We start from the raw sequence: 55,344 nt of genomic DNA, 5'->3' as shown, positions 1-55,344 counted from the left end.
AGCCGGGTTGCCGAGCCCTCGCCCGCAACCGGTGCGGCAAGCACCGGGCCGATCCGTCCGGCGGGCCAGATCGACATCTCTACGCTGGCCTCCGGCGCCATCGCCCGCGCCCCCGAGACGGCGGCCACGCCCGCGCCCTCCCCCCAAGGCGGCTCAGGGGTCGAGCCGATCCGGCACCAGGTCCGCCGCGGCGAGACCGCCTTCACCATCGCGCGGCTCTACAATGTCTCGCCGAGCGCGCTCGCGCAGTGGAACGGTCTCGATGCGAATTTCACCGTGCGCGAAGGCCAGTTCCTGCTGATCCCGGTGACCGTGCAAAGCGCCGCCGCACCGGTCGTCAGCGAGACCCGCGTGCCGACACCGGGAACCGGGTCTCCGACGCCGCTGCCACCCTCGGCCACGACACCGCTCCCGGCCGCCGTGCCGCCGCCGGTCCGCACCGCGGAGGCACCGACGCCCGCACCGGCGGCCAGCACCACGACGACAGCCGCTGCTCCCACGCCCGCCGCGGCACCCGCGCCAAAGCCCGAGATCGGGCCGGTCACGAAACCCGCGACGACCAGCTCCGCGGCGATGACCATGCCGGTCCAGGGCAGCATCATCCGCGAATACGCACGCGGCCGGAACGACGGCATCGACATCGCCGCACCTGCGGGCACCGCGGTCAAGGCCGCCGCGTCCGGCTCAGTCGCGGCGATCACCACGAACACCGACGGAATTCCGATCGTGGTGATCAAGCATCCCGACAACCTTCTGACCGTCTACACCCATCTCGACGGGCTCTCGGTCAAGAAGGGCGACGCGGTCAGCCGTGGCCAGACCATCGGCAAGGTCAGGGCGGGCGATCCGGCACGGGTGCATTTCGAAGTGCGCGACGGGTTTGATTCCGTTGATCCGATGGCCTACCTGCGCTGACGGTTTCCGAACCGGAAACCGCGCGAATTCCGGTTCGGAATTCGCCAGCCCACGGTCGGACCGGAAGACTTAAAGCGAGACCCCGCGCCGCCCGGCCAGATCGGTGAAATACTGCCAGGCCACGCGGCCCGACCGCGCGCCGCGCGTTGCCTGCCACTCGATCGCCTCGGCGCGGAGCGTCGCGTCGTCGATCTCGACCCCGTGGGCATCGCAATAGCCGCGGATCATCTCCAGATAGTCGTCCTGCGAACACGGATGGAAGCCCAGCCACAGGCCGAACCGGTCCGACAGCGAGACTTTCTCCTCCACCGCCTCGGACGGGTTGATCCCCGAGCTCCGCTCGTTTTCGATCATGTCCCGCGGCATCAGGTGGCGCCGGTTCGAGGTCGCGTAGAAGAGCACGTTCTCGGGCCGACCCTCGATCCCGCCATCGAGCACCGCTTTCAGCGATTTGTAATGCTGATCGTCATGGCTGAAGGACAGGTCGTCGCAAAAGAGCAGGAACCGGTGCTCCGCCCCGCGCAGCACGTTCAGGAGCCGCGCCACCGAAGGCAGATCCTCGCGCTGCAGCTCGACGATCTTCAGCGCCTCGCCCTCGGCCACGAGCTTGGCATGCACGGCCTTGACGATGCTCGACTTGCCCATGCCTCGCGCGCCCCAAAGAAGCGCGTTGTTTGCCGGGAGCCCCCGCGCGAACTGTCGCGTGTTGGCGAGAAGCGTGTCGCGCGTCCGGTCGAGCCCCACCAGCAGCGACAGGTCGACGCGGCTGACCTCGGGCACCGGATCCAGACGGTCGGGATCGGCATGCCAGAGAAACGCGTCGGCCCGGTCGAAGTCGGGCACTGGTGCGGGCGCCGGGGCGAGCCGCTCGAGCGCCGCCGCGATCCGTTCCAGCGGATCGCTCACGATTTCGCTCCGTCCTCGGGCTCGCCGTCATCCTCGTCGAACTCGCGCATCAGCGGGTCGTCCTCGGGATCGCTGTCCTCGTCGAACCAGAGCCCCTGCGCGCGCAGCTCCGCCTCGCGCTTCCGCTCGACCCGGCGCACCAGGAAGATGGAGATCTCGTAAAGCCCGTAGACCACGACGAAGAGGATGATCTGGGTGATCACGTCGGGCGGCGTCACCACCGCGGCGAGGACCAGGATGCCCACCACCGCGTATTTGCGCACGTCGCCGAGGCCCCGCGACGACACCAGCCCCGCCTTGCCCATCAAGGTCAGAAGAACCGGCAGCTGGAAGCAGAGCCCGAAGGCCACGATGAACTTCACCGTCAGGTTCAGGTATTCCTGCGCCGAGCCCTGGAAGACCACCGAGAGCGGCGCGGTGTTGTCGAGCCCGTCCGCGACCACCTCGCCGCCATCCGCCCCGAACTGCTGGAAGCCCAGGAAGAAGTCATAGGCGAGCGGCGTGACCACGTAGAAGGCGAAGGCCGCGCCGAGGAAGAACATGAAGGGCGAGGCCACGAGGAAGGGCAGGAACGCGCCCTTCTCGGATTTGTAGAGCCCCGGCGCCACGAACCGCCACATCTGGTTGGCGATATAGGGGAAGGCCAGCATGAAGCCGCCCAGGAAGGAGATCTTGATCGCGACGAAGAAGCCTTCCTGCGGGCTGATGAAGATCAGGTCGCAATCCTGCCCGCGGCTCGCCAGCACCTCGCACAGGGGCGCGGTCAGGAAATTGAAGATCGGGGTCGCGACGCCGAAGCAGATCACCATGCCGATGATGAACGCCACGACGCAATGGATAAGCCGCGTGCGCAGCTCGGCCAGATGCTCGATCAGCGGGGCGGAGGTGTCCTCCAGCTCGTCCTGTGGCGCGCTCATGCGGTGCCCTGGTCCTTCTCGCCGTCACCGAGTGCGGCTTCCATGTCCTCGGCCTTCTTCATCGCCTCTTCGGCCTCGCGCTTCTTGCGCTCGGCGGCGGCGCGGGCCGTGGCGGCTTCGACCTTCTTGCGGGTCGCGTCCTTCTTCTGGTCGGCGACCTTCTTCTTCTCGGGGTCGACCTCGACCTGGCTCAGCGATTTCGCGGCGTCCTTGACCCCGTCGAAGGCCGAGGCCATCGGGTTGGCGGCCGTCTTGAAGGTCTTCTGCACGTCGCGTACGCCGCTTTCATCCGCCGCCTCGTTCATCGCGCGGCTGAACTCCCGCGCCATGCCCTTGGCCTTGCCGACGAAGCGGCCGACATTGCGAAAGAGCACCGGCAGGTCCTTCGGACCGACGACGATCAGCGCGACGACGCCGATGACCAGAAGCTCGCTCCAGCCGAGGTCGAACATGGTCTCAGACCTTGTCTTTCTCGCTTTCGGGCGTCACGTCCTGAGCGGTCTCGGCCTTGTCGTCCTCCAGCTCCTTGGTGCCTTCCGACACGCCTTTCTTGAACGCGGTGATGCCCTTGCCGACCTCGCCCATCAGCGACGAAATCTTGCCGCGGCCAAAGAGCACCAGCACCACCACGGCGATGAGAAGAAGGCCCGGCAGGCCGATATTGTTGAGCATGATCTCTCTCCTCGAGCGACGCGCCGCCCCTGTCGGCGACTGCGGAATCCAATCGCGTGTCTAGCCGGATCTGCCCCCCTCGAAAAGCGCTGGCAGAGGGGTTTGGTCGGCGTTTCGGCGCATTATTTGACCTCTGATTGTCAAGAGCTTGTCAGTTGACAGGTTTATGTCAGTATCGACGCTCTCGTTCCAGCGAATCGGCCCTCCGTCTTGTCCCGCACCGACCGGCTTTTCGATCTCATGACGCGGCTCAAGGATGGCCGCCTGCACCGGGCCGAAGACCTGGCGCGCGAGATGGGCGTGTCGGTCCGGACGATCTACCGCGACATGGACACGCTCGCGGCCTCGGGCGTGCCGGTCGAGGGCGAGCGCGGACAGGGCTACACCGCCCGCGCGGCGATCACGCTTCCGCCGCTGAACCTGACCGAACCGGAGCTCGAGGCGCTGCAGCTGGGTCTCGCCGCTTTGGCCGAAAGCGGTCTCGAAGATCAGGCCGCCGCCGCGCAGAGCCTCTCGCAGAAGATCGAGGCGGTCCTGCCCGAGGAAACCGGCCAGGCCGCCCGGCGCTTCGGCTTCGCGACCCGCGGTTTTGCCGAAGCCGCGCGCGGCTTCCGTTTCATGCCGGCGGTGCGCGCCGCGATCCGCGCGCGCCAGAAGCTCAGGGTGCGGCTCGCGGGGGCTGAGAAGCCGCACGATCTGCGGCCGCTGCATCTCGACTACTGGGGACGGGTCTGGACCTGCGTGGCCTGGGACGAGACCAGCGAGCGGTTCGAAACGATCCGTATCGACCATATCGAGACGCTCGCTCCCCTGCCCGGCCTCTTCGTGGACGAGGTCGGCAAGCGTTATGCCGATTACCTCGCCACGCGCGACTGATGCGACCGTCGGTCCCTGACGCATACCGATTTACTCAGAACACTTGGAACCGACGGCCGCTTCCGCTTGCGCGGACACACAGGTGAAGCCCGCGGCGAACGGCACCGGGGCTTCCACTCGTTACACCTCGGCAATCGGCCCGAGGGGGCCAGGCCTTTCGCCGGTTACGTCTCTATCCACGAGAGATCGCGCGCCGAGGTTTCACGCAGGTGCAGAAAAATTTTTCGAGCTTGGGTCGCGGTCCCGTCGACGGCGGATCAAGTGACCCGGTCGGGCGGGCGGCGCGATCGCGCCTTATCCGCCGCTTGGGAACACGAAGCAGCGGTCGCGCCGCACAGACAGCCACATCGGCGTGCCGGTCTTCGGCAGAAACACGTTGGGCACCGTCGCTTTCAGCACCTGCCCGTCATGGTCGAGGCGGAACTCAACAAGGCTCTCGGACCCCATGAAACGCGCCCGTTCGACCACCGCACGGGCTGGCGTGCCCTGCAGCGCGGTCGGGTTGGGACCGCGCCCCGCCCGGTCGAAATCGATGCCGACATGCTGCGGACGGAAGACGATATCGACCCGCGCGCCATCCGGCAGACCCGGCGCGAGGAACTGGCCGAAGGGCGTCTCGGTCAGCGCGCCGCGCACCGTTCCGGTGAGCACGTTGATATCCGAGAAGAACGCCACCGCCGCCTTGTCCGCGGGCGCGTTGTAGATGTTGTAGGGCGCGCCCCGCTGCACGATCCGGCCATCGCGCATCAGCGCGATCTCGTCGGCCATGCGCATCGCCTCTTCCGGCTCGTGGGTGACCAGAAGGACGCTGGTGCCCTCTTCCTTGAGGACCGCGAGCGTCTCGTCGCGGATGCCGTCGCGCAGGCGGTTGTCGAGGCCCGAGAAGGGCTCGTCCATCAGCATGATCCGGGGCCTCGGCGCGAGCGCCCGCGCCAGCGCCACGCGCTGCTGCTCGCCACCCGACAGCTCGTGCGGGTAGGCGTCGATGTGATGAGAGAGGCCGACCCGTTCGAGCAACGCCGCCACCCGGGCGCGCTGCTCGGGTTTCGGGCCGCGCAGACCGAAGGCCACGTTCTCGGCCACCGAGAGATGCGGGAAGAGCGCGAAGTCCTGGAACATCAGACCGATGGAGCGCCGCTCGGGCGGCACCCGGAAAACCGTGTCGCAGACGAGCTGGCCATCGACATGGATGGTGCCCGCGTCCTGCATCTCGACGCCCGCGATCATCCGCAGAGTCGTCGACTTGCCGCAGCCCGAGGGGCCGAGAAGACAAATGACGTGACCGGGAAGGATCGACAGAGACACGTCGTCCACCACCCGCCGCCCTTCGTAGGAGCGGACGATGTTGCGGATCTCGAGCCTGGGTACCGGGGCCGTCACGCGCTGCCTTTCGCCTAGAGTCCGATCAAAACCATCGGATTTCCGGGGAGGTAGCAGCCCCTCCGCCCGCTCGCAAGACCACCCGTCACCCCCCGCGCGCATTGGGCGCGGGGGGTGACGGGACGGGTCCGGACAGCCGTTGACCAGGATCAAGGCAGCCGCGCAGCCCGCATCCTAGGCTAAAAGCTCGGGCGAGACAGAGAGGGAGGACCACCATGACACGACATTCGACGGTTTTGGTCTGCGCTGCGAGTTTGGCGCTCGGGCTCGCGGGGCCGGGCAGCGCGCAGGAGATCGGGCGCGACAGCTTCATGGCCCATTGCGCGGTCTGCCACGGCTCGGACGGGACCGGTCACGGGCCGATGGTCGATCTCCTGAAATCCGCGCCGAGCGATCTCACCACCATCGCCGAGCGCAATGGCGGGCGGTTTCCGATCCAGGCCGTCTACGACCTCATCGCCGACTCGGGCCGGCCCCCCGGTCACGGCACCAGCGAGATGCCGATCTGGGGCTCGCGCTTCAACGCCGAGGTGATCGCCAGCGAAGGCGAATACGGAGGGACCGCGACCGGCGTGCCGACCGCCCAGGCGCGCATCCTGGAGCTGGTGTTCTTTCTCGCCACGATCCAGACGCCGATGTGAGCCGCGCCAAGAACCCTATCGGCGCGGCGGATCGGTCAGGAGGTTGATCACCGTCGCGCCGACGATCCAGATCGCCAGCATCAGGAAGGTCGCGAGCCATGGCGAATAGAGCTGGCCGACATAGCTACCAAGTCCGGCAACCAGACCGACGGCGCCGTTTACCCCTTGCAATTCCCGGCGCTTGTTCCTGAAATTCATCTCGGCGCTCCCCCTGTCATGGGACCACCCTAGTCTCGGCAGAGGCGACGCCGCCTTGATCTCGGTCAGACCACTGCGCTCACGGCCTTGGCCAGCCGTGGCAGCTTGGCCTTCTTCAGAAGCGGTCGCATCTCCCAGGGCTCGCCCGAGAGCCGCCGTGCCTCGGCCAGGACCCGGTCGCAGACCGAGGTCACGAGTTCGGGCCGGGCCTGGAAATGACCCAGCAGAAAGCCGTCGGGATCGGCGCGCGAGAGGCCTTCCTCGGCCAGCGTGCCGCGCGGGAAATCCTGAGCGTTGAGCGTGAGGATCACATCGGCGCTGCCCGAGACTGCCGCGGCCAGCACATGCACGTCCGACGGATCGGGCAGCCAGAGCCGTGCTTCCAGCCCCGGCGCGGCCGGCACCTCGGCACACGGCCAGTCGATCCGGAGCCGCGCGATCTCGCTCTCGGCCTGCGCCATGCCCTGGGGTCCGAGCTTGCGCGCCGCGCGCCGCCATTCCTCGAGGATGCGGGCGGACCAGAGCGGCGTGAAGGCGCCGGTGGAGGCAACGCCCAGGAGCACCTCCCGCATCACCGTCGGGTAGAGCACGCAGGTGTCGAGCAGGACCTTCACAGCCGGAAAAACAGCGCCTTGAGATAGCCCGACTCGGCCAGTTGCGGCAGAAGCGGATGGTCCGGCCCGGCAAAGCCGGTATGGACGAGCTGCGCGCGCCGCCCGGCCCGGCCGATGCCGCGCAGGCAGGCGCCGGTGAAGGACGACAGGTCCGCGGCATGGCTGCACGAGCAGAGCACGAGATAGCCGCCCTCCTCGACCAGGGGTGCCGAGAGCCGCGCCACACGCTCATAGGCCCTAAGCCCCGCTTCGAGCGCGGGTTTGGCGGGTGCAAACGCGGGCGGGTCGCAGATCACGACGCCGAACCGCTCGCCCTCCTCGCCAAGCGCGGTCAGCGCGTCGAAGGCGTCGCCCTGGCGGGTCGCGAAGCGCTCGGACAACCCCATGCGCGCCGCGCCGTCCTCTGCCAGCGCCAGGGCCGATGCCGAACCGTCGACCGCGAGCGCCTCGGTGGCGCCACCGGCGAGCGCGGCCAGCGCGAAGCCCCCCACATGCGAAAACACGTCGAGCACGCGCTGGCCCCGCGACAGCCGCGCGGCGAAGCCGTGGTTCGGACGCTGGTCGTAGAAGAGACCAGTCTTCTGCCCGCCGGTCAGATCGGCAAGATATATCGCGCCGTTCATCTCGACCGCGACCGGAGCCTCGGGCGCGGCCCCGAGGAGCACCGCATCCTCGGCATCGAGCCCTTCGAGCTGCCGCCCGCGACTGCCTGCGTTCTTGAGGATGGTGGTCACACCCGTCGCCTCGGCCAGCGCCTCGGACAGCGGTCCGATCATCGCGTCGGCCCAGGCGGCGTTCGGCTGGAGCACCAGCGCGTCGCCGAAGCGATCGACGATCACGCCCGGAAAGCCATCCGCCTCGGCATGGATCAACCGGTAGAACGGCGCGTCATAGAGCCGCTCGCGATGGGCAAGCGCCCGCGCCAGCCGCGCCCGGAGCCAGTCGGCATCGATCCTCGCGTCTTCGTCCCGGTCGAGCACGCGCGCCGCGATCTTCGAGGCGGGCGTCACGCCGACCCAGGCGAGGAATCGCCGCTCGGCGTCCTCGAGCCGCGCGATGGTTCCCGGCGCGAGCGCCTTGGTGCGGCGGTCGAGCACAAGTTCGTTGGCATAGACCCAGGGAAAGCCGCGGCGGATCGCCTGCGGCTTGGCCTTCGGGATCAGGCGGATGGTCGGGGCGTCTGTGGCGGAGGGCGGCGTCATGCTGCCCTCATAGCCGCAGTCGCGGCGGCTGGAAAGCTCAGCCGTTGAGCGCCTGGACAAGGCCGAGGCGCGCGTTCTGATGCCCGCCGGGCTGGCGCAGCTCGTTGCGGATGACCTGGGCCAGATGCGCGGTGAGCCGCACCTTCTGGGTCTGGCCCGCCGCATCCGCCGCGATCGCCGCCGCGCCCCCGAGCGCAAGGAGATCGGCCTCGACCGTGCGGGTCTTGCGCAGGACCGCGCCCGTCGACGGATCGCGCAGCGTGATGTCGAAGACGATCCGGTGCACGCCGCCGGTCGTGTAGCGCGCCTTCTCGGTCAGTCCGTGGAACCGCCGCAGCGTGATCTCGGCCCGCGCGGGCGCCCCCTGCCCCAATGTCGGCTGGCTCGCCGCAAGCCCCGCCTCGAAGAGCGCCTTGACCTGCTGGTGCCGATTGCCCGGCAGATCGCCGCGCCAGACGATATCGCCCTTGGGCAGGTAGGCATTGGCCTCCGACACCACGAGATACTCGGGCACCGACACGTCGAACCCGGTCAGCGCGAAGAGCTGCGCAGGTGCTGCGGCGGTGGGATGTTGGAGGGTCATCGCATCGCGCGTCACGAGGGTATCCGCGCGGGTTGCCGTGTCGACCTGGCCGCAAGCCGTGAGGCCTGCCAGCCCGATCAGGGCGAGGAGCTTCTGCACACCGGTCATTGTCTCACCTTTCTGGTCAGAGCGATTTATGAATTGCACTACAGCCGCTCAAATCGGGCCAGAATGAGGAGCGATTGGCACGAATTCGCGCCATTTTGCCCGGGATCCCCCCGGAATGCGGCGGTTTGCCCGCATTTGCTCCTGATCGGCGGCAAGCGAAATCGACATTGTTGACGTGAGACTGCCCTTGCAAAAACCGGTCCGCAAGCGCGGCGCCGCCCCCGGAAGATGCCGCAACGGCACGTCGAACCGGCCTCACCGGAGAGACACGACAGGCGACGTGCCCGCGGACTTTACTGTTAGCGCTAACCGCGCTAAATGATCTCTCGACGCATCGCGGGCACACCGGCCGCACCGATGCAGCGCCACCTATTCCGGCCGCGCCATAGCAGGAGAACGCCATGAGCCTGAACGCCACCATCGCCAAGGTCACCGAACGGATCGAGGAGCGCTCCGAGACGCGCCGTGCGACCTATCTCGACCGGATGAGCCGCGCTGCCGAGGAAGGCCCGCGCCGCGCCCATCTGAGCTGCGGCAACCAGGCCCATGCCTATGCAGCGATGGGCGGCGACAAGGATGCGCTCGCCGCCGGACGCAGCCCCAATATCGGGATCGTCACAGCCTATAACGACATGCTCTCGGCCCACCAGCCCTTCGAGCGGTTCCCCGATCTCATCCGCGAGGCCGCGCGCGGCGCAGGCGCCACCGCGCAGGTCGCAGGCGGCGTTCCGGCCATGTGCGACGGCGTCACCCAAGGCCAGGTCGGCATGGAGATGTCGCTCTTCTCCCGCGACGTGATCGCGCTCGCCGCCGGTGTGGCGCTCAGCCACAACACCTTCGACGCGGCGATCTATCTCGGTGTCTGCGACAAGATCGTCCCCGGTCTCGTCATCGCCGCGGCGACCTTCGGCTACATCCCGGGCGTGTTCCTGCCCGCGGGCCCGATGACCTCGGGCCTGCCCAACGATCAGAAAGCCAAGGTGCGCCAGCAATTCGCCGCCGGAGAGGTCGGGCGCGACGAGCTGATGAAGGCCGAGATGGAAAGCTATCACGGCCCGGGCACCTGCACCTTCTACGGCACCGCCAACTCCAACCAGATGCTGATGGAATTCATGGGCCTGCACCTGCCCGGCGCGAGCTTCATCAACCCCAACACACCGCTCCGCGACGCGCTGACCGTGGCCGGCACCGAACGCGCCGCCGAGATCACCGCGCTCGGCAACGACTACCGCCCGGTCTCCGAGATCCTCGACGCCAAGGCTTTCGTGAACGGCATCGTCGGTCTGATGGCCACGGGCGGGTCGACCAACCTCGTTCTGCACCTGCCCGCCATGGCCCGCGCCGCCGGGATCGAGCTCGAGCTGCAGGATTTCGACGAGATCTCCAATGTCACGCCGCTGATGGCCAAGGTCTATCCGAACGGCCTCGCCGACGTGAACCATTTCCACGCCGCGGGCGGGCTCGGCTACATGATCGGCGAGCTTCTGAAGGCCGGGCTCTTGCACGAGGACGTCCACACCGTCGCGGGCGACGGGCTGTCGCTCTACACCCAGGAGCCGCGCCTGACCGAAGGCCGCGTCACCTACGCGCCCGGCGCGGGCGAGACGCAGAACGACAAGATCCTGCGCCCCGCCTCGGATCCGTTCCAGAAGACCGGCGGCCTCCAGCAGCTCGGCGGCAATCTCGGCCATGGCATGATGAAGACCTCCGCCGTCGATCCCTCGCGCCATGTGGTCGAGGCCAAGGCCCGCGTCTTCCAGGACCAGGAGTCGGTCAAGGCCGCCTTCAAGGCCGGCGAGTTCACCGAGGACACGGTGGTCGTCGTGCGTTTCCAGGGCCCCTCGGCCAACGGCATGCCCGAGCTGCACTCGCTCACCCCGACCCTCGCCGTCCTGCAGGACCGCGGCCTCAAGGTCGCGCTCGTCACCGACGGGCGGATGTCGGGCGCCTCCGGCAAGGTGCCCTCGGCGATCCATATCTCGCCCGAAGCGGCCAAGGGCGGCCCGCTCGCCCGGGTCCGCGATGGCGACGTGATCCGCGTCGATGCGGTCGAGGGCACGATCGACTGCCTCGCCGAGGATTTCGACAGCCGCGAGCCGGTCCAGGCCGACCTGACCGACAACGGCCACGGTGTCGGGCGCGAACTCTTCGAGGCCTTCCGCCAGAATGTCGGCCTCGCTTCCAACGGCGCGGCGGTGGTGGTCTGACCACCCAAGCTGCTTCTTCTTTTTAAAAATACGCACTCTTCCCTCTCCAACCACGCGGATCCGCCCGATGCTTTCTCCCAAAGACGCCAGCACACGCAGCGAAGCCCTCTGCCGCCTTGCCCCCGTCATCCCGGTCCTGGTGATCGACGATCTCTCCCAGGCCCGTCCCCTGGCCGAAGCGCTGGTCGCGGGCGGTCTGCCGGTGCTCGAAGTGACCCTGCGCACGCCGGTGGCGCTCGATGCGATCGCCGAGATGGCCAAGGTCGAGGGCGGCCGCGTCGGTGCGGGCACGCTTTTGACGCCCGAGGACGTGCGCCGCGCGGTCGAGGCGGGGGCGACCTTCGGCGTCTCCCCCGGCGCCACCGACACGATACTCGACGCTTGCGAGGCCGCTGACCTGCCGCTCCTGCCCGGCGCCGCCACCTCTTCCGAGGTGATGCGCCTCCTTGAGCGCGGCTACACGGTGCAGAAGTTCTTTCCGGCCGAGGCCAATGGCGGCGCGCCCGCGCTCAAGGCCATCGGCGCGCCCCTGCCGCAGGTCCGCTTCTGCCCGACCGGCGGCGTGTCCCTCAAGAACGCGCCGGACTACCTGGGGCTCTCGAACACGCTCTGCGTCGGCGGGTCCTGGGTCGCGCCCAAGGACAAGCTCGCCGCGGGCGACTGGGCGGGGATCGAGGCGCTGGCCCGCGAAGCCGCCGCATTGCCGGTCGCCTGACCGACCGGCCCGGAGATTTTTATCTAAAAATCTCACGCCCCCGCCGCCATTGGCTCAAGATTTTTATCTAAAAATCTTGTGGCGCCGAACCGCCGCCTTATCCGCTGGACGGGGGCGGCGGGCGGCGCTATCCCCCGGGGCGTCACGCGACCGAAGAGGCTCCGATGCCCGATCTCCTGATCGAACTCTTTTCCGAGGAAATCCCCGCCCGCATGCAGGCGCGTGCGTCCGCGGACCTGAAAGCGCGGATGACGGACGGTCTCGTCGAGGCGGGTCTGACCTATGCCCATGCCGAAGCCTTCGCCACGCCGCGCCGCCTGACCCTCGCCGTCGAAGGCCTTCTGGCGCGCTCGCCCGATCAGCGCAAAGAGCGCAAAGGCCCCCGCACCGACGCGCCCGAGAAGGCCATCGAGGGCTTCCTGCGCGGCGCCGGTGTGACCCGCGACCAGCTCGAAGAGCGCGACGACAAGAAGGGCCGCGTCTTCTACGCGATGATCGAGCGTCCCGGACGCGCCGCGCCCGAGATCGTGGCCGAGGTTCTCGAGCGCGTGATCCGCGACTTTCCCTGGCCGAAATCCATGCGCTGGGGCGCGGGATCGCTGCGCTGGGTCCGTCCCCTGCATCGCATCCTCTGCATCCTGACCAATGACGCGGGCGAGGCAGAGATCGTCCCGCTCGACATCGACGGCATCCGCGCGGGCGACCGGACCGAGGGCCATCGCTTCATGGCGCCCGGAGAAATTTCGGTCACGTCTTTCGAGGATTACGAGGCAAAGCTCACCCGCGCGAAAGTGGTCCTGAACCCAGCCACCCGCGCCGAGACCATCGCGCATGATGCCGCCAACCGGTCCTTCGCCATCGGCCAGGAACTGGTCGAGGACCAGGGCCTTCTCGCCGAGGTGGCCGGGCTCGTGGAATGGCCCGTGGTACTCATGGGCGAGATCGGTGCCGAGTTCCTGGACCTGCCGCCGGAAGTGCTCCAGACCTCAATGAAGGAGCACCAGAAGTTCTTCTCGGTGCGCAACCCCCGCAGCGGCCGGATCGAGCGCTTCGTGACGGTGGCCAATCGCGAGACCGCCGATGACGGCGCGACGATCCTCGCGGGCAATCAGAAGGTGCTGTCCGCGCGTCTGAGCGATGCCAAGTTCTTTTGGGAAAACGATCTGCGCATCGCCCGCGACCAGCGCATGAAGCCCTGGCTCGACCAGCTTGCGAACGTCACGTTCCACAACAAGATCGGCTCGCAACGCGCTCGGATCGAAAGGATTTCCAAGCTCGCGCGTACGCTGGCGCCGCGCGTCGGCGCCGATCCGAAACTGGCCGCGCAGGCCGCCGAGATCGCCAAGGCCGACCTTGCCTCGGAGATGGTCTACGAGTTCCCGGAACTTCAGGGGCTTATGGGGCGCTATTACGCCGAGGCCGCGGGTCTCGACAGCGCCGTCGCGGCGGCGGCGCAGGAGCATTACGCGCCCTTGGGGCCGTCCGACAGCGTCCCGCGCAAGCCCGTCTCGGTCACCGTCGCGCTCGCCGACAAGATCGACACGCTCGCCGCGTTCTGGGCCATCGACGAAAAGCCCACCGGCTCCAAGGACCCCTTCGCGCTCCGCCGTGCCGCGCTCGGCGTGATCCGCCTGATCCTCGAGAACAGGCTGCGCCTGCCGCTCTTGCGCTATCTCGAAGGCCAGCTAGTTCAGATCAAGACCTCGGCCAGCAGCGACGACCTGCCCGACATGGCCGTCCCGAAGCTGCGAGACCTCCTGGAAGAGATCGCCGATCACGGTGTCTTCGGCACCGCCCTGGAAACCGTTCTCGAAGCGCTACATCCCGAGGATCGCGAGCCGGTCGATGACGTGATGTCGAGCGTGCCGGACAAATCCGCCGATCTTCTGGGCTTCATCCATGACCGCTTGAAGGTGTTCCTGCGCGACGAGGGATTGCGGCATGACGTGATCGACGCCTGTCTCGCGATGCCCGGAACCGATGACCTGACGCTGCTCGTCACCCGCGCCCGCGCGCTCCAGGCGGTGCTCGACACCGAGGATGGCGAGAACCTCGTGCAGGGCTTCAAACGGGCCAACAACTTCCTGACGCAGGCCGAGACCAAGGACGGGGTCGAATACAGCTTCGGCGCCGACCGCAAATTCGCCGAAACCGATGCGGAGCGCGCGCTTTTCGACGCCCTCGATGCGGCCGAGGCCAAGATCGCCCCGGCGATGAACGCCGAGGATTTCGGAACCGCCATGGCCGCCATGGCCGCGCTGCGCCCGTCGGTCGATGCGTTCTTCGACACCGTTCAGGTCAATGCCGACAGCGAGATTCTCCGCCGCAACCGTCTCAACCTGCTCAGCCGGATCCGCACGACCTGCCTCTCGGTCGCCGACCTCACGCGCCTCGAAGGCTGACGCGCAAAGTCAGGCTTGCATGACAGACTGACAGGCGTATTGTGCCTGACATGGCAGATGCTGCAGCGCAGAATTTCGATCTGGAAGATATCCGGACGACCCTGATCACTCCCACGGCTCCGATCCAGTCCGCGACGCATGGAGGCCGTGCGAAGTGTTTGCAGCGCCTCGCCCGGCTGGATCTGCCGGTGCCGCGCACCGTGGCGCTTTCCTTCGACGTGGTGCATGAAATTGCCCATGGGCAGATGCCCGACATCCCCGATCTCCTGTCGAAATTCGATCCCGGCGCGCTGCTCTGCGTCCGGCCGTCCTCGGAGGATCCCGACTGGGGCGGTCCGGGCACGGTGCTGAATGTCGGCATGAACGACGCGGCCTATGTGGAATTGTCGGACCGGATCGGCCGCGAGGCCGCCGCCGGGCTGTACCAGCGCTTCGTGCAATCCTACGCGATACATGTCGCCCGGCTCGACCCCGATCTTTTCGACGAGGATGGCGGCACGAGCGGCTCCGAAGGCCTGAGCGCCGCGCTCGCCGCCTTCGAGGAAGAGGCCGAAGAGCACTTCCCGCAAAGCCCCGAGGTGCAGCTGGCCCAGGTGCTGCGGTCGATGGCACGGGCCTGGGAAGGCACCTCGGCGCGGCTCCTGCGCCAGGCCCGCGGCGCGCCCGCCGATGCCGGTCTGGGGCTCGTGGTTCAGGAAATGGCGCTCGGGCTCGGACGCGGCGAGTGTGGCTCGGGCGTGTTCCAGTTGGTTGACAGTGAAACCGGGCTTCTGCAGGTCACCGGGCGCTACCTGAGCCAGAGCCAGGGCCGCGAGGCGCTCGAAGGCCAAGGGGCGATCTTCCTTGCGCGCGACCCGCGCGGGCCGTCCCTGGAAGAGCTCGACCCCGCCGCGTTTGCCGAACTGAAAAGCCACGCGGCGCTGATGCGGCGTCGGCTTCGCGCCGAGATGCAGATCGAGTTCACGCTGGAGAACGGCAAGCTGTCGATCCTCGACGGGGTCGTCGTGCAGCGCTCGGCGCGCGGAGCGGTGCGCATCGCCGTGCGGCTCTGCGAAGACGGGATCATCACGCCGCAGGAAGCGGTCCTCCGGGTCGAGCCGCAGACGCTGACCGCGCTCCTGCACCGGCAGGTCGATCCCAAGGCTGCGCGCGACGTCGTCGGACAGGGCATTGCCGCCTCGCCCGGCGCGGCATCGGGGCGGATCGTCTTCACCGCCGCCGATGCGCAGGCGAGCCAGTCGCGCGGCGAAAACTGCGTGCTCGTCCGGCGCGAGACCTCGCCCGAGGATGTGCGCGGCATGCATGCCTCGGTCGCGGTCCTGACCGAGCGCGGCGGCATCACCAGCCACGCTGCGGTGATCGGGCGCGGCATCGGCCTGCCTTGCGTCGTCGGTGCTGCGCGGATGAAGCTCAGCCCCGAGGACCGCACGCTCCGGACCGAGGATGGCCGCGTCCTGACCGAGGGCGAGATCATCACCGTCGACGGCACCAATGGCGAGGTTCTCCTCGGCGCGCCCAAGATGCTCGAGGCGCGGCTCGACGATGCCTTCCGCACGCTCCTGTCCTGGGCCGATGCGGAGCGCGATATCGGCATCCGCGCCAACGCCGATACGCCGTCGGACGCGCAGACCGCCCGGAATTTCGAGGCCGAGGGGATCGGCCTCTGCCGCACCGAGCACATGTTCTTCGAGCCCGGTCGCCTGACCGTGATGCGCGAGATGATCTTTGCCGACCGCGCCGATGACCGGCGCGAGGCGCTGGAGCGGCTCCTGCCGATGCAGCGGGCGGATTTCATCGAGCTCTTCCGCATCATGCAGGGCCTGCCGGTCTGCATCCGGCTTTTCGATCCGCCGCTCCACGAGTTCCTGCCGACCGACCGCCAGGGCCTGCGCGATCTGGCCGATGCGCTCGACCTGCCGGTCTCGGTCGTCACGCGCCGGGTGCGCGAGATGGGCGAATACAACCCGATGCTGGGTCTGCGCGGCGTCCGGCTCGGCATCACCGTGCCCGAGATCTACGACATGCAGGCCCGCGCGATCTTCGAGGCCACGCTCGAGGCGAGCCGAGACGGCGCGCCCGTGGTGCCCGAGGTGATGATCCCGCTGGTCTCGACCCGCCGCGAGGTCGAGATCGTGCGCGCCCGGATCGACGCCGTGGCCGCCGCGGTGCGGACCGAGCGCGGGCGCAGCTTCACCTATCGCTTGGGCGTGATGGTCGAGACGCCCCGCGCCTGCCTGCAGGCGGGTGAGATCGCGCAGCACGCGCATTTCCTGTCCTTCGGAACGAACGACCTGACCCAGATGACTTACGGCCTCTCGCGCGACGATGCGGGGCGGTTCATGTCGGATTACGTGGCGCAGGGTGTCTTCCCAGAGGACCCGTTCCACCGCCTCGACCGCGATGGCGTCGGCGAGCTTCTGACCATCGGGCTGGAGCGCGGACGGCGCGGACGCGCGGGAATCACCGTGTCGATCTGCGGCGAGCACGGGGGCAATCCCGACTCGATTGCCTTCTGTCGCGAGGCCGGATTCGACTATGTCAGCTGCTCTCCCTTCCGCGTTCCGGTGGCGCGACTCGCTGCCGCACAGGACGCGATCCGCCACAAGATCGAGCGGAGCTGACCCGAATCGCCACAACATACAGAAGCCGAATCAATGAGATCGGCGATTCTCAGCCGACACGGCGGCTGTCAAACTAGATCTTGGGAACCTCATCGAATAGGTGATGCGGCGATCGGGAGGCACGTCCCCACGGCCTCCAAAACTGCTGCTACACGATGAGGACACCAATGGTTCGCTTTCTAGTTTCTGCGCTTGTGGCGCTTTGCGTCGCACAGCCGGGCTTGGCACAGGCAGCCGAGTCCGACATGGGAAATCTTCTGCGCGAGGAGAGCCGCGCGCTGAACGCGGCTGCCAGCGCGCATCTGCAACGCATGGTCGAGCCCGCCCCCGAGGGCGCTGTGAAGGCCCTGCAATATTCCAAAAACTGGCTCAGCACCCAATCGTTCCGTGAAGGCGGATCGGAATGGGAATGCCTGGCCGAAGCTCTTTACTTCGAGGCCCGCGGCGAGACCGTGAAAGGCCAATTCGCCGTGGCCGAGGTCATCCTGAACCGCGTCGACAGCCCGCGCTACCCGAACTCGATCTGCGGCGTCGTCAACCAGGGCACTGGCCGCAAATATGCCTGCCAGTTCACCTATACCTGCGACGGCCTCCCCGAGACCATCGCCGAGCCCGCCGCCTTCCGCCAAGTCGGCAAGGTCGCCCGCCTCATGGTCGAAGGCGCACCGCGCCAGCTGACCGACGGCGCCACCCACTATCACACCACCGCCGTGAGCCCGAACTGGGCGCGCAGCTTCCCGATGACCGCCAAGATCGGCGTGCACCGGTTCTACAAGCAGCCGATCCGGCTGAGTTCGAACTGAACGCAAAGGCAGCCCGGCGGTTCCGCCGAGCCAAGAGAAACGCAGACATAAGTCGGTTTCGAGCGGTGACGGGGCGTGTTCCACTGGAACCGCCCCGTTTCGCATCTGTATGATGGCGGCGTGACCTGATCGAAATGGGGACCCATGGTCTCGGAAGTACGCCTCGCCTTCGCGCATCCCGCCGAGCGCGCCATCGCCACCGCCGGAGACGATCCGCGCGACCGTATCTCGGTGCGCGACCATATCGTCGAGGTCGAGATCGGTGCCTTCCAGGCCGAGCGTGGCACGACGCAGCGCGTCTGTTTCAACGTCGTGGTCGAGGTGGAGCCCTTCACCGGACCGCTCGATGACGATGTCGACCGCATCCTCTCCTACGACCGCGTGACCGAGGCGATCGCCGCCGAGCTGGCCTCCGAGCGGGTTAACCTGCTCGAGACCCTGGCCGAGGGCATCGCGACGCGCATCCTCGCCGAGCCGCAGGCGCTGCGCGCCTTCGTGCGGATCGAGAAGCTCGACCGTGGGCCCGGCGCGCTCGGCGTCGAGATCGTCCGCTCGCGGGCCGATCTCGGAGATCGCGCCGCCGCGCTGGCCGAGGAGCGGCCGCATCCGCGCGTCGTCTATCTCTCGAACGCCGCGATTGACGACGCCCGGCTGAACGTCTGGATCGACGCCTTCATCGCCGAAGGTGCGCCGGTGATCCTCTGCGTGGGTCTGCCTGACGCAGAGCCCCCCCGGCCGCTCGCGCCACATAAATGGGTGGAACGGCGCATCGCGCTTCTCGCCATCGAGCAGAACGGCTGGCGGGTCGCAGCGCGCGACGAGCGCGCCAAGGTGGTCGCCACGCGGACCGAGCTCGACTGGGCGATGAAGAACGGCCAGGTCTGCCTCTGGGCGCCGTCCAAGATGGTTCTCGACGCGACCGAAGGCCCGATGGGCGCGCATCCCGACCCCTTGGCGCTCACGTCGTGGTTCGCGGGCCGCATGGAGGCCTGCGAGTTGATCATGCTGGGTGCGCCCGCTCCCACCGGTGAGACGACGGTGCCCCTGCGCGCGCTCGCTCTCGACGAGATGCCGGGGTGAACCGGCGCGACGCCGAAATCCGAACCGGATTTCGCGCGGATTTCGAATCGAAATCCGGCCGCCCTTGATGCGCTTGCGCTTTTGCCACATCCACGCGCCATGAGTTCTCGCTTTCGCCCCCTGCCCCTCCTCGACCGTCTCGCCCCGTCCGACGCCCATCCCTTGGCGGGCGGCCCCGTCCTCTTCACCCATGTCGAAGACCGGGAGAGCGGAGACATCTGTCGGCTCGCCGACTTGCCCAATGACATCCGCGCCGCCCTGACCGCGCCGCGCGCGCCGCTTGCGGGCCTGTCGATGGACCGGCCGCGCGTCATGGGCATCCTGAACGTCACGCCCGACAGCTTTTCCGACGGTGGCCAGCATTTCTCGGTTCGGGCCGCGGTCGCGCGCGGGCGCGCGATGCTCGCCGAAGGCGCGGATATCCTCGATATCGGCGGCGAAAGCACCCGTCCCGGCGCCGCCGAGGTGCCCGTCGCAGAAGAGATCGCCCGTGTCGTGCCTGTGATCGAAGCGCTCGCGGCCGAGACCCGGGCGCCGATCTCCATCGATACCCGCAAGGCCCGCGTCGCCGAGGCCGCGCTCGCTGCGGGCGCGACACTTGTCAACGATGTCTCGGCGATGAGCTTCGATCCCGAGATCGCCGCTGTCACCGCCGAGGCCGGTGCCGCGCTCTGCCTGATGCATGCGCAGGGCACGCCCGAGACCATGCAGGAGGCGCCGCGCTACGATGACGTTCTGGGCGAGGTCGCGGACTACCTCGCAGAGCGCGTCAGCGCGGCCATCGACGCCGGGATCGCGAAGGACCGGGTCTGCGTCGATCCCGGCATCGGCTTCGGCAAGAACCTGCTTCACAACCTCGCGCTCCTGCGCGGGATCGCGCTTTACCATGGGCTCGGCTGTCCGATCCTGCTCGGCGCCTCGCGCAAGCGCTTCATCGGCACTGTTTCAAATGTGACAGAGCCCGGCGAAAGGATGCCGGGATCGCTCGGCGTGGCGCTTGCCGCCGCCGCGCAAGGGGTGCAGATTCTGCGCGTGCATGACGTGGCCGAGACCGCGCAGGCGCTCCGCCTCTGGGCGGCGATCGGGCAAGGAGAGAGCTATGGGACGTGAGCTGTTTGGCACCGACGGGGTTCGGGGCCGCGCCAATACGCATCCGATGACCGCCGAGATGGCGCTCGCCATCGGCGCCGCGGCGGGGCGCTATTTCCGCCGCGAGCGCGGCGGCGTGCACCGCGTGGTGATCGGGAAGGACACGCGCCTCTCGGGTTACATGTTCGAGAATGCGCTGACCGCGGGGCTGACCTCGACCGGGATGTCGGTCCTGCTCCTGGGTCCGGTGCCGACACCGGCGGTGGGTCTTCTGACCCCGTCGATGCGGGCCGATCTGGGCATCATGATCTCGGCCAGCCACAACCCCGCCCCCGACAACGGGATCAAGTTCTTCGGCCCCGACGGGTTCAAGCTGTCGGACGAGGCCGAGGAAGAGATCGAGGCGCTGGTGGCGGCGGGGGTCGAGCCGGCCCAGGCCGACAATATCGGCCGCGCAAAGCGGATCGACGACGGCCGCTTTCGGTACCAGGAGCGGGTGAAATCCACCCTGCCTGCGGGGCTGAGCCTCGAAGGGCTCAAGGTGGTCGTCGACTGCGCCAATGGTGCCGCCTACCGGACCGCGCCCGAGGTGCTCTGGGAGCTTGGTGCCGAGGTCATCCCGGTCGGCGTCTCGCCGAACGGGCTCAACATCAACGATGCCTGCGGATCGACCAAGCCGCAGGTCGCCGCCGAGACCGTGGTCGCGCACGGCGCCGATGTCGGCATCTGCCTCGATGGCGATGCCGACCGGGTGATCCTGATCGACGAGACCGGGCGCGTGGCCGATGGCGACCAGATCATGGCGCTGATGGCGGCCCGCTGGGCCGAGGATGCGCGGCTTCGCGACGGCACGCTGGTCGCGACCGTGATGAGCAATCTCGGGCTCGAGCGGTTCTTGGAAGCGCGCGGTCTGAGGCTCGAGAGAACCGGGGTCGGCGACCGCTATGTCGTCGAGGCGATGCGCCGCGGCGGCTGGAACCTCGGTGGCGAGCAGTCGGGTCACATCGTGATGACCGATTTCGCGACCACCGGCGACGGTCTGATGGCCGGGCTGCAGTTCCTGGCCGAGATGAAGCGCACCGGGCAGCCCGCCTCGCGGCTCAGCCAGAATTTCGAGCCGGTGCCGCAGATGCTGCGCAACGTTCGCTACACCGCAGGCCAGGCGCCGCTCGAGACGGCCGCGGTGCAGGAGGCGATCCGCGACGCGGAGGCCGAGATGGGCGCGCGCGGGCGGGTCCTCATCCGCAAGTCCGGTACCGAGCCGCTGATCCGGGTGATGGCCGAATGCGAGGACGAGGCGCTCCTGACCCGGCTCGTGGATGGCATCGTCGCCGAGGTCGAACGCGCCGCTTGACCCGGGCGGTGACGGAAACCGATCCGGTTTCCGCGCGAAATCCGGTCCGGATTTCGGCCAGCGCTCGGCTCAGGCGTAGATCTGCGCGATCCGCGTAAGCGCCTGCTCGGGCGGCAGTTCCTCGCTCTCGCCGGTGCGGCGGGAGGTCAGCTCGACCACGCCGTTCTTCAGCCCGCGCGGGCCCACGGTGATCCGCCAGGGCAGCCCGATCAAGTCCATCGTCGCGAATTTCGCGCCCGCCCGCTCGTCGCGGTCGTCGTAGAGCGGATCGAGGCCCATCGTGACCAGGCTGTCATAGAGCGCATGGCAGGCCGCGTCGGCCTCGGCATCGCCCTGCTTGAGGTTCACGATGCCGACATGGAAAGGCGTTACGCCCTCGGGCCAGATGATCCCCTTGTCGTCATGGCTGGCCTCGATGATCGCGCCCAGAAGACGGCTGACGCCGATCCCGTGCGAGCCCATGTGGACCGGCACCTGCTTGCCCTCGGTATCGACGACGGTCGCGCCCATCGGCTCGGAATACTTGGTGCCGAAATAGAAGATCTGCCCGACCTCGATGCCGCGCGCGGTGCGGCGGCGCTCTTCGGGGATCTGGGCGAAGACCTCCGGATCGTGGGTCTCGTCGGTGCGGGCGTAGCGCGAGGTGAACTCCTCGAGCACGGCGCGGCACGCCTCGACGCTGTCATAGTCGATCTCACGGTCGCCGAATTTCAGATCGGTGATCTCGCTGTCGTAGAACACCTCGGACTCGCCCGTTTCGGCCAGCACCAGGAACTCATGCGTGTCGTCGCCGCCGATCGGTCCGCTGTCGGCGCGCATCGGGATCGCCTGCAGGCCCATCCGCTCGTAGGTGCGCAGGTAGCTCACCAGGTGCCGGTTATAGGCGTGAAGCGCGTCCTCTTTGGTCAGGTCGAAATTGTAGCCGTCCTTCATCAGGAACTCGCGGCCCCGCATCACTCCGAAGCGCGGGCGGATCTCGTCGCGGAACTTCCACTGGATGTGGTAGAGCGTCAGCGGCAGGTCGCGGTAGCTCGACACGTGGCTGCGGAAGATGTCGGTGATCAGCTCTTCGTTGGTCGGACCGTAGAGCATGTCGCGGTCATGCCGGTCGCGGATGCGCAGCATCTCGGGACCGTAAGCGTCGTAGCGCCCGCTCTCGCGCCAGAGATCGGCCGATTGAAGCGTCGGCATCAGCATCGGGATATGGCCCGCGCGGACCTGCTCTTCATGCACGATCTGCTCGATCCGCTTGAGCACCTTGTAGCCCAGGGGCAGCCACGAATAGATGCCCGCCGAGGCCTGCTTGATCATGCCCGCGCGCAGCATGAGCCGGTGCGACACGATCTGCGCCTCGGACGGCGTTTCCTTCAGAACCGGCAGGAAATAGCGGGACAGGCGCATGGTCAGACCTCTTGGAGCCTTTGGATTGGCCGCGAGGTGTAGGGGAAAGCGCGCGCGCCTTCAATCCGCTGCGAACGGCTTGACGCGAGGCACCCGCGAAGGCTTCCTGCCGCTCCGAAGATCAGGAGAGCCGCCATGCAGACGATCGAGGAACCGGCCCGGCGCATCCCCGTGGCCGCCCGTGCCGAGGTGGTCGTGATCTGCGGCGGCCCCGGCGGTCTGGCGGCGGCGCTCGCGGCCGCGCGCGAGGGCGCCGACACCCTGCTGATCGAGCGCTTCGGCTGTCTCGGCGGCAATATCACCGTCGTGGGCGTCGAGGGCTTCGCCTGGTATCGCCACGAGGCCACCGTCGAGGCCGGGGGCCTCGGGCGCGAGTTCGAGGATCGGGCCCGCGCGATGGGCGCCGCGGTGCCGGAAAGCCAGTCGCTGAGCTATGAGCTCGACGCCGAGGGCTTCAAGCTCGTCGCCGACACTCTGGCCGAAGAGGCGGGCGTGCGCGTCATGATGCACCGGCTCTTCGTGGCACCGGTGATGGAGGGCAGCCGGATCATTGGGGTGATCGTCGAAAGCAAGGCCGGGCGCGAGGCGATCCTCGCAGACGTGGTGATCGACGCCACGGGCGATGCGGATGTCGCGTTCCGCGCGGGCGCGCCCTGCCGCACCACCCCGGTCGAGGAGATGCAGGCGGCCTCGGTGATGTTCCACCTCGCGGGCGTCGACAAGCGCCGGTTTCTCGAGGGCGTGCGCGCCGATCCGCAGACCTATGCGGACTGGTCCTCTGGCGAGTGGCAGGTCGAGACGGACGGCAAGGAGGACGCGATGTACTCGCCCTTCCTGGGCAAACCGTTCGAGGCGGCCCGGCGCGACGGCGTGATCCCCGCCGATCTGACCACCATCGGCGGCACATGGGGCGCCGTGCACGACACCGGCGAGATGACCTATATGAACCTCGTCCATCTCGCGGGCTGCGACGGGCTCGATCCCGACAGCCTCACCCGCTTCGAGATCGAGGGGCGGCGGCAGGCGATGGCGGCCATCGACGCGCTCCGCGCCTATACGCCCGGTTGCGAGGACGCGCGGCTGAGGAATTTCGGCATGTCCATCGGCATCCGCGACACCCGCAAGATCGCCGCGGTCTACGACATGACCGAGGCGGATGTGCGGGGCGAGGCCCGCTTTGCGGACAGCATCGGGATCTATCCCGAATTCATCGACGGCTACGGCGTGCTGATCCTGCCCACCACGGGCCGCTACATGCACATCCCCTATCGCGCGCTCCTGCCACAGGGCGTCGAGGGGCTCTTGGTGGCCGGGCGCGCCATCGGCGGCGACCGGATCGCCCACGCGGCGACCCGCAACATGGCCTGCTGCGCCGTCACCGGCCAGGGCGCGGGCGTCGCTGCCGCGCTCGCGGTCCGGAGCGGCGTCCCCCCGTCTGAGATCGCGCGCGACGCGGTGCAGGATGCGCTGGTGCGACAGGGCGTGCGGATCGCGTGATCCACGCCAACAGTCCCGTGATATAACAGCGGGTTGTCACCGTCTGCGCAACAGTAGACAAAGGCATCATCATTCCTGCGGTCAGGAGACGGGACGTGGCTCTGAGCGTGCGCCAGCAGACGACCTATTGGGGGATCGCCGCCGCGATCCTCCTGGCGGTGCTGTGGCTCCTCGGCGACGTTCTCCTGCCCTTCATCCTCGGCATGGCCATCGCCTATTTCCTCGACCCGCTTGCGGATCGGCTGGAAGCGGCGGGCACCTCGCGGCGGGTCGCGACCGCGATCATCACCCTGGGCGCGCTCTTCGTCTTCGTGGTTCTGGCGCTTCTGGTGATCCCGGCGCTGGTGCGCCAGGCCGGTCAGCTGATCGAGACCGCGCCCGAGCTGACCCAGCAACTCCAGGCCTTTCTGACCGAGCGCTTCCCGGGCTTCGAGGGTGCCGAGAGCATCATGCGCGACACGTTGCAGGATCTCGGCCAGGCGGTGCGCGAGCGCGGCGGAGCGCTCCTGAAGACGGCGCTGACCTCGGCCGCGACGCTGATCGACCTCGTCCTGCTCTTTGTCATCGTGCCGGTCGTGTCGGTCTACCTGCTGATGGACTGGGACAACATGGTAGCGCGGGTCGACGACCTTTTGCCGCGCGAGCACGCGCCGGTGATCCGCGAGCTGGCCCGGGACATCGACCGGACGCTTGCGGGGTTCATCCGCGGCATGGGCACGGTCTGCATCATCCTCGGCGTCTACTATGCGGTCGCGCTGATGCTCCTCGGGCTGCAGTTCGGTCTCGTGGTCGGCGTTGCCGCAGGCTTCCTGACCTTCATCCCCTATGTCGGCGCCATCGTCGGAGGCGTCCTGGCGATCGGGCTCGCGCTCTTCCAGTTCTGGGGCGACTGGGTCTGGATCGTCGCGGTCTGGGCGGTCTTCCAGTCCGGGCAATTCGTCGAGGGCAATTTCCTGACTCCGAAACTCGTGGGCGACTCGGTCGGGCTGCACCCGGTCTGGCTGCTTCTCGGCATGTCGGTCTTCGGCACGCTCTTCGGCTTCGTGGGTCTTCTGGTCGCGGTGCCGATCGCCGCCGCGCTCGGCGTCGTCGCCCGCTTCGTCGTCAACCGCTACAAGCACAGCGAGCTCTATCTCGGAGATGGGGCCGACGAGGGCGAAAGATGAGTTCGCAGCGCCAGGCCCCGCTGCCCCTCGACCTGCCGAGCCGGGCCGCCCTCGGGCGCGGCGATTTCTTCGTCGCCGAGGCCAACGCGATGGCGGTGGCGCAAGTCGATGGCTGGCGGAGCTGGCCCGGCGGCAAGCTGGTGCTCGCGGGGCCGCGTGGCTCCGGCAAGACCCATCTCGCCCATGTCTGGAGCGCCGAGAGCGGCGCGCTCATCGTCTCGGCCGGCGATCTTGCCGGCTCCGACATTCCCCGGCTGACGCGCCGGGCGCTCTGCGTCGAGAATGTCGACCGCATCGCGGGCGATCCCGAAGCCGAGGAAGCGCTGTTCCACGTCCACAACCTCGCGCTTGCCGAACGGCAGCCGCTCCTCATGACCGCGGCGAGCCCGCCCTCGAACTGGGGCATCACCCTGCCCGACCTCGCCAGCCGGATGATGGGCACGCAGGTGGCGCGGCTCTCGAAACCCGACGACCAGCTCCTGACGGCGGTTCTGGCCAAGCTCTTCGCCGACCGCCAGATCGTGCCCGCGCTGGATGTCATCCCCTACCTCGTGCGCCACATGCGGCGCTCCTTCGACATGGCCGGACAGATCGTCTCGGCGCTCGACCAGGCCGCGCTCGGCACGCCCAAAGGCGTGACGCGCAGTCTCGCCCGGCGTGTGCTGGTCGAGATCGATCCGCCCGACGCGCCGTGATCTCTGTCATGGAAGCGTCACACGAGACGCGGTAAGGACTGATCCATGTCCGATGCTGATTTCCTCCATTCCCCGCGCCCCAAACCGGTCGAGCTGCCCGAGCTCGATCCCACGAGCCCCGACCGGTTCCTGAACCGCGAGCTGAGTTGGCTGGCCTTCAACTGGCGGGTGCTGGAAGAGGCCGAGAACCCGCGCGTTCCGCTCTTGGAACGGGTGCGGTTCCTGTCGATCTCGGCCTCCAATCTCGACGAGTTCTACAACGTCCGTGTCGCGGGCCTGCGCGAGCTGGCGATGGCCGGCAACACCACGCCCGCCGCCGATGGGCTGACCCCCGCCCAGCAGCTCGTGAAGATCAACGAGAACGCGCGGCGGCTGATGCAGCGCCAGCAGGATGTCTACGCCGCGCTGCGCGACGAGATGGAGACCGCCGACATCTGCATCGTCGCACGGGACAAGATCACCAAGGAAGACAAGGGCTATCTCGCGGATGCCTTTCTCGACAAGGTCTTCCCGGTGCTCTCGCCCCTGGCCATCGACCCGGCCCACCCCTTCCCCTTCATCGCCAATCTCGGCTACTGCCTCGCGCTGCAACTCGAGCGCGGCAAGGAGAAGAAGAGCCTTCAGGCGGTGCTTCCGATCCCGCAGCAGATCAACCGCTTCATGCGCCTCCCCTCCGAGGAGGGCCAGCACCGGTTCATCCTTCTCGAAGACGTGCTGCTTCTGCACATCGATAGCCTCTTTCCCGGCTACAAGGTGCGCGATCATTTCTCGTTCCGCGTGCTGCGCGACAGCGATCTCGAGGTCGAGGAAGAGGCCGAGGATCTCGTGCGCGAGTTCGAGGTTGCGCTCAAGCGCCGTCGCCGCGGCGAGGTGGTGCGGCTGACCGTCTCCAAGGACGCGCCGCAGGCGCTGAAGCGCGTGGTCATGGACGAGCTGCACGTGCGCGAGGACGAGCTCATCGAGATGCACGGCATGATCGGCATCGTCGACACCAAGGAGCTGGTGCTGGGCGACCGCCCCGATCTTCTCTGGCCGACCTTCACGCCGCGCGTGCCCGAGCGGGTGCAGGACCATGACGGCGACATGTTCGCGGCGATCCGCCAGAAGGACATGCTGCTGCACCACCCGTACGAGACCTTCGACATGGTGGTGCGGTTCCTCAAGCAGGCCGCCGCCGATCCGAACGTGGTGGCGATCAAGAACACGCTCTACCGGACCTCGTCCAACTCGCCTATCGTCGACGCGCTCTGCGAGGCCGCCGAGGACGGCAAGTCGGTGACCGCGCTCGTCGAGCTCAAGGCCCGCTTCGACGAGGCCGCCAATATCCGCCAGTCCCGCAAGCTCGAGCGCTCCGGCGCGCATGTGGTCTACGGCTTTCTCGACTGGAAGACCCATACCAAGATCGCCTCGGTCGTCCGGCGCGAGGGCGACAAGCTCGTCACCTACACCCATTACGGCACCGGCAATTACCACCCGATCACCGCCAAGATTTACACCGACCTGAGCTTCTTCACCTGCGACCTGGCGCTCGGACGCGACGGCTCCAAGGTCTTCAACTACCTCTCGGGCTACGCCTTTCCCGAGGGGCTGGAGAACCTGTCGATCTCGCCGCACACGCTGAAATCCACGCTTCTGGAGCGGATCGAGGACGAGATCGCCTTTGCCAAGGCCGGGAAACCCGCGCAGATCTGGGCCAAGATGAACGCGTTGATCGAGGCCGACATGATCGACGCGCTCTACCGTGCGAGTCAGGCGGGCGTGCAGATCGACCTGGTGATCCGCGGCATCTGCGGGCTCAGGCCCGGCGTGAAGGGGCTCTCGGACAATATACGGGTGAAATCCGTGGTGGGCCGGTTTCTTGAGCATTCCCGCATCGCCTGTTTCGGCAACGGCCACGGCCTGCCGCACAAGAAGGCGCGGGTCTACATCTCCTCGGCGGACTGGATGGGCCGCAACCTCAACCGCCGGGTCGAGGTTCTGGTCGAGATCAAGAACGACACGGTGAAGGCGCAGATCGTCAGCCAGATCATGGCCGCGAACCTCGCCGACGTGGCGCAGAGCTGGGTCCTGCAGCCCGACACCACGTGGGAGCGCAAGCCCATCGAGGAAGGCACCTTCGCCTTCTCCTGTCACCGCTTCTTCATGGAGAACCCCTCGCTCTCGGGCCGCGGCTCGGCGGGCGCGGCGGACGTGCCGCAACTGACCCATACCGACGCCGACTGAGCGACCGGTCGGTCACGGCCGCCCCATCTGCGGCTGCCCGAGGACGAGACCGTCCCGCGCGCGACATCCCTTACACTGCACCCCGCTCACCGCCGAGTGACCGGGGTCACAGCCTCCGCGCCCTCTCCCTGCTAGCAACAAGGGGCCCCTGCGCCATCGCCTCCCGGCGGTGGTGCGGACCGGCAAGCGGAAGGCCCCTCAATGCTCGAACCTTTTCTGTCCAAAGTCCTGGTCCTGTCCGGACTGATCGGAGTGCTCTTGTATCTTGGCGCTTATTTCGCGCTGCAAATGCGGCTGATTTCGGGGACGGGGTTTCTCTACCCGCTCCTGAACCTCGTTGCGGCGGGATGCGTGCTGATCGACCTGCAACGGCATTTCAACCTGTCGTCCTTTCTGATCCAGGTGAGCTGGATCGCGATCAGCCTCGCCGGGCTGGCGCGCGTCTCGTACCAGTGCAGACGGATCTCCCTCACCTCCGAGGAAGAAAGCTTCGCGGCCTCGAAGCTCCCGACCGCGCCGCGCTATCTGGTGCGCCGCCTGCTCGATGCGGGGCGCTGGGTCGATCTGCCCGAGGGCTGGGTGCTGGCGCGGCGGGGATTGCCCTTCGACAACCTCGTCTACGTGGTGCGCGGCTCGGTCGCCTGCGGTCTCGAGGGCGAGCCCCGCTATGTCTACGGCGCCGACCGCTATCTCGGCGAGCTGACGGTCCTGTCGGGCGAACCTGCGAGCGCCACATGCGTCACCGCGTCGCCCTGCCGCTGCCTGCTGGTCGATGCCGACCGGCTGCGCAAGCTCGCCGCCATGGACGAGCGCCTGCGGGTGGCGCTTGAGGCGAGCTTCTTCGAGGATGTCTATCGCAAGATGATCGAGGCCGACGACACCGTGTCGACGCTGATCTGCGAGCTGGCCGAGGCGCGGCGCTCCTCTGCGCCACGGCTGACGCTGATCAAGTCGGTCTAGCGTGTCCGCGCGGCACCTCGTTGCTTGACCTAGGGACGCCTCTGCGCCACCTATGCCGCGACCGAGGACCGAGCGACGCGAGGACGTATGGACGCCATAGCCGACCCCGACCATCCGGAATGGGGCCCCTTCGGACGCCCGCTCTTCGATGACCCCGAGGCCCGCAAGCTGGCCCGCGTCGGCGTGGTCGATATCGGCTCGAACTCGGTTCGTCTCGTGGTCTTCGACGGCGCGGCGCGCAGCCCGGCCTATTTCTACAATGAAAAGGTGATGTGCGGCCTCGGCGCCGGCATGGCCGAGACCGGACGGCTGAACCCCGAAGGCCGCGCTCGGGCGGCCTCGGCGCTGGCGCGCTTTGCCCGGCTCGCAGACAGCATGGGGATCGAACTGACTGCCGTGGCGACCGCCGCGGTGCGCGATGCCGAGGACGGCCCCGCCTTCCGCGAGGAGGTCGAGCGCGATACCGGTCTCAAGATCTGGGTGATCGACGGCGAGGAAGAGGCGCGGCTCTCGGCGCAAGGCGTCCTTCTGGGCTGGCCCGGCTCCTACGGGCTGGTCTGCGATATCGGCGGCTCCTCGATGGAGCTCGCGGAGATCTCGCAGGGCCGTGTCGGGCGGCGGGTCACGTCGGATCTGGGGCCGCTGAAGCTCCGCGATCTCGGCGACAAAAAGGCCCGCGAGAAGCGGATCAAGCAAGTCATGGCCGGTCTGTCCAAAACCATGGGCACCCAGCGGGACCGCCTGTTCCTCGTCGGTGGTTCCTGGCGGGCCATCGCGCGGATCGACATGGAGCGGCGGGATTACCCGCTGCACGTCCTTCACGAATACCGGATGGATGCGCAGGCGGTGAAGGACACCGTCGCCTTCATCGAGGCCGCCGATCTCGAAGAGCTGCGCGGGCGGTGTTCGCTCTCCTCCAGCCGGATGGCGCTCGTGCCCTATGCCGCCGAGGTTCTGAAACGGCTGGTCGCGGATTTCGAGCCCAAGGACATCGCGATCTCCTCCTACGGCATCCGCGAAGGGCTTCTCTACGAGCAGATGCCGCAGAAACTGCGCCAGCGCGATCCGCTGATCGAAAGCTGCCGCTTCGCCGAGGCCAAGGATGCGCGCGTGCCGGGATACGGCAAGACGCTCTACCGCTTCGTCACGCCGCTCTTTCCCGAGGCGGATGCCGCGATGATGCGCATCGTCAAGGCGGCCTGCCTTCTGCATGACGTGAGTTGGCGCGCGCACCCCGATTACCGCGCCGAGACCTGTTTCGACAACGCCACCCGCGCCAATCTCGGCGGACTCAAGCATGGCGAGCGCGTCTGGCTCGGCCTCGCGCTCCTGCATCGCTACAAGAACAAGCGCGAGGGCACGCGGTTCGAGGATCTCTTCCCGCTGCTCGACGAGGGCGAGATCCGCTCTGCCGAGGTTCTGGGCAAGGCCATGCGGCTCGGCGCGATGCTCTGGATGGATGAGGTCTCCGAGGCGGGCGCGTCGCTCGACTGGACCCCCGAGACCAGGAAGCTCACGCTGTCGCTCGCGCGACGGGCCGTCCCGCTCTTCGGCGAGGTGGCCGAGTCGCGGTTCAAATCGCTCGCAAACTCGCTCGGTGCCGAGACCGAGGTTCTGGCCGAGACCGGCTGACGGAGCCCACGCCTATGGAAAATTTGCGGGGCATCCTGCTGATGGTGGTCGCGATGGGCGCCTTTGCCATCGAGGACACCTTCATCAAGACGCTCGCGCCCGCGGTTCCCGTGGGCCAGATCCTCCTGATCATCGGTGTCGTCTCCGGCGGGTCCTTCGCGGCCTATGCACATCTGCGCGGCGCGCGGCTTCTGGGGCCCGCGCTCTGGTCCAAGCCGGTCCTCTGGCGCACGCTCTGCGAGATCGTCGGCACGATCAGCTTCATGACCGCGATCACGACGATCCCGCTCGCCACCGCCTCGGCCATCGCCCAGGCGATGCCGCTGGTCATCACCCTGGGGGCCGCGCTTTTTTTCGGCGAAGAGGTCGGCTGGCGGCGCTGGTCCGCGATCGGGGTCGGTCTGGCCGGTGTCCTGATCATCCTGCGCCCCGGCACGGCGGAGTTCGATCCCAACACGCTCTGGGCGGTGGTCGCGGTCTTCGCGCTGGCCGCCCGGGATCTCTGCGTCCGCGCGGTCCCGGCCGAGATCGGCCACCTTCAGGTCGCCGCCTACGGGCTTCTGAGCGCGATCCCCTCGGGGCTCTTGCTCATGCCCTTCACCGGCGGACCCGTGGCCCAGAACGCCACCCAGACGCTCCTTCTCGCCGGCGCCGTCGTCGCCGGAGGGCTCGCATACTACGCCCTGACCAGCGCATCGCGCACCGGGCAGGTGTCGGTCGTCACGCCCTTCCGCTTCTCGCGTATCCTCTTTGCCCTGATCCTCGGCGCCGTCTTCTTCGGCGAGCGGCCCGATCTCTGGACGCTTCTCGGCGCCACGCTGATCGTCGGTTCGGGGATTTTCACGCTCCTGCGCGAGCGCCGCGCCGCGCGGATTGCAGTTTCGAAACACCGTTACCGCTAACACGGAACGTTTACTTCACGCTCCCGTCAGGATATGCGGGACCGAACTCCGAGGGTTGAAAGGAGAGGATAGATGAGCCTCATCATCGACATACACGCGCGCGAAATTCTCGACAGCCGGGGCAATCCCACCGTCGAGGTCGACGTCACACTGGAAGACGGCACGATGGGCCGCGCCGCGGTCCCCTCAGGGGCCTCGACCGGCGCCTACGAGGCGGTCGAACGCCGCGACGGCGACAAGTCGCGCTACATGGGCAAGGGCGTGCTCGACGCCGTCTCGTCGGTGAACGGCGAGATCGCCGATGCGCTGGCCGGGTTCGACGCGCTCGACCAGCAGGGGCTCGACGCCGCGATGATCGAGCTCGACGGTACCGACAACAAGGGCCGCCTCGGCGCCAACGCCATTCTCGGCGTCTCGCTCGCCACCGCCAAGGCGGCGGCCGAGTTCACCGCCCAGCCGCTCTACCGCTATGTCGGCGGCACCTCGGCGCGGGTCCTGCCGGTTCCGATGATGAACATCATCAACGGCGGCGAACATGCAGACAACCCGATCGACATCCAGGAATTCATGATCATGCCGGTCGCAGCGGACAATATCCGCGACGCGGTGCGCATGGGCTCGGAGGTGTTCCACACCCTGAAGAAAGAGCTGTCCTCGGCAGGCATGTCGACCGGTCTCGGCGACGAGGGCGGCTTCGCGCCCGAGCTCGGCTCGACCCGCGATGCGCTCGACTTCATCCTGAAATCCATCGAGAAGGCCGGCTACAAGCCCGGCGAGGAGATCTTCCTCGCGCTCGACGCCGCCTCGACCGAGTATTTCAAGGACGGCAAGTACGAGATGAAGGGCGAAGGCCTCTCCCTCACCTCCGAGGAAAACGTCGACTACCTCGCCAAGCTTTGCGACGACTACCCGATCATCTCGATCGAGGATGGCTGCGGCGAAGACGACTGGGACGGCTGGAAGATACTGACCGACCGGCTCGGCGACCGCGTGCAGCTCGTGGGCGACGACCTCTTCGTCACCAACCCCAAGCGCCTCGCCATGGGGATCGAGAAGGGCTGCGCCAACTCCATGCTTGTGAAGGTCAACCAGATCGGATCGCTGTCGGAGACGCTCAAGGCCGTCGACATGGCCCACCGCGCGCGCATGACCAACGTGATGAGCCACCGCTCGGGCGAGACCGAGGACGCCACCATCGCCGATCTGGCCGTCGCCACCAATTGCGGGCAGATCAAGACCGGCTCGCTGGCGCGCTCGGACCGGCTGGCGAAATACAACCAGCTCATCCGCATCGAGGAGATGCTGGGCGAGGTCGCCGAATACGCCGGACGCTCGATCCTGCGCGGCTGATCCGGGGCTTGCACGGGGCGACCTTGGATCCAAAGCGGCACGGCCTGCGTTCCTGACAGGTAAACCTGGGAGCCCTTGCCCGTGTCCGACTGGATCATCGCCTTCATGGAACAGGGCGGCTACTTCGCCGTCGCCGCCCTGATGTTTCTCGAAAACCTCTTTCCGCCGATCCCGTCCGAGATCGTCATGCCGCTCGGCGGCTATATCGCCGCGCGCGACGGTCTGAGCCTGGTGCTCATGGTGCTCGCGGGCACGCTCGGAGCGCTCGCAGGCGCCTATTTTTGGTACTGGATCGGCCGCCGCATCGGCACCGACGGGGTCAAGACCTTCGCCCGCCGCTACGGCCGCTGGCTGACGCTCACCCCGCAGGAAATCGACACCGCCGATGCCTGGTTCGACCGCTATGGCGGCTGGGCGGTCTTCGTCGGCCGCCTGATCCCCGGCGTACGCACCTTCATCTCGGTGCCCGCGGGCCTGTCGGAAATGCCGCTCGGCCGGTTTCTGCTCTTCACCACGCTCGGCACGACGCTCTGGTCGGCGGCTCTGACCATCGCGGGCTACTATCTCGGCGCGCGCTACGACGCGGTCGCGTCCTGGACCGGCCCGGTCTCGAACCTCGTGATCGTGCTCGCCGTCGGCTACTATCTCTGGCGCGTCGCCACCTTCCGCCGCCGCGTGCCCCGCGAGGAGCCCGGTCAGGAGCCCGGCGCGCCTTCCTGATAGACGCCCTGCTCCTTGAGCGCGTCGATCACCTCTTTCGGCATGTAGGTCTCGTCATGCTTGGCAAGGATCTCGGAGGCCTCGAAGGTCCCGTCCACCAGCCGCCCGGTGCCGACCATGCCCTGCCCCTCGCCGAAGAGATCCGGCAGCACGCCGGTATAGACGACCGGCACGGTGGCGCCGCCATCGGTGACGCGGAACCGGATCGCCTCGCCCTGCCCGCGCGTGAGCGAGCCTTCCTCGACCAGACCGCCGATGCGGAACACCTCGGAGGGCGGAGGCGGCGTCTCGGCCACCTGGCTCGGCGAGCGGAAGAAGTTGATCCCATCGCGCATCGCGTAGCCGATGAGCGCCGTGGCCCCGATGAGCGCCACCGCGGCGAGCGCGATCACCTGCACCCGGCGTTTCTTCTTGAGCGATTTCAGAGCCATCCCCGACCTCTCCCTGAGCCTGGAGATCTCTCATAGCAACAAGCCGCCGCCTTGGAAATGCGACAGTCCCACACGGCTGCGTGTGGCGCGGACCTGCCCGCCCGCGCGACCGCCCCTAGGGCTTCTCTTTTTCCCAAATACCGCCGGGGGTGAATTGGCCGAAGGCCAAGAGGGGGCAGCGCCCCCTTACGACGTTTCAATGCCATGCAACGTAAGGGCGAGAGATCGGATGGCGCAGATCCGACGCTCGCTGAGCATCGGAGCACAGCAAACAGTGGCAAAACGCCGCCCCCTTCGACCTCCCCCCACTGCCAGGTCGCCGGGACAACGTCGCGATACCAACGTCGGCTACGCACCGGTGCTCTGCAGAAATCGGCAAAGCGAACCCGCCCGGCTCCAAAACGCACGGCGCCTATCATAAAGCGACCGGCGGCGCCGATAGGCGCGGCGAAACCGCTCATTCGGCGGCGATCCCGTCGGTGAATTGCAGCCGGGCGAGCCGCGCATAAAGCCCGCCCTCGGCCACCAGCGCGTCATGGGTGCCGATAGCGGCGATCCGGCCCTGGTCCATGACCACGATCCGGTCGGCTTTCTTCACCGTCGCAAGCCGGTGCGCGACGATGATCGTCGTGCGCGTTTCGGCCAGCCGGTCGACCGCGGCCTGCACCGCGCGTTCGCTCTCGGCATCGAGCGCCGAGGTCGCCTCGTCCAAGAGCAGGACCGGCGCGTCGCGCAGGATGGCGCGGGCGATGGCGATCCGCTGCTTCTGGCCGCCCGAGAGCATCACGCCGCGTTCGCCGAGCCAGCTGTCATAGCCGTCAGGCAGCGCGGTGATGAACTCATGCGCGGCGGCGGCGCGGGCGGCGGCCTCGATCTCGGCGTCGCTCGCCTCGGGACGGCCGAAGCGAATGTTGTCGCGGGCCGAGGCCGCGAAGATTACCGGGTCCTGCGGCACCAGCGCGATGTGGCGGCGGAAGGCGTCGCGGCTCATCGCGTCTAGCGCCACGCCGTCGAGGGTGATCTCTCCCCGGTCGGGCTCGTAGAAACGCTGGATCAGCTGGATGATCGTGGTCTTGCCCGCGCCTGAAGGGCCCACAAGCGCCACGGTCTCGCCGGGCGCGACGGTCAGCGACACATCATCAAGCGCGGCGATCTCCGGGCGTGCGGGATAGGCGAAGCTGACATCGTGGAAGCCGATCTCGCCGCGGACCGGCTCGGAGAGCGTCCGGGGCGTCTCAGGATCGGCGATGGCGTCCTCAGCGTCGAGCAGCTCCACCAGCCGTTCGGTCGCGCCCGCAGCACGCTGGAGCTCTCCGAAGATCTCCGACAGCGCCGCGACGGCGCCCGCGACCATCACCGCGTAGATCACGAACTGCACCAGCGATCCCACGGTCATGCTGCCCGCGCGCACGTCCCAGGCGCCGATCCAGAGCACGCCTACGATGCCGGTGAAGACCAGGAAGATCACGATCGCGGTCATCACCGCGCGGGTCCAGATCCGGCGCCGCGCCGCGTCGAAGCTCTTTTCGGTCACCTCGGCAAAGGCGGCCCGGCTGATCGCCTCATGGGTGAAGGCTTGCACCGTCTGCACGGCCAGCAGCGTCTCGGACGCGCTGCCCGAGGAGGCGGCGATCCAGTCCTGGTTCTCGCGGCTGAGGCGGCGCACCCGGCGTCCGAGCGTCAGGATCGGCACGATCACGGCCGGAACGATCATCAGCACCATCAGCGTGAGCTTCAGCGACGTGAAGAGCATCAGCACCAGCCCGCCCGCGAAGATCAGGAGGTTGCGCAGTGCGATCGAGATCGACGAGCCGATCACCGACAGGATCAGCGTGGTGTCGGTGGTGATCCGGCTCAGGACCTCGCCGGTCATGACCCGCTCGTAGAAGACCGGCGAGAGGCTGAGGACCCGATTGAAGACGGCCATGCGGATATCCGCGACCACCCGCTCGCCCAAGCGCGTGACCAGCGCGTAGCGCAGCGCGGTGCCGAGCGCGAGAAGCGCGGCGATGCCGAGGGCGGCGGCGAAATACTGGTTCAGGAGCGCGCCGGTGCCGGTCTCGAAATTGTCGACCACCCGGCGCACCGCCATCGGCAGGACAAGCGACACGCAGGCGGTGAGCACCAGGGCGATGATCGCGCCCGCAAGGAGCGGCCGATAGGGAGAGAGAAACGGCCAGAGGCGTGCCAAGGCACCGAGGCGCTTCGATTTCTGTCGGTCTTCCGTCGCGTTCGGGGATGCCATCGGGCCTCTCGTTCTGGATCGGCGCTCGTTTTGGCATGACGGCGCGCAGCGGTAAAGCCGAACCCCCTCCCCGAACGCCGCGGCATGTGCGCGCTGTCGGGTTTGGGCGGCCTGTGAGAGGCGGTTTGTGTGCGGAGACGCGAGTCCGACAGCGCATTGGCCGCGACGCGACACGTGTCGTTCGGGGACTGGAAGGATGGAGCGGGTAGCGGGAATCGAACCCGCACGACTAGCTTGGAAGGCTAGGGCGCTACCATTACACCATACCCGCGCTGGCCTTTGCGTATGCCAAGCCCGCGCGGCGGTCAAGCGGCCCCGGAGCGATGGCGCGCGCGGCCGGGCGGCGCCGTCGACGGCATCGCGGCCCCCTGCCCCGATGCTGCCGGGCATTTGCCTCAAATTTGTCGAAATCCGCGCCTAATCCCGGAGGCAACGCGATGACCGGTGGGGGCCGTTTTCCGCGTGTCGAGGAGTATGCCATGCTGCGCGTGACAGGTATTGCCGCCGCTTTCGCGGTTCTTGGAGCCGCCCAGGCCGCCTATGCGGCCGAACATGAGATCGTCATGCTGGGGGATGGGTATTTCCCGCAGGTGACCTATGCCCAGATCGGCGACACCGTGCGCTTCTTCAACGTCACGACCGAGCCCATGGCCGCCGTTGCCGCCGATGGCAGCTGGACCACCGGCGATGTCGCGGCGGGCGCGGCGGTGACGATCACGATCACCGATGGCATGGTCGGCGCCTTCGCCAACATGTTGGTCGATCAGCCGGAAGAGCAGGCGATGGTCGCGGATGACCAGAGCGCGACCACCGACACGACCACGACCGATAGCGGGACCACCGAGACCGCCTCGACCGACGGCACGGCGACGGATGCCACGACCGATGGCGGCGCCACCGATGCCGGGTCGACCGAGGTCGTCGCCGAGAACAACGGCCAGACCCGCAAGCTCGCAACCGGCCTGATCGACACGGTCAACAGCGCGCCGCTCGAGACCGCCTCGAACTGAGGCCGCCCCTACTCCGCCAGCGGCTCGATCAGCTCGGGTCCGCTGGCGCGATTCGAATTGACCTCCCGCGAGACGCGATGCATCGCCAGATGGCCCTCCTCTGCGGGGGCCATCAGCGTGGCCGCGCCATGACCCGCCTCGCCCAGCCAGAGCGGCCAGTCGGCGGCGTCGAGGATCACCGGCATGCGGTGATGGATCGCGGCCATCTCTGAATTGGCGGCGCAGGTCACGATGGCGCAGGTCCTCAGACGCTCTCCCTCCCGCTCCCAATCCTGCCAGAGCCCGGCAAAGGCCAGCGGCGCCCCGTCGCTGCGGGCGATATACCAGGGCAGCCGGGTTCCGTCGGCATTCTTGGTCCATTCGTAAAAACCGGTGGCCGGGATCAGGCAGCGCCGCGCACGGGCGGCGGCGCGGAAGGCCGGTTTCTCGGCCAGGGTCTCGGCGCGGGCGTTGATCAGGAGCGGCCCGTCGGTCTGGGTCTTGTACCAGTGCGGCAGAAATCCCCAGCGCAGGGCGGAAAGCCTGCGCGGCGCGCTGTCGTCGTCTCCCTCGCGGAGGACGACCGCCACGCTGTTGGTCGGGCAGATGTTGAAGTTCGGGACGGGCGGAAGATCGTTGTCGGGCGCGGCCGCGAAGAGCTGCGCCATGGCGTCATGGGGAAGGGTCAGGGCAAAGCGTCCGCACATGGGGGAAAGATGGGCCGGGAGACGCCGCTTGTCACCCGGTGCTGGCGGTTTCCGGACCGGAAACCGCGCGAAATCCGGTTCGGATTTCGGGTAGCGCGTTTGACGGAGGTCAAGGCACCGGACGGCGGCACGGCTAGGATGCAATGCAGAGCAACGCGGCTCTTCGCCGCCGTTCTTGCCCAGCAGGAGACATGGCGACACTCAAGCGACACAGGCTTTGGGCCCTGGCCACCGCTGCGACCCTGACCCTCTCCGCCTGCACGGACGGTCCCAGCGTCGCCGAGGCGCGGGCCGAGATCACCCCGATCCCACCGGGCCAAGCCCGGATCGCCGTCTACCGCACCCAGAAGGTCCAGGGCTTCGGCGTGAAGCCCACGGTTCTTGTCGACGGGCTCCCGACCGGGCTCTGCGCCGTCAACAGCGTCTTCCATGTCGATCTCCGCCCGGGACGCCACACGGTATCCGCCAGCACGACCGAGACCAGCCTTGTCACGCTGGATCTCGCCGCAGGCGAGACCGGATACGTCCTGTGCAGCATCGCGGTCGGCCCGCTCGTCGGCATACCGGAGCTCTCGACCACCGAGAGGCCAGGCCTCGAGGCACTGATCTTCACCGGGACCTATTAGACGCACCACCGGACATGAAAACGGCGCGCCGGGTCTGACCCGACGCGCCGCAACTCAAGGCCGAACGGCTTATTTCACCGTGATCCGGCCATCCGTGTAGGGCGTGAACGGTCCCTGCTCGGCCAGGTACTCGGCGGTGACATCCGCGAGATCGGGGCCGTAATCATAGGCGTTCTCCGCATCGACGAACATCTTGTAGCCGTCGCCGCCATTGCGGACGTAGTTGTTGGAGACCACGCCGTAGGTCGCCTCGGGATCGAGCGGCTCGCCGTTCACCATCACCTCGGAGACCCGGCTGCCCGGCTCCGCCGCGGTGTCGATGGTGTAGGTCAGCCCTGCGACCTGCGCGAAGCGACCCGCGCCTTCCTCGATCTGGCTGGCGCCGTTCTCGAGCGCCTCAAGCAAAACCGCGCCGGTGACCTGGAAGGTCGAGAGCGTGTTCTGGAACGGCAGCACGGTCAGCACTTCGCCCATCGTCACCTCGCCCGCGTCGATCGAGGAGCGGATGCCGCCGCCGTTCTGGATCGCAACCTGGATGCCCTGATCGGCCACCCGCGCCAGCATCGCGTCGGCGATGAGCGAGCCCATCGCGCATTCCTGCGCCCGGCACTGATCGCGCTCGCCGCTGATCGCCTCGGTGGTCTCGGCCACGACCTTGTTGCGGATCTCGTCGAGCGGCTCGGCCGCCTCCTTGATCCGCGCCACGGTGCCCTCGTCCTCGGCCACGGCCGCGTCGATCAGGAGCGGCTGGCCCTTGGCCTCGGTGATGACGCCAGCATCGTCGAGAGTGACCGTCAGCTCGCCCAGATACTTGCCATAGGCATAGGCCTGCACGATCGCGGTGTCGCCGACCATCGTGGGATATGGCCCCTCGGCCCGCTCCATGTCGCCCAGAAGCGTGTTGGTATGGCCGCCCACGATCACGTCGACACCGGTCGTCTCTTCGGCCACGCGCTGGTCGACGCCGTAGCCCGAGTGGCTGAGCACGATGATCGTGGTCACGCCCTCTTCGGTCAGCTTGTCGACCTCGGCCTGAACCGCCTCGACAGGATCGGTGAAGATGACGTTCGGCCCGGGCGAGGCCAGCTCGTCGGTGTCCTGCGGCGTCAGGCCGATGAGGCCGATCTTCACGCCGGCCTTCTCGATCACGGTGCTCTTCTGGATCACGTCCTTGAGCTGCGCCTCGCCCGAGAGATCGGCGTTCGACATCAGGATCGGGAACTCCACCGCATCGACGAAGCCGCGCAGCACTTCCGGGCCGTCGTCGAATTCGTGGTTGCCCACGGTCATCGCGTCATAGCCGAGCTTGTTCATCATCTCGGCGGCGAGCTTGCCCTTGTAATAGGTGTAGAAGAGCGTGCCCTGGAACTGGTCGCCGCCATCCACGAGGATCGGGTTCTCGGCGCGGGCGCGGGCCTCCTCGATCGCGGTGACGAGACGCGCGGTGCCGCCGAAGCATTCGCCGGCTGCATTGTCCTCGGCCGGGCAGCTCGAATCGTACTTGTTGATCGGCTCGAAACGGGCGTGGAAATCGTTTGTGTGAAGAATGGTGATCGTGGTCTCGGCCTGGGCCGCCACGGCGGTCAGCGCCAGCGTGGCCACGCCTGCGAGGAAACGGAATTTCATCGGGGTCCTTTCCCTGAATGGAAGTGTCGCGGAGGCGATGGTGCACGGCTCAGGCAAAGCTGTCAAAGCTCGCCCTGCGTCAATTCGGCCCTCGGCCGCGAGAATGCGCGGCACATCTTGACCCCTGCCCGCGCGGGCGGCATCTGGGGCGCATGACGCTCATCTACAAACTCTTCCGCGCGCCCGAATATGCCAGCTTCACCGCAGCGGGCGAGACCCTGGGCGCACCGGTCGATCTGCAGGATGGCTACATTCATTTCTCCACCGCCGCACAGGTCGGCGAGACCGCGGCCAAGCATTTCGCGGGCGAGGACGGGCTGATGCTGCTGGCGCTCGATGCAGACCGGCTTGGCGCGGATCTGCGCTGGGAGCCGTCGCGCGGCGGGCAGCTCTTCCCGCATCTCTACCGGAGCCTCCGCTCCGAGGACGTGCTCTGGGCAAAGCCCCTGCCCCTTGGACCCGACGGCCATGTCTTCCCGGACAATCTGGGATGAGCACGGCCCCGAGGAGACCGGCATGACCCGTGCATCCTTCGGCGAACGCGCCGCGCTCTCGCTCCTGCGACGGATCGATCCCGAGCGTGCGCATGGGCTGGCGCTCCACGCGCTGAAGGCCGGGCTCGCGCCCGCGCCGGGCCCCCTGACCTCGCCGCGCCTCGCCACCGAACTGGCCGGGCTGTCGCTGCCGAACCCCGTCGGGCTCGCCGCCGGGTTCGACAAGAACGCCGAGGCGCTCGGCCCCCTCTCGCGCGCGGGCTTCGGCTTCATCGAGGTCGGCGCCGCGACGCCGCGGCCCCAGCCGGGCAATCCGCGCCCGCGCCTCTTCCGGCTGAGGGAGGATCGCGCCGCGATCAACCGCTTCGGCTTCAACAACGAGGGCATGGAGGCGATCGCCGCCCGGCTTGAAAAACGCCCCCAAAACGCGGTGATCGGGCTCAATCTCGGCGCCAACAAGGACAGCACTGACCGCGCGGCGGATTTCGCCACGGTGCTGCGGCGCTGCGGCCCCTCTCTCGATTTCGCGACGGTCAATGTCAGCTCGCCCAACACCGAGAAGCTGCGCGACCTGCAGGGCAAGGACGCGCTCGCCGCGCTCCTCGACGGCGTTCTCGCGGCGCGCGACGGGCTCGACCACCGCGTCGCGGTGTTTCTTAAGATCGCGCCCGATCTCGACGCGGAGGCGCTGAAGGATGTGGCCGAGGTCGCCCGGAGCGCGCGGATCGACGGGGTGATCGCCACCAACACCACGCTGTCGCGCGAGGGCCTCGCCTCGCGCCACGCGAGCGAGGCGGGCGGGCTCTCGGGCCAGCCGCTCTTCGTGCGCTCGACCCAGGTCCTCGCGCAGCTCTCCCGGCATCTCGACGGCGCGCTGCCCCTGATCGGCGTTGGCGGCGTCGGATCCGGCGAGGAAGCCTATGCGAAGATCCGCGCGGGCGCCTCGGCGGTGCAGCTCTATACCGCGCTTGTCTACCGGGGTCTGAGCCTCGGACGGCGGATCTCGGAAGAGCTCGACGGGCTGCTCCTGCGCGACGGGTTCGGATCGGTCGCCGAAGCGGTCGGCACCGGGAGGGATGCATGGCTCTGACGCTCTGGCACAATCCGCGCTGCTCGAAGAGCCGCGCCGCGCTGGCGCTTCTCGAAGCGCGGGGCGCAAAGGTTACATTCCGCCGCTATCTCGAGGACGCCCCCGACCGCCAGGAGATCGAGGCCGCGCTGGCGGCGCTCGACGTCCCCGCAGCCGATCTCCTGCGCTTCGGCGAGGCCGAGGCCAAGGCGCGCGGCCTCACCCGCGACAGCGCGCCAGAGGCGCTCATCGCCGCGATGGCGGAGGTTCCGAAACTGATCGAACGCCCGGTGCTCTTCGCCGGTTCGCGCGCGGTGATCGGCCGCCCTCCCGAGCGGGTGCTCACGCTTCTAGACTGAGCGCAGCTTTGGCGGCGGAGCGACGGCCGCGTCCAGGAACGCGCGGATCTTCGCAGCATCCTTGACGCCTGGTGCGCTCTCGACGCCCGACGACACGTCGACCTGCCGCGCCCCGGTCCGGCGGATCGCTTCGCCGACAGTGTCGGGCGTCAGACCTCCCGCGAGCATCCACGGCACCGGCCAGCGCCGCCCCGCGATCAGCTGCCAGTCGAAGGCCAGACCGTTGCCGCCCGGCAGATCGGCGCCCTTGGGCGGCTTGGCATCGACGAGGATCTGGTCGGCGACGCGGCCATAGGCGTCGATCGCGGCCAGATCGGACGGCTCCGCCACGCCGACCGCTTTCATGACAGGCAGCTTGAACCGCGCGCGCACGGCCGCGACTCGCTCGGGCGTCTCCTCGCCATGCAGCTGGATCATGTCGAGCGGCACCTCCGCCAGCACCGCCTCGAGAAGCGCATCCTCAGGCGAGACGAAGAGCCCGACCTTCGCGCGGCCCGCGGGCACGTCCGCGCAGAGCGCGCGCGCCTGAGAAATATCGACATTACGCGGCGATTTCGGGAAAAACACGAAGCCCAGATAGGCCGCGCCTGCCTCCGACGCCGCCCGCACCGATGCAGCATCCGTCAGCCCGCATATCTTTACTCTGACGGCCCCGTCCATGCGCCGCACCCCTATGCTTCTTCTTTTTCCAAATACCGCCGGGGGTGAATTGGCCGAGGGCCAAGAGGGGCCCCCTTCCCCCCCCCGGCCAGTCTCAAGCGCTGGCGAGCTTCGCCTCGCGCGCCGCGCGGAGCCGGGCGAAATCGTCGCCCGCGTGGTAGCTCGACCGGGTCAGGGGCGTGGCCGAGACCATCAGGAAGCCCTTGCCCCAGGCCGCTTTCTCGTAGCCCGCGAACTCCTCGGGCGTCACGAACCGATCGACCCGGTGGTGCTTCGGCGTCGGCTGCAGGTATTGCCCGATGGTCAGGAAATCGACATCCGCCGCGCGCATGTCGTCCATCACCTGGTGCACCGCGGGACGGTCCTCGCCGAGACCGACCATGATGCCGGACTTCGTGAAGATCGACGGGTCGAGTTCCTTCACGCGCTGCAACAGCCGCAGCGAATGGAAATAGCGCGCGCCCGGACGGACACCGGGATAGAGGCCCGGCACCGTCTCGAGATTGTGGTTGAAGACATCGGGCTTCGCCGCGACCACCGTCTCCAGCACCTCGGGCGTGCATTTCAGGAAATCAGGCGTCAGGATCTCGATCGTCGTGCCCGGCGCGCGGTGGCGGATGGCACGGATCGTCTGGGCGAAATGCTCGGCGCCGCCATCCTCGAGATCGTCGCGGTCGACCGAGGTGATGACGACGTGGTTGAGACCGAGCTTCTTTACCGCGTCGGCGACCCGGCCGGGCTCGAAGAGATCGAGCGCGTCGGGGCGCCCCGTGGCGACATTGCAGAAAGTGCAGCCTCGGGTGCAGATCTCGCCCATGATCATCATGGTGGCGTGCCCCTGGCTCCAGCATTCGCCGACATTGGGGCAGCCCGCCTCTTCGCAGACCGTGGCGAGGTTGTGCTCGCGCATGATCTTGCGGGTCTCGGCATAGCCCTTGCCGCCCGGCGCCTTGACGCGGATCCAGTCCGGTTTCTTCGGCTGGGTATTGTCGGGCCGGTGCGCCTTTTCGGGGTGGCGCTGGCCCGGGATCTTCAAATCGCGCATCGAGCGGGTCTCCCGGCGTTCCGTGGTGCGTTTGCCTAAGGTTAGGGCGTTCCGACCGGATTTGCCAGTGGCGCCGGGGTCATGGCGGCGTTGCGGCGGGAGGATAGCGCGCGGACCGCGCCCCAGCTTTCGTCCCCTGCGGCCGCATTTATACTGCCTCCTCACCCGACGGCAGGAGATCCCGGAGATGAGCGACACACTGACCGATCCCGGAGACAGGCTCTCCGGCGTCCAGCGCTACCTCAAGCCGATCATCTACGGCGGCAATGACGGCATCGTCACCACCTTCGCCATCGTCGCAGGGTTCGCCGGGGCCTCGGCCGAAGGTGCTGCCCAGATCGGCGGCCTCGCGGTCCTGGTCTTCGGGCTCGCCAATCTCTTCGCCGACGCCGTGTCGATGGGCATGGGCGAGTTCCTCTCGGCCCGCTCCAAGGGGCAGCTTTATGCTCGGGAGCGGAAGAAGCTCTGCGCCAGGCTCGCCGTGCGCGATGGCGAGGCTGCGGCAGGGCTCGAGGCGCTGTTCCGGCAGCGCGGGCTCAATGCCGAGGACGCCGCGGCGCTGGCCGAGGCCATGGCCCGCGCGCCGGATCTGTCGGTCGAGCTGCTTCTGGCCGAGCGTCTCGGCCCGAGCGACCCCGAGGCCGACGGCCCCGCCACCAACGGCCTCATCACCTTTGCCGCCTTCGTCGGCTTCGGGACGATCCCGCTTCTGCCCTACATCCTGCGCGAGGCGGATGCGCTGTCGACCCGGCTGTCGCTCGTCGCGACCTTCGCCGCGCTGGCGCTTCTGGGTCTCGTGCGGCGCCGCGCGACCGGCGAGACCGCCCGGCGCGCGCTCGGCGAAACACTGGCCGTGGGCGGGCTCTGCGCGGGCGTGGCCTATGCGGTCGGCTGGCTGGTGGGCGGCTGACCGCCCCGCTCAGCCAATCATCGCCCCCTTGTCGCCCAGCCGCTCGTAATGGCGGCGCAGCCGCTGGAGCGCGATGCGGAGCACGACTTTGCCCGAGCGCGCCGACCAGCCGAGCCGCCTTTCGGCGGTCTCCAGCCCTTCGAGCTGGCAGCAGCACCGCAACGCGACATCCGACAGGCCCGGCCCGAGATCGGCAAGCGCCTGTTCAAGCCGCGCCTTGGCGGCGCTCGCTCCGCGCAGCGCGGCGCCTCCCGTCGCCGAGGCAAGCGCCGCGTCGGTCATCTGAGCCAGCTCGTAATCCTCGCGCAGGCGCTCCCCCGCCGAGACCAGCGCTTCGGCCAGAAACGGCGTGCCGTCGCGGTCGCGGCGGCGTGCGAGGGCCGCAAGCGGGCTGTCGGCGAGAGCGAAGCGGGTCTTGCGCCCGGCCTCTGCATCGCAGTCCCCATCCGCACCGGCATGCCGGAACGCGGCCCCCGCCTCGGCCAATCCCCGCGCGCGGCTTTCCTGCGCGCCGATCATGCCCGCCAGGGCCTGCCGTCCGGTCCCGGTGATCCGGTAGCGCGAGATGCGACCGGGCGCGTCGCAGCCGATCCAGCCCTTGAGCGCCAGCGCCTGCGCCACGGGGCTTGCCACCACCGCGGTGCGCAGGCTGCCGCCCGCGCTGTCGCGCACCACCACTGCCTTGTCCATATCCGCCGCCACGGCCAAAACCGCGCCGGTCTCGCAGAGGCGGCGCAGGACGCGCTGCTCCTCGTGCCCGAGGCTCGCGGTCTCGGGCACTGGCGGTGCGGTCTCGGTCGCGGCGGCAGAGGTGGTCGGGCTCATGGCATCTCCTATCCGGTCTTGCGGCATGTCCGGACGCGGCGGCCGGACGGTTTGAAGCGCGCCGAGCCGCTTCAGGGCGGCGTCGACGAGAGGATCGTCTCGAAGACCTTCGAGACGCCGGACCTGGCGCAGCACCGTCGATGGGTGCTGGCCGGTGCGGCGTGCGAGGGCCCTCAGAGACAGGCCGTTTTCAGTGTGCGCAAGATACAGGCGGGCGGCGTCCGGAACCCAATCCGGAAGCGCCGCTCCGACCCGGTCGAAGCCGGTGAGCGACATTCAAGTTCCCCTGTGTTTCCCCAAAACGGACAGCGATCGGTTCCCCGGCCCATGCCGCCCGGAAACAGCCTAAAGTTGCATTGGTTACCTGTTCGTTAATGCGCAGACTCTGAGGAAACAGTGCCTTGTTATTGATAAATCGTATTTAATTCTGCGTTCGCGATTGTTTCCGGAATCGCAACACCCTTACTGGTTGTGCCATTCTTGTCGCATCACCGCATAGCTGGAGTGCTCGACATGACCGATCTCGCCCGTCACCTCGCCTCGCTTCGCCGCCCGCGCCTGTTGATTCGCGCCGCCCGGATCGGCGCCGACGAATACCGCCGCGCGGTGCATCTGCCGCGTGCCCTGCGCTCCGCAGGACTGCCCGGCACGCCCGAGGCTCTGGCGCGCCTGACCGAGATCGAAGCCGCGCTCGATGACGCGCGCCGCCTGGGCTGCGCGTCCTACACCGTCAGTCGCCATGTCGAAGTGCTGGCCGCGATGATGGGCGAGGCGCGGCTGATCAAGGCACGCGCCGAGCGCCCCGCGCTCGCGGCCTGAAGACCGGCCTCGGGGAGTTCGCCTCAGGAGAAGGCGTCGGGCATCGAGGCTTTTTTCTCGGCCACGTAGGCGTCGAGCGCCTCGCGGGTTCCGGGGTCCATCGCGGGCGCGGAGTAGCTCTCGAGCATCTGCCGCACCTTGACCGAGGCCAGCGCGACGGTGTCGCGGGCGCCCTCTTCGGACCAGGTCTCGTAGGGCTTGTAATCGAGAAGGCGCGAGCGCCAGAACGCGGTCTTGAAGTTGCGCTGGGTATGTGCGCAGCCGAGGTAATGCCCGCCCGGGCCGACCTCGCGGATGGCGTCCATCGCCTGCGCTTCCTCGGACATGTCGATCCCGGCGGCGAGCTTGTGCAGCGCGCCGAGTTGGTCGGCATCCATCACGAACTTTTCGTAGGAGGCCACGAGCCCGCCTTCGAGCCAGCCGCAGGCATGCAGCATGAAGTTCACGCCCGCGAGCAGACCCATGTTGAGCGAGTTCGCGCTCTCGTAGGCGGCCTGCGCGTCGGGCAGCTTCGAGCCGCAGAACGCGCCCGCCGAGCGGTAGGGCAGCCCGAGCCGCCGGGCGAGTTGCCCAGTGCCGTAGGTCACCTGCGCCGCTTCCGGCGTGCCGAAGGTCGGCGCGCCCGAGTTCATGTCGATGGAGGTCACGAAGGCCCCCATGATGACCGGCGCACCGGCGCGCACGAGCTGAGAATAGGCCACGCCCGCCAGCGTCTCGGCGGCGACCTGGGTGAGCGTGCCCGCGACCGAGACCGGCGCCATCGCGCCGCCGACGATGAAGGGCGACACGATCGAGGCCTGGTTCGCCGCGGCATAGGTCTCGAGCGCGCCCATCATGGTGTCGTCGAAGGTCAGCGGCGAGTTGATGTTGACGAGGCTCGTCAGCACGGTGTTTTCCGCCACGAACTCCTTGCCGAAGAGGATCTCGCACATCTCGACGCTGTCCTGCGCCCGGCTGGGCTCGGTCACCGAGCCCATGAAGGGCCTGTCGGTCAGCGTCATATGCGCCATCAGCATGTCGAGATGGCGCTTGTTCACGGGGACGTCGGTCGGCTCGCAGACCGTGCCGCCGGAATGGTGCAGCCAGGGCGACATGTGGCCGAGCTTCACGAAGTTGCGGAAATCCTCGATGGTCGCGTAGCGCCGCCCGGAGACGGCGTCGTGGACGAAGGGCGGGCCGTAGACCGGCGCCAAGACGAGGTTGCGTCCGCCCATCTCGACCGAGCGCTCGGGATTGCGGGCATGCTGGGTGAAGGTCCGGGGCGCGGTCGCGCAGAGCTGGCGCGCGAGGCCCCGCGGGATGTGGACGCGCTCGCCGTCGATCTCGGCGCCCGCGTCTTTCCAGCGCGCGAGCGCCGCGGGGTTGTTGACGAAATTGACGCCGATTTCCCAGAGGATGGTCTCGGCATTGGCCTCGATGATCTCGAGCGCCTCGTCATGCAGGATATCGAGATTGGGCACGTTGCGGGTGATGTAGCGCGCGGCCTCGATCGCGGTGCTCGTGCGCTCCGCCCGCCTGGCGGCACCGCCGCCCCCGGTCCGTCCGCGCCTGCGCCCTGCCCGCTCCGTCACCTGCTCGTCCATGTCGACCGATCCCATTGCTCACGCAGGGCGCTTCGCGCGCCCGTTACCGACCAGATAACGCCGCGCGGGACCAAGTGCGTGTCCCGTTTGCGGCGCATCCGGGGGGAAAGCGACATGTCGGAGCGAGAAGGCTTGGCGGCTTGACCGCGCCGCGCTTCCTTTGAAAGATCAGGTATCGAAGACGTGCGAAGTGAACATTCCCAATATGAAGTTTATTAGTCTTGCGGCGCCGATCCTGTTTTGCGCCGCGGCCGTTCAGGCCGACGAATGCGAAGATTTCGACGACGCCGCATTCTGGAAAACCGCAGGCGCCACCCTTGTTGCGGGGTGCCTGTTCGAAACGCCCGCGCTTGCTGACACCACCTTCGAGGATGGCCGCCAAGCTTTGCACATCGCGGCAGAGCACGCAGTCGATCCGGCCGTGATCGCGGCCCTTGCCGTCGCAGGAGCCGATCTCGATGCTCGGGTCGGCCCCGACGAGTGCGATTTCGGAAGCTTCTGCGCAGACACCGCGGTCCATATCGCCGCACGTCGCACGGACGGATTGCCCATCCTGCTGGTCCTCCTCGCGAGCGGCGCCGACGCCGACCTCTACGGCAAGAACGGCGCAACCGCGATCCACAGTGCCGCTGCCCATGGCACAGGTGTCGGCCACCATGGCATCGACGCGCTTGCGGCCAGCGGCGCTGCCGCAGATCGCCTGGACAACGACGGATGGATGGCGCTGCACGAGGCGCTGCGGACCGAAAGGCCCGATCTCGATGTGATTGAGAGCTTGCTGCGGGCGGGCGCCGGTGCAGGCGACAAGAACGAGGACGAAGCGCCCGCAATCGCGATCGCCGCGCGAATGAACACCGCCCCCGAGGCACTTTTCCTGCTTGCAGAGGACTACAAGACACGCCGCTTCCCCAATGGCAGCTTGTGTTCGACAGACGATGACGGTCGAACCTTCGTCGAAAACCTTGGCGACAATACCCGCCTCAGGGAGCATCCTCGGGTCGAGAGGATCTATCAGCAGACACTCGCTCTTTGCGGCCGGTCGGACGCAGAGGAGACTGGCAAATGATCCGAGGCATCCTCCGCTGGAGTGTGAGGGTCGTCCTGCGCGTCACGAAGACCGTGATTTTCTGGTCCGTGCTGGCCGCGTTCCTGCTGGTCTGGAATATCGCCAGCTTCACCCTGCCCTGGGCGTCTGCCGCAATGGTGTCGGCTGCGAACAGGCTGGTGAGCACGGCCTCAGTGGTCACGAGAAAAGACTTTGCAGACCTGAAAGTTCAGAATCTGAAGCTAGAACGAGACCTGAATTCTTTGCGGAAACAGAAACCTTCCGCATCCAAGCTGCGTCGCGTGTCCAATCGCGGTCGTACGCGATTGGTGCGAAGCATCGAACGTTCCTTCGTATCGATTCCCTCGCAAAGCGCCCCGATCGTCGGTGCGGCTGTTGTCGTCATCGTGACCGCTCTGGAAATCAAGGACGCCTGTGACACGCTCCGCGATCTGGATGAGCTGGATCCCGGAGGCGGCGACGGTTTGGCCAGTGATGCAACGGACGCCTGCGATTGGGCATATAGCTGGATCGAGAACCCCGACCCTGTGATCGAGAACCTTCCCCAGTGCAGAGACGTTCATGAACAGCTTCTAGAAGATGGAAGCACCGAAGCGGCGGAGGCCGTCGATCGAGTTTGCGAATGCATTCGGAACTACGGGAAGGATTGCGAGCGAGAACTCGGCAAGTAGCTGGAGCCGTCCTCATCAGCCGCACCCTGCACCCTCTCTTGCACCATCCCGGCCTTGGCGCTACTGGCAAGCGCATGACCGACGCCCAGCATGACCGCCTCCTCATCATCGATTTCGGCTCCCAGGTGACGCAGCTTATCGCGCGGCGTCTGCGCGAGCTCGGGGTCTATTGCGAGATCCATCCCTATCAGAACGTTACCGACGCCTTCCTCGCGGAGTTCGCGCCGAAGGCGGTGATTTTCTCGGGCGGGCCCGACAGCGTGACCCGCGAGGGCAGCCCGCGGCCGCCGAAAAGCGTCTACGATCTGGGCGTGCCAATCCTCGGGATCTGCTACGGCCAGCAGGTGATGATGCAGGACCTGGGCGGGCGCGTCGTCGGTGGCGAGGGCACCTCGGAGTTCGGGCGCGCGCATGTCAGCCCGTCCGAGGACCGCATCGACCTTCTGAACGGCTGGTTCCTCGACGGATCGGGCCGCGAGCAGGTCTGGATGAGCCATGGCGACCATGTGGCCGAGATCGCGCCCGGCTTCGCGGTCTACGGCACCTCACCCGGCGCGCCTTTCGCGATCACCGCCGATCTAGAGCGCCGCTTCTACGCGGTGCAGTTCCACCCCGAGGTGCAACACACGCCGAACGGCGCCACGCTCTACGCCAATTTCGTGCGCGACGCGGGCTTCGGCGGCGACTGGACGATGGGCGCCTATCGCGAGGAAGCGGTCCAGAAGATCCGCGAACAGGTCGGCGATGCCAAGGTCATCTGCGCGCTCTCGGGGGGTGTCGATAGCTCGGTCGCCGCGGCGCTGATCCACGAGGCCGTGGGCGACCAGCTCACCTGCGTCTTCGTCGATCACGGGCTTCTGCGTATGAACGAGGCGCAGGAGGTGGTGGCGATGTTCCGCGATCATATGAACCTGCAGGTCATCCATGCCGAGGAGCAGGAGCTGTTCCTGGGCGAGCTCGACGGCGTCTCGGACCCCGAGACCAAGCGCAAGATCATCGGGCGGCTCTTCATCGACGTGTTCCAGAAATACGCCGACCAGATCGAGGGCGCGGCGTTCCTGGCGCAGGGCACGCTCTACCCGGATGTGATCGAGAGCGTCAGCTTCTCGGGCGGGCCCTCGGTCACGATCAAGTCGCATCACAACGTGGGCGGCCTGCCCGAGAAGATGGGCCTCAAGCTCGTCGAGCCACTGCGCGAGCTCTTCAAGGACGAGGTCCGCGCGCTCGGTCGCGAACTGGGCCTGCCCGACAGCTTCATCGGCCGCCACCCTTTCCCCGGACCCGGCCTCGCGATCCGCTGCCCGGGCGAGATCACCCGCGAGAAGCTCGAAATCCTGCGCCGGGCGGATGCGGTCTATATCGACCAGATCCGGAAGCACGGGCTCTATGACGAGATCTGGCAGGCCTTCGCGGCGATCCTGCCGGTGCGCACCGTCGGCGTGATGGGCGACGGGCGGACCTACGACTACGCCTGTGCGCTCCGCGCCGTGACCAGCGTCGACGGCATGACCGCGGATTACTACCCCTTCAGTCATGAGTTCCTCGGCGAGACCGCCACGCGGATCATCAACGAGGTCAAGGGCATCAACCGGGTGTTCTACGACATCACCTCGAAACCGCCCGGCACGATCGAGATGGAATGAGCCGCAGGCGGACCGTGAGCGCCGCCTGCCCTCGCACCCCGCATCGCGGCGTGCTACTGCGTCCCTGAACGGCCACTTCCGGAGCGCGCATGTCCCCGACCCTGACCGCCGCGCTCTGGATGACCGGCTCCATCGCCTCCTTCACCGCCATGGCGGTGGCGGGGCGCGAGGTGAGCCTCGATCTCGATACGTTCGAGATCATGCTCTACCGGAGCCTCATCGGCATCTTCATCGTGCTCTCCGTCACCACGGCGACCGGAACCCGCAGTCGCATCCGCGCGCAGAAGCTTGGCCTGCACGCGGTGCGCAACCTGGCGCATTTCACCGGCCAGAACCTGTGGTTCTACGCTCTGACCGTCATTCCGCTGGCGCAGGTCTTCGCGCTCGAGTTCACCTCGCCCATATGGGTTATGCTGCTCTCGCCGCTGGTGCTGAAGGAAAGCCTGACCCGGACGCGGGCCTTCTCGGCGGTGTTGGGCTTCATCGGCATCCTGATCGTCGCGCGGCCCTCGCCCGAGACGCTGTCTCCGGGGCTCTTCGCCGCGGCGGGCGCGGCGGTGTCCTTCGCGGCGACCGCGGTCTTCACGCGGCGGCTGACGCGGACCGAGAGCATCCCCTCGATCCTTTTCTTCCTGACGGTGATGCAGGCGGTGTTCGGCCTCGTCTGCGCGGGCATCGACGGAGACATCACCTTGCCCGCTGCCGAAAGCTGGCCCTGGGTGGTGCTGATCGCCGCCGCGGGGCTTCTGGCGCATTTCTGCCTGACCACGGCGCTGTCGCTTGCGCCCGCCACGGTGGTCATGCCCATCGACTTTGCGCGCCTGCCGGTGATCGCCCTGGTCGGGATGCTGCTCTATGCCGAACCGCTGGATCCGCTGGTTATTCTGGGTGCAGCAATCATCTTTTGCGCGAATTATCTCAACATATGGGTTGAGACGACACAGTCTGTGGCAAATAAATGACGCCACGTCCCGCAGCAGAATGTGACGTTACGTGCAAATTGATAATGGATCGTGCTTCCCGTTTTGTCCCTCACGTGGAGACATCTGTTTTCAGGATGAGGGATGCAATGAAACAACTTCTAATGAGCGTGTCGGTGCTGGCAGCCGCGACAGGCGCTGCACAGGCCGCGGGGCTGGACCGCTCGGGCCAGAGCGTGGCGTCGATCTTCGGTGCGGACAACAGCGCGTCGCTGAGCTTCGGCTACGTGATGCCGAGCGTCGAGGGCGAGGATATCGGTGGCGCCGGGGGCAGCTACGAGAACGTCGGGGGCAATTACGCCCTGATGGGCTTGAGCTACACCAACCGCGTCAACGACAAGTTCAACTACACCGTCACCTTCGATCAGCCCTATGGCGCGGATATCGAATACGGCTCGAGCCCGCTGGCGTCGAACCTTGGCGGCACCTATGCCGACCTGAACAGCCGCGCCATCGGCTTCGTCGGCCGCTACCAGGTCACGCCGCGATTCTCGGTCTTCGGCGGCGTCCGTGCCGAGCAGATCGACGCCGAGGTCGGCCTGAACGGTGTGGCCTATCGCAACGCGATCGCCACTTCCGCGGTGGCGGGCCAGTTCAACGCGGCCCTGCCGTCGGTCGCACCGCAGCTCTCGGCCTCCGAGCTTGGCGCGGCGCTGGCGCGCGCGCAGGCCGGTGATCTGTCGGGCGCGGCCACCATCGACGGGACCTATGGCGCGGGCACCTTCTCGGCGCTCTCCGACGGGTTCACGAACACCGCCGCGGGCTTCGCCGCCACCGGCGGGTACGAGTTCGAGATGGAGGCCGACACCTCGCCGAACTACCTGATCGGCATGGCATACGAGATCCCGGACATCGCGCTGCGCTTCGCGGCCACCTACTCGTTCGAGACCGAGCACGAGGCCGACACCACCGAGCGTCTGCTCGGCACGAGCTATGACGGCACCGTCGAATACGTGGCGCCTGCGTCGCTGAACCTCGAGTTCCAGACCGGCATCGCCGCCGACACCCTGCTGCTCGCGGGCTATCGCTGGACCGATTTCTCGGCCGTGAACCTCGTGCCCGAGACGCTCGGCTCCGACCTCGTCAATCTCGAGGATGGTCACCGTTACAGCATCGGCGTCGGCCGCCGCTTCTCGCCCGATCTCTCGGCCTCCTTCACCGTGCTCTACGAGCCCGAGGGCGAAGGCGAGACGGTCTCGCCGCTCGGACCGACGGACGGGCTTCTGGGCCTGACCGTGGGCGCGCTCTACACCAAGGACAACATCCGCATCTCCGGCGGCCTGAACTACTCCTGGCTCGGCGATGCCGATGCGGGCGTGGCGGACCAGCCGGTGGCACGGTTCGAGGACAACTCGGTTCTGGGCCTCGGCCTGCGCGCCGAAGTGACTTTCTGATCTTCGGATCGGTTTGAAACGGCAACGCCCGGACCTTGCGGTCCGGGCGTTTTGCGTTCCCGGAGGCGCGCTGGCGCATTGCGCAGGCTTCGGGTCGCAGCGCGGGCGGCGATCCGAGAAGATCGGCCCATGACACTCTCGACCCGCGCCCTAGCAGACCTCCTGCTTCTCGCCCTGTTCTGGGGCGCGTCGTTCCTGGCCATCCGCACCGCGCTCGACGAGATCGGGCCACTGACGACCGTGGCGTTGCGCGTGGCACCTGCGGCGGCGCTCCTTTGGGCCTGGGCGGGCCTTCGGGGACACGCGCTGCCGCCGCGCGCCGCCTGGTCCGCGCTGGCGGTGATGGGACTTCTGAACAACGCCATTCCCTTCACGCTGATGGCCTGGGGGCAGCTCTTCATTCCGACGGGACTGACGGCCATCCTGAACGTGACGACCGCGATCTGGGGCGCGCTGGTCGCAGCCCTCGTCTTCTCGGACGAGCGGTTGAGCCCGGCACGCGCGGCCGCGATCCTCCTGGGCTTCGCGGGCGTGGTCCTTGCCGTCGGGCCCGAGGCGCTGGCGGGCGCCGGAAGCGATCTTTGGGCCTCGGGCGCGGTGCTGTTGGGCACATTCTCCTACGCGCTGGCGGGCGCCTGGGCCCGCGCCACGCTCGCCCAAGTGCCGCCCGTGGTCGCCGCGGCGGGGATGCTGACCGGCGCGAGCCTGATCATGGTGCCGCTGGCCCTGGCTGCCGAAGGCGTGCCGCCAGTGCCCTCCGGGTCGACGGTCCTGGCGATCCTCTATTACGCCGGGGTCGCGACCGGCATCGCCTATCTCCTCTATTTTCGCATCCTCGCGCAGGCGGGTAGCGCCAATCTGTTGCTCGTCACGCTCCTGATCCCGCCGGTCGCGATCGTGCTCGGGGCGCTGGTACGGGGAGAGGCGCTGCCCCCCTCGGCCTTCGCAGGGCTGGCGGCGCTGGCGGTGGCGCTTCTGATCCTCAGGGTACGGCCACCGCGCCGCGTGCGACCCAAAGGGGTTTGACGCAGGACGCCGCGGCCACTACGCATCGCCTCCGACACCCGACCGAGGCCCACGCATGCTTTACGATACCGCCGACGCCTGGCGCACCGCGCCGAAGAAGCGCGTCCTGCTTTTCGCCATGTCGGGCCTCGGCAAGACCCATGTCGCGACCATGCTGCGCGACAGCGGCGACTGGTTCCACTACTCGATCGATTACCGCATCGGCACCCGCTACATGGGCGAATACATCGCCGACAACGCCAAGCGCGAGGCGATGGCGGTGCCCTTCCTGCGCGATCTCCTGATGTCGGATTCGATCTATATCGGCTCGAACATCACCTTCGACAATCTCGAGCCGGTCTCGACCT

Annotated in this window: 52 protein-coding genes and 1 tRNA gene (2 of these 53 cut by a window edge); 34 read left to right on the top strand and 19 right to left on the bottom strand. The window is 67.8% G+C overall.

The genetic code is table 11. The features are described 5' to 3' along the window. On the top strand, positions 1-915 hold the 3' portion of the coding sequence (locus tag ACFQ4E_RS03100) for a peptidoglycan DD-metalloendopeptidase family protein (protein WP_386801456.1). 363 nt of this gene lie to the left of the window's left edge; the window shows 915 of its 1,278 coding nt (coding positions 364-1,278); its start codon lies beyond the left edge, outside the window; its stop codon occupies positions 913-915. A 69-nt stretch (positions 916-984) separates the two neighbouring features. On the opposite strand, the gene ACFQ4E_RS03095 is transcribed toward ACFQ4E_RS03100, so the two are convergent. Genes ACFQ4E_RS03095 through ACFQ4E_RS03080 form a run of 4 tightly spaced genes read right to left on the bottom strand, consistent with a single transcriptional unit; the run spans position 985 to position 3,410 of the window. Beyond that, on the bottom strand, positions 985-1,821 hold the full coding sequence (locus tag ACFQ4E_RS03095) for an ATP-binding protein (RefSeq protein WP_386801455.1): 837 nt from the start codon (positions 1,819-1,821) through the stop codon (positions 985-987). Beyond that, positions 1,818-2,738, bottom strand: coding sequence for a twin-arginine translocase subunit TatC (gene tatC, locus ACFQ4E_RS03090; RefSeq protein WP_386801454.1), 921 nt, complete (start codon positions 2,736-2,738; stop codon positions 1,818-1,820). Before tatC ends, ACFQ4E_RS03095 begins: the two co-directional genes overlap by 4 nt. Beyond that, positions 2,735-3,190 (bottom strand): Sec-independent protein translocase protein TatB, encoded by a 456-nt coding sequence (gene tatB / locus ACFQ4E_RS03085; protein ID WP_386801453.1) that lies wholly within the window; start codon positions 3,188-3,190, stop codon positions 2,735-2,737. Before tatB ends, tatC begins: the two co-directional genes overlap by 4 nt. Before the next feature lie 4 nt (positions 3,191-3,194). Next, positions 3,195-3,410, bottom strand: coding sequence for a twin-arginine translocase TatA/TatE family subunit (locus tag ACFQ4E_RS03080; protein ID WP_386801452.1), 216 nt, complete (start codon positions 3,408-3,410; stop codon positions 3,195-3,197). A 210-nt stretch (positions 3,411-3,620) separates the two neighbouring features. Here ACFQ4E_RS03080 and ACFQ4E_RS03075 point away from each other — a divergent pair, with 210 nt between their 5' ends. Continuing rightward, a complete protein-coding gene (locus ACFQ4E_RS03075) occupies positions 3,621-4,286 on the top strand; it encodes a helix-turn-helix transcriptional regulator (protein WP_386801451.1) in 666 nt (221 codons plus the stop codon). Positions 4,287-4,580: 294 nt separating this feature from the next. Here the strand turns inward: ACFQ4E_RS03075 and ACFQ4E_RS03070 are convergent, their stop codons facing one another. Next, positions 4,581-5,666, bottom strand: a complete 1,086-nt coding sequence (locus ACFQ4E_RS03070; protein WP_386801450.1) for an ABC transporter ATP-binding protein — start codon at positions 5,664-5,666, stop codon at positions 4,581-4,583. A gap of 215 nt (positions 5,667-5,881) precedes the next feature. Here ACFQ4E_RS03070 and ACFQ4E_RS03065 point away from each other — a divergent pair, with 215 nt between their 5' ends. Next, on the top strand, positions 5,882-6,307 hold the full coding sequence (locus ACFQ4E_RS03065; protein WP_386801449.1) for a c-type cytochrome: 426 nt from the start codon (positions 5,882-5,884) through the stop codon (positions 6,305-6,307). Between the two features lie 15 nt (positions 6,308-6,322). Here the strand turns inward: ACFQ4E_RS03065 and ACFQ4E_RS03060 are convergent, their stop codons facing one another. The 4 genes from ACFQ4E_RS03060 to ACFQ4E_RS03045 form a co-directional block, all read right to left on the bottom strand. After that, on the bottom strand, positions 6,323-6,505 hold the full coding sequence (locus tag ACFQ4E_RS03060; RefSeq protein ID WP_386801448.1) for a hypothetical protein: 183 nt from the start codon (positions 6,503-6,505) through the stop codon (positions 6,323-6,325). Between the two features lie 65 nt (positions 6,506-6,570). Beyond that, positions 6,571-7,119 carry an RSP_2648 family PIN domain-containing protein gene (locus ACFQ4E_RS03055; RefSeq protein ID WP_386801447.1) on the bottom strand — a complete coding sequence of 183 codons (549 nt, stop codon included), beginning with the start codon at positions 7,117-7,119 and terminating at the stop codon, positions 6,571-6,573. Further along, a complete protein-coding gene (locus ACFQ4E_RS03050) occupies positions 7,116-8,321 on the bottom strand; it encodes an RSP_2647 family RNA methyltransferase (protein WP_386801446.1) in 1,206 nt (401 codons plus the stop codon). Before ACFQ4E_RS03050 ends, ACFQ4E_RS03055 begins: the two co-directional genes overlap by 4 nt. A 37-nt stretch (positions 8,322-8,358) precedes the next feature. Beyond that, a complete protein-coding gene (locus ACFQ4E_RS03045; protein WP_386801445.1) occupies positions 8,359-9,012 on the bottom strand; it encodes a DUF6778 family protein in 654 nt (217 codons plus the stop codon). Positions 9,013-9,413: 401 nt separating this feature from the next. On the opposite strand from ACFQ4E_RS03045, the gene edd reads away from it, so the two are divergent. The 8 genes from edd to glmM all read left to right on the top strand — a co-directional run bounded on the left by edd (position 9,414) and on the right by glmM (position 21,283). Beyond that, entirely contained in the window at positions 9,414-11,219 is a 1,806-nt protein-coding gene (gene edd, locus ACFQ4E_RS03040; protein WP_386801444.1) for a phosphogluconate dehydratase, read from the top strand. A gap of 67 nt (positions 11,220-11,286) precedes the next feature. Next, positions 11,287-11,934 carry a bifunctional 4-hydroxy-2-oxoglutarate aldolase/2-dehydro-3-deoxy-phosphogluconate aldolase gene (gene eda / locus ACFQ4E_RS03035; RefSeq protein WP_386801443.1) on the top strand — a complete coding sequence of 216 codons (648 nt, stop codon included), beginning with the start codon at positions 11,287-11,289 and terminating at the stop codon, positions 11,932-11,934. A 164-nt stretch (positions 11,935-12,098) separates the two neighbouring features. Beyond that, positions 12,099-14,336 carry a glycine--tRNA ligase subunit beta gene (glyS, locus tag ACFQ4E_RS03030; RefSeq protein WP_386801442.1) on the top strand — a complete coding sequence of 746 codons (2,238 nt, stop codon included), beginning with the start codon at positions 12,099-12,101 and terminating at the stop codon, positions 14,334-14,336. A gap of 50 nt (positions 14,337-14,386) precedes the next feature. After that, positions 14,387-16,957, top strand: a complete 2,571-nt coding sequence (locus ACFQ4E_RS03025; protein ID WP_386801441.1) for a putative PEP-binding protein — start codon at positions 14,387-14,389, stop codon at positions 16,955-16,957. Positions 16,958-17,202: 245 nt separating this feature from the next. Beyond that, positions 17,203-17,760, top strand: a complete 558-nt coding sequence (locus ACFQ4E_RS03020) for a cell wall hydrolase (protein ID WP_386801440.1) — start codon at positions 17,203-17,205, stop codon at positions 17,758-17,760. 144 nt (positions 17,761-17,904) lie between these two features. Then, the gene (locus tag ACFQ4E_RS03015) at positions 17,905-18,840 is read left to right on the top strand and encodes a dihydroneopterin aldolase (RefSeq protein ID WP_386801439.1); all 936 of its coding nucleotides are present in this window, start codon (positions 17,905-17,907) and stop codon (positions 18,838-18,840) included. A 99-nt stretch (positions 18,841-18,939) separates the two neighbouring features. Then, on the top strand, positions 18,940-19,950 hold the full coding sequence (gene folP, locus ACFQ4E_RS03010; protein ID WP_386801438.1) for a dihydropteroate synthase: 1,011 nt from the start codon (positions 18,940-18,942) through the stop codon (positions 19,948-19,950). After that, positions 19,940-21,283 (top strand): phosphoglucosamine mutase, encoded by a 1,344-nt coding sequence (gene glmM, locus ACFQ4E_RS03005; protein WP_386801437.1) that lies wholly within the window; start codon positions 19,940-19,942, stop codon positions 21,281-21,283. The genes folP and glmM overlap by 11 nt, the downstream gene beginning before the upstream one ends. Before the next feature lie 69 nt (positions 21,284-21,352). Here glmM and proS read toward each other — a convergent pair whose 3' ends face one another. Next, entirely contained in the window at positions 21,353-22,684 is a 1,332-nt protein-coding gene (gene proS, locus ACFQ4E_RS03000) for a proline--tRNA ligase (RefSeq protein WP_386801436.1), read from the bottom strand. A gap of 135 nt (positions 22,685-22,819) precedes the next feature. On the opposite strand from proS, the gene ACFQ4E_RS02995 reads away from it, so the two are divergent. From ACFQ4E_RS02995 to ACFQ4E_RS02955, 9 genes are all read left to right on the top strand, one after another. Then, complete coding sequence (locus ACFQ4E_RS02995; RefSeq protein ID WP_386801435.1) at positions 22,820-24,181, top strand: FAD-dependent oxidoreductase; 1,362 nt, start codon at positions 22,820-22,822, stop codon at positions 24,179-24,181. A 95-nt stretch (positions 24,182-24,276) separates the two neighbouring features. Continuing rightward, positions 24,277-25,347, top strand: a complete 1,071-nt coding sequence (locus ACFQ4E_RS02990; RefSeq protein ID WP_386801434.1) for an AI-2E family transporter — start codon at positions 24,277-24,279, stop codon at positions 25,345-25,347. Further along, positions 25,344-26,042: a chromosomal replication initiator DnaA gene (locus ACFQ4E_RS02985; RefSeq protein WP_386801433.1), complete on the top strand. Its 699-nt coding sequence runs from the start codon at positions 25,344-25,346 to the stop codon at positions 26,040-26,042. Before ACFQ4E_RS02990 ends, ACFQ4E_RS02985 begins: the two co-directional genes overlap by 4 nt. Positions 26,043-26,087: 45 nt before the next feature. Then, positions 26,088-28,265 carry an RNA degradosome polyphosphate kinase gene (locus ACFQ4E_RS02980; protein ID WP_386801432.1) on the top strand — a complete coding sequence of 726 codons (2,178 nt, stop codon included), beginning with the start codon at positions 26,088-26,090 and terminating at the stop codon, positions 28,263-28,265. A gap of 201 nt (positions 28,266-28,466) precedes the next feature. Then, positions 28,467-29,225: a Crp/Fnr family transcriptional regulator gene (locus ACFQ4E_RS02975; protein ID WP_386801431.1), complete on the top strand. Its 759-nt coding sequence runs from the start codon at positions 28,467-28,469 to the stop codon at positions 29,223-29,225. An 87-nt stretch (positions 29,226-29,312) separates the two neighbouring features. Then, positions 29,313-30,857, top strand: a complete 1,545-nt coding sequence (locus tag ACFQ4E_RS02970; RefSeq protein ID WP_386801430.1) for a Ppx/GppA family phosphatase — start codon at positions 29,313-29,315, stop codon at positions 30,855-30,857. Between the two features lie 14 nt (positions 30,858-30,871). Further along, positions 30,872-31,759 (top strand): DMT family transporter, encoded by an 888-nt coding sequence (locus ACFQ4E_RS02965; RefSeq protein ID WP_386801429.1) that lies wholly within the window; start codon positions 30,872-30,874, stop codon positions 31,757-31,759. 72 nt (positions 31,760-31,831) lie between these two features. Then, positions 31,832-33,109: a phosphopyruvate hydratase gene (eno, locus tag ACFQ4E_RS02960; RefSeq protein ID WP_386801428.1), complete on the top strand. Its 1,278-nt coding sequence runs from the start codon at positions 31,832-31,834 to the stop codon at positions 33,107-33,109. A gap of 81 nt (positions 33,110-33,190) precedes the next feature. Continuing rightward, on the top strand, positions 33,191-33,829 hold the full coding sequence (locus tag ACFQ4E_RS02955; protein ID WP_386801427.1) for a DedA family protein: 639 nt from the start codon (positions 33,191-33,193) through the stop codon (positions 33,827-33,829). Here ACFQ4E_RS02955 and ccmE read toward each other — a convergent pair. From ccmE to ACFQ4E_RS02940, 3 genes are all read right to left on the bottom strand, one after another. Continuing rightward, positions 33,805-34,254 (bottom strand): cytochrome c maturation protein CcmE, encoded by a 450-nt coding sequence (gene ccmE / locus ACFQ4E_RS02950; RefSeq protein ID WP_386801471.1) that lies wholly within the window; start codon positions 34,252-34,254, stop codon positions 33,805-33,807. The two genes, ACFQ4E_RS02955 and ccmE, sit on opposite strands and share 25 nt — an antisense overlap. Positions 34,255-34,717: 463 nt before the next feature. Continuing rightward, on the bottom strand, positions 34,718-36,505 hold the full coding sequence (locus ACFQ4E_RS02945; RefSeq protein WP_386801426.1) for an ABC transporter transmembrane domain-containing protein: 1,788 nt from the start codon (positions 36,503-36,505) through the stop codon (positions 34,718-34,720). A 197-nt stretch (positions 36,506-36,702) separates the two neighbouring features. After that, a tRNA-Gly gene (locus ACFQ4E_RS02940) sits at positions 36,703-36,776 on the bottom strand. A 208-nt stretch (positions 36,777-36,984) separates the two neighbouring features. Between ACFQ4E_RS02940 and ACFQ4E_RS02935 the strand changes: the two genes are divergently transcribed. After that, complete coding sequence (locus ACFQ4E_RS02935; RefSeq protein WP_386801425.1) at positions 36,985-37,515, top strand: hypothetical protein; 531 nt, start codon at positions 36,985-36,987, stop codon at positions 37,513-37,515. Between the two features lie 8 nt (positions 37,516-37,523). On the opposite strand, the gene ACFQ4E_RS02930 is transcribed toward ACFQ4E_RS02935, so the two are convergent. Continuing rightward, a complete protein-coding gene (locus tag ACFQ4E_RS02930) occupies positions 37,524-38,201 on the bottom strand; it encodes an SOS response-associated peptidase (protein WP_386801424.1) in 678 nt (225 codons plus the stop codon). A gap of 191 nt (positions 38,202-38,392) precedes the next feature. Between ACFQ4E_RS02930 and ACFQ4E_RS02925 the strand changes: the two genes are divergently transcribed. Further along, positions 38,393-38,827 (top strand): hypothetical protein, encoded by a 435-nt coding sequence (locus tag ACFQ4E_RS02925; protein ID WP_386801423.1) that lies wholly within the window; start codon positions 38,393-38,395, stop codon positions 38,825-38,827. Between the two features lie 69 nt (positions 38,828-38,896). Here the strand turns inward: ACFQ4E_RS02925 and ACFQ4E_RS02920 are convergent, their stop codons facing one another. Further along, positions 38,897-40,453: a bifunctional metallophosphatase/5'-nucleotidase gene (locus tag ACFQ4E_RS02920; RefSeq protein ID WP_386801422.1), complete on the bottom strand. Its 1,557-nt coding sequence runs from the start codon at positions 40,451-40,453 to the stop codon at positions 38,897-38,899. Positions 40,454-40,605: 152 nt separating this feature from the next. Here ACFQ4E_RS02920 and ACFQ4E_RS02915 point away from each other — a divergent pair, with 152 nt between their 5' ends. From ACFQ4E_RS02915 to arsC, 3 genes are read left to right on the top strand one after another with little or no spacing between them, the layout of a single operon-like run. Next, positions 40,606-40,947: a DUF952 domain-containing protein gene (locus tag ACFQ4E_RS02915; protein WP_386801421.1), complete on the top strand. Its 342-nt coding sequence runs from the start codon at positions 40,606-40,608 to the stop codon at positions 40,945-40,947. 22 nt (positions 40,948-40,969) lie between these two features. Then, complete coding sequence (locus ACFQ4E_RS02910) at positions 40,970-42,037, top strand: quinone-dependent dihydroorotate dehydrogenase (RefSeq protein ID WP_386801420.1); 1,068 nt, start codon at positions 40,970-40,972, stop codon at positions 42,035-42,037. Next, positions 42,028-42,375 (top strand): arsenate reductase (glutaredoxin), encoded by a 348-nt coding sequence (arsC, locus tag ACFQ4E_RS02905; protein ID WP_386801419.1) that lies wholly within the window; start codon positions 42,028-42,030, stop codon positions 42,373-42,375. Before ACFQ4E_RS02910 ends, arsC begins: the two co-directional genes overlap by 10 nt. Here arsC and ACFQ4E_RS02900 read toward each other — a convergent pair. Both ACFQ4E_RS02900 and lipA read right to left on the bottom strand, forming a co-directional pair. Beyond that, positions 42,367-43,035, bottom strand: a complete 669-nt coding sequence (locus ACFQ4E_RS02900; RefSeq protein ID WP_386801418.1) for a phosphoribosylanthranilate isomerase — start codon at positions 43,033-43,035, stop codon at positions 42,367-42,369. The two genes, arsC and ACFQ4E_RS02900, sit on opposite strands and share 9 nt — an antisense overlap. Before the next feature lie 94 nt (positions 43,036-43,129). After that, complete coding sequence (gene lipA / locus ACFQ4E_RS02895) at positions 43,130-44,080, bottom strand: lipoyl synthase (RefSeq protein WP_386801417.1); 951 nt, start codon at positions 44,078-44,080, stop codon at positions 43,130-43,132. A gap of 187 nt (positions 44,081-44,267) precedes the next feature. Between lipA and ACFQ4E_RS02890 the strand changes: the two genes are divergently transcribed. After that, a complete protein-coding gene (locus ACFQ4E_RS02890) occupies positions 44,268-44,990 on the top strand; it encodes a VIT1/CCC1 transporter family protein (RefSeq protein WP_386801416.1) in 723 nt (240 codons plus the stop codon). A gap of 9 nt (positions 44,991-44,999) precedes the next feature. Here the strand turns inward: ACFQ4E_RS02890 and ACFQ4E_RS02885 are convergent, their stop codons facing one another. Next, on the bottom strand, positions 45,000-45,815 hold the full coding sequence (locus ACFQ4E_RS02885) for a DUF6456 domain-containing protein (RefSeq protein WP_386801415.1): 816 nt from the start codon (positions 45,813-45,815) through the stop codon (positions 45,000-45,002). Positions 45,816-46,328: 513 nt separating this feature from the next. Between ACFQ4E_RS02885 and ACFQ4E_RS02880 the strand changes: the two genes are divergently transcribed. Further along, on the top strand, positions 46,329-46,634 hold the full coding sequence (locus ACFQ4E_RS02880; RefSeq protein ID WP_386801414.1) for a DUF6477 family protein: 306 nt from the start codon (positions 46,329-46,331) through the stop codon (positions 46,632-46,634). Positions 46,635-46,657: 23 nt separating this feature from the next. Here ACFQ4E_RS02880 and ACFQ4E_RS02875 read toward each other — a convergent pair whose 3' ends face one another. After that, complete coding sequence (locus ACFQ4E_RS02875) at positions 46,658-48,217, bottom strand: trimethylamine methyltransferase family protein (RefSeq protein WP_386801413.1); 1,560 nt, start codon at positions 48,215-48,217, stop codon at positions 46,658-46,660. 190 nt (positions 48,218-48,407) lie between these two features. Here ACFQ4E_RS02875 and ACFQ4E_RS02870 point away from each other — a divergent pair, with 190 nt between their 5' ends. From ACFQ4E_RS02870 to ACFQ4E_RS02840, 7 genes are all read left to right on the top strand, one after another. Further along, positions 48,408-49,283, top strand: coding sequence for an ankyrin repeat domain-containing protein (locus tag ACFQ4E_RS02870; RefSeq protein ID WP_386801412.1), 876 nt, complete (start codon positions 48,408-48,410; stop codon positions 49,281-49,283). After that, positions 49,280-49,954, top strand: a complete 675-nt coding sequence (locus tag ACFQ4E_RS02865) for a hypothetical protein (protein ID WP_386801411.1) — start codon at positions 49,280-49,282, stop codon at positions 49,952-49,954. The genes ACFQ4E_RS02870 and ACFQ4E_RS02865 overlap by 4 nt, the downstream gene beginning before the upstream one ends. Positions 49,955-50,028: 74 nt before the next feature. Beyond that, on the top strand, positions 50,029-51,597 hold the full coding sequence (gene guaA, locus ACFQ4E_RS02860) for a glutamine-hydrolyzing GMP synthase (RefSeq protein ID WP_386801410.1): 1,569 nt from the start codon (positions 50,029-50,031) through the stop codon (positions 51,595-51,597). A gap of 89 nt (positions 51,598-51,686) precedes the next feature. Then, on the top strand, positions 51,687-52,559 hold the full coding sequence (locus ACFQ4E_RS02855) for a DMT family transporter (protein WP_386801409.1): 873 nt from the start codon (positions 51,687-51,689) through the stop codon (positions 52,557-52,559). Between the two features lie 107 nt (positions 52,560-52,666). Then, a complete protein-coding gene (locus ACFQ4E_RS02850; protein WP_386801408.1) occupies positions 52,667-53,971 on the top strand; it encodes an outer membrane protein transport protein in 1,305 nt (434 codons plus the stop codon). A 129-nt stretch (positions 53,972-54,100) separates the two neighbouring features. Then, positions 54,101-54,997 carry a DMT family transporter gene (locus ACFQ4E_RS02845; RefSeq protein ID WP_386801407.1) on the top strand — a complete coding sequence of 299 codons (897 nt, stop codon included), beginning with the start codon at positions 54,101-54,103 and terminating at the stop codon, positions 54,995-54,997. A gap of 55 nt (positions 54,998-55,052) precedes the next feature. Next, positions 55,053-55,344, top strand: the start of a protein-coding gene (locus ACFQ4E_RS02840; RefSeq protein WP_386801406.1) for an ATPase. The gene runs 569 nt beyond the window's last position; the window shows 292 of its 861 coding nt (coding positions 1-292); it begins with the start codon at positions 55,053-55,055; its stop codon lies off the right edge, out of view.

This window comes from Litorisediminicola beolgyonensis, from assembly GCF_042679605.1.
Classification (GTDB): domain Bacteria; phylum Pseudomonadota; class Alphaproteobacteria; order Rhodobacterales; family Rhodobacteraceae; genus Litorisediminicola; species Litorisediminicola beolgyonensis.
The sequence above is the reverse complement of the archived record's forward strand: the minus strand, read 5'-3'. Positions and strand labels throughout refer to the sequence as shown.

Excerpts from the sequence above, each read along its gene's own strand:
- tatC (WP_386801454.1), bottom strand. The coding sequence starts at position 2,738 with ATGAGCGCGCCACAGGACGAGCTGGAGGACACCTCCGCCCCGCTGATC.
- tatB (WP_386801453.1), bottom strand. The coding sequence starts at position 3,190 with ATGTTCGACCTCGGCTGGAGCGAGCTTCTGGTCATCGGCGTCGTCGCG.
- ACFQ4E_RS03080 (WP_386801452.1), bottom strand. The coding sequence starts at position 3,410 with ATGCTCAACAATATCGGCCTGCCGGGCCTTCTTCTCATCGCCGTGGTG.
- ACFQ4E_RS03065 (WP_386801449.1), top strand. The coding sequence starts at position 5,882 with ATGACACGACATTCGACGGTTTTGGTCTGCGCTGCGAGTTTGGCGCTC.
- ACFQ4E_RS03060 (WP_386801448.1), bottom strand. The coding sequence starts at position 6,505 with ATGAATTTCAGGAACAAGCGCCGGGAATTGCAAGGGGTAAACGGCGCC.
- ACFQ4E_RS03050 (WP_386801446.1), bottom strand. The coding sequence starts at position 8,321 with ATGACGCCGCCCTCCGCCACAGACGCCCCGACCATCCGCCTGATCCCG.
- ACFQ4E_RS03045 (WP_386801445.1), bottom strand. The coding sequence starts at position 9,012 with ATGACCGGTGTGCAGAAGCTCCTCGCCCTGATCGGGCTGGCAGGCCTC.
- edd (WP_386801444.1), top strand. The coding sequence starts at position 9,414 with ATGAGCCTGAACGCCACCATCGCCAAGGTCACCGAACGGATCGAGGAG.
- eda (WP_386801443.1), top strand. The coding sequence starts at position 11,287 with ATGCTTTCTCCCAAAGACGCCAGCACACGCAGCGAAGCCCTCTGCCGC.
- glyS (WP_386801442.1), top strand. The coding sequence starts at position 12,099 with ATGCCCGATCTCCTGATCGAACTCTTTTCCGAGGAAATCCCCGCCCGC.
- ACFQ4E_RS03025 (WP_386801441.1), top strand. The coding sequence starts at position 14,387 with ATGGCAGATGCTGCAGCGCAGAATTTCGATCTGGAAGATATCCGGACG.
- ACFQ4E_RS03020 (WP_386801440.1), top strand. The coding sequence starts at position 17,203 with ATGGGAAATCTTCTGCGCGAGGAGAGCCGCGCGCTGAACGCGGCTGCC.
- ACFQ4E_RS03015 (WP_386801439.1), top strand. The coding sequence starts at position 17,905 with ATGGTCTCGGAAGTACGCCTCGCCTTCGCGCATCCCGCCGAGCGCGCC.
- folP (WP_386801438.1), top strand. The coding sequence starts at position 18,940 with ATGAGTTCTCGCTTTCGCCCCCTGCCCCTCCTCGACCGTCTCGCCCCG.
- glmM (WP_386801437.1), top strand. The coding sequence starts at position 19,940 with ATGGGACGTGAGCTGTTTGGCACCGACGGGGTTCGGGGCCGCGCCAAT.
- proS (WP_386801436.1), bottom strand. The coding sequence starts at position 22,684 with ATGCGCCTGTCCCGCTATTTCCTGCCGGTTCTGAAGGAAACGCCGTCC.
- ACFQ4E_RS02995 (WP_386801435.1), top strand. The coding sequence starts at position 22,820 with ATGCAGACGATCGAGGAACCGGCCCGGCGCATCCCCGTGGCCGCCCGT.
- ACFQ4E_RS02985 (WP_386801433.1), top strand. The coding sequence starts at position 25,344 with ATGAGTTCGCAGCGCCAGGCCCCGCTGCCCCTCGACCTGCCGAGCCGG.
- ACFQ4E_RS02980 (WP_386801432.1), top strand. The coding sequence starts at position 26,088 with ATGTCCGATGCTGATTTCCTCCATTCCCCGCGCCCCAAACCGGTCGAG.
- ACFQ4E_RS02975 (WP_386801431.1), top strand. The coding sequence starts at position 28,467 with ATGCTCGAACCTTTTCTGTCCAAAGTCCTGGTCCTGTCCGGACTGATC.
- ACFQ4E_RS02970 (WP_386801430.1), top strand. The coding sequence starts at position 29,313 with ATGGACGCCATAGCCGACCCCGACCATCCGGAATGGGGCCCCTTCGGA.
- ACFQ4E_RS02965 (WP_386801429.1), top strand. The coding sequence starts at position 30,872 with ATGGAAAATTTGCGGGGCATCCTGCTGATGGTGGTCGCGATGGGCGCC.
- eno (WP_386801428.1), top strand. The coding sequence starts at position 31,832 with ATGAGCCTCATCATCGACATACACGCGCGCGAAATTCTCGACAGCCGG.
- ACFQ4E_RS02945 (WP_386801426.1), bottom strand. The coding sequence starts at position 36,505 with ATGGCATCCCCGAACGCGACGGAAGACCGACAGAAATCGAAGCGCCTC.
- ACFQ4E_RS02935 (WP_386801425.1), top strand. The coding sequence starts at position 36,985 with ATGCTGCGCGTGACAGGTATTGCCGCCGCTTTCGCGGTTCTTGGAGCC.
- ACFQ4E_RS02930 (WP_386801424.1), bottom strand. The coding sequence starts at position 38,201 with ATGTGCGGACGCTTTGCCCTGACCCTTCCCCATGACGCCATGGCGCAG.
- ACFQ4E_RS02925 (WP_386801423.1), top strand. The coding sequence starts at position 38,393 with ATGGCGACACTCAAGCGACACAGGCTTTGGGCCCTGGCCACCGCTGCG.
- ACFQ4E_RS02920 (WP_386801422.1), bottom strand. The coding sequence starts at position 40,453 with ATGAAATTCCGTTTCCTCGCAGGCGTGGCCACGCTGGCGCTGACCGCC.
- ACFQ4E_RS02915 (WP_386801421.1), top strand. The coding sequence starts at position 40,606 with ATGACGCTCATCTACAAACTCTTCCGCGCGCCCGAATATGCCAGCTTC.
- ACFQ4E_RS02910 (WP_386801420.1), top strand. The coding sequence starts at position 40,970 with ATGACCCGTGCATCCTTCGGCGAACGCGCCGCGCTCTCGCTCCTGCGA.
- arsC (WP_386801419.1), top strand. The coding sequence starts at position 42,028 with ATGGCTCTGACGCTCTGGCACAATCCGCGCTGCTCGAAGAGCCGCGCC.
- ACFQ4E_RS02900 (WP_386801418.1), bottom strand. The coding sequence starts at position 43,035 with ATGGACGGGGCCGTCAGAGTAAAGATATGCGGGCTGACGGATGCTGCA.
- lipA (WP_386801417.1), bottom strand. The coding sequence starts at position 44,080 with ATGCGCGATTTGAAGATCCCGGGCCAGCGCCACCCCGAAAAGGCGCAC.
- ACFQ4E_RS02890 (WP_386801416.1), top strand. The coding sequence starts at position 44,268 with ATGAGCGACACACTGACCGATCCCGGAGACAGGCTCTCCGGCGTCCAG.
- ACFQ4E_RS02885 (WP_386801415.1), bottom strand. The coding sequence starts at position 45,815 with ATGAGCCCGACCACCTCTGCCGCCGCGACCGAGACCGCACCGCCAGTG.
- ACFQ4E_RS02880 (WP_386801414.1), top strand. The coding sequence starts at position 46,329 with ATGACCGATCTCGCCCGTCACCTCGCCTCGCTTCGCCGCCCGCGCCTG.
- ACFQ4E_RS02875 (WP_386801413.1), bottom strand. The coding sequence starts at position 48,217 with ATGGACGAGCAGGTGACGGAGCGGGCAGGGCGCAGGCGCGGACGGACC.
- ACFQ4E_RS02865 (WP_386801411.1), top strand. The coding sequence starts at position 49,280 with ATGATCCGAGGCATCCTCCGCTGGAGTGTGAGGGTCGTCCTGCGCGTC.
- guaA (WP_386801410.1), top strand. The coding sequence starts at position 50,029 with ATGACCGACGCCCAGCATGACCGCCTCCTCATCATCGATTTCGGCTCC.
- ACFQ4E_RS02855 (WP_386801409.1), top strand. The coding sequence starts at position 51,687 with ATGTCCCCGACCCTGACCGCCGCGCTCTGGATGACCGGCTCCATCGCC.
- ACFQ4E_RS02850 (WP_386801408.1), top strand. The coding sequence starts at position 52,667 with ATGAAACAACTTCTAATGAGCGTGTCGGTGCTGGCAGCCGCGACAGGC.
- ACFQ4E_RS02845 (WP_386801407.1), top strand. The coding sequence starts at position 54,101 with ATGACACTCTCGACCCGCGCCCTAGCAGACCTCCTGCTTCTCGCCCTG.